Annotated in this window: 49 protein-coding genes, 1 tRNA gene and 1 pseudogene (2 of these 51 running past the window's edge); 16 read left to right on the top strand and 35 right to left on the bottom strand. The window is 62.3% G+C overall.

The window, feature by feature from the left end; genetic code table 11:
- Both C8C92_RS03770 and C8C92_RS03765 read right to left on the bottom strand, forming a co-directional pair.
- A protein-coding gene (locus C8C92_RS03770; protein ID WP_116743041.1) for a DUF3683 domain-containing protein crosses the window boundary here: on the bottom strand, positions 1 to 1,829 show its beginning. Its footprint begins 2,212 nt before the window's first position; 1,829 of the gene's 4,041 nt are visible here — the first part of the coding sequence; its start codon is at positions 1,827 to 1,829; its stop codon lies off the left edge, out of view.
- A 268-nt stretch (positions 1,830 to 2,097) separates the two neighbouring features.
- On the bottom strand, positions 2,098 to 2,589 hold the full coding sequence (locus tag C8C92_RS03765; RefSeq protein WP_071079715.1) for a YqaA family protein: 492 nt from the start codon (positions 2,587 to 2,589) through the stop codon (positions 2,098 to 2,100).
- 202 nt (positions 2,590 to 2,791) lie between these two features.
- Between C8C92_RS03765 and ilvA the strand changes: the two genes are divergently transcribed.
- The 5 genes from ilvA (at position 2,792) to rapZ (ending at position 8,085) form a co-directional block, all read left to right on the top strand.
- Positions 2,792 to 4,327 (top strand): threonine ammonia-lyase, biosynthetic, encoded by a 1,536-nt coding sequence (ilvA, locus tag C8C92_RS03760; RefSeq protein WP_116743040.1) that lies wholly within the window; start codon positions 2,792 to 2,794, stop codon positions 4,325 to 4,327.
- Positions 4,328 to 4,438: 111 nt separating this feature from the next.
- A complete protein-coding gene (queF, locus tag C8C92_RS03755; protein ID WP_116745834.1) occupies positions 4,439 to 5,281 on the top strand; it encodes an NADPH-dependent 7-cyano-7-deazaguanine reductase QueF in 843 nt (280 codons plus the stop codon).
- 333 nt (positions 5,282 to 5,614) lie between these two features.
- Positions 5,615 to 6,097 carry a PTS sugar transporter subunit IIA gene (locus C8C92_RS03750; protein WP_096233534.1) on the top strand — a complete coding sequence of 161 codons (483 nt, stop codon included), beginning with the start codon at positions 5,615 to 5,617 and terminating at the stop codon, positions 6,095 to 6,097.
- 36 nt (positions 6,098 to 6,133) lie between these two features.
- Positions 6,134 to 7,069 carry an HPr(Ser) kinase/phosphatase gene (gene hprK, locus C8C92_RS03745; RefSeq protein ID WP_034753337.1) on the top strand — a complete coding sequence of 312 codons (936 nt, stop codon included), beginning with the start codon at positions 6,134 to 6,136 and terminating at the stop codon, positions 7,067 to 7,069.
- A 152-nt stretch (positions 7,070 to 7,221) separates the two neighbouring features.
- The gene (gene rapZ, locus C8C92_RS03740; protein WP_071079719.1) at positions 7,222 to 8,085 is read left to right on the top strand and encodes an RNase adapter RapZ; all 864 of its coding nucleotides are present in this window, start codon (positions 7,222 to 7,224) and stop codon (positions 8,083 to 8,085) included.
- 123 nt (positions 8,086 to 8,208) lie between these two features.
- Here rapZ and C8C92_RS03735 read toward each other — a convergent pair whose 3' ends face one another.
- From C8C92_RS03735 to C8C92_RS03700, 8 genes are all read right to left on the bottom strand, one after another.
- A complete protein-coding gene (locus C8C92_RS03735) occupies positions 8,209 to 9,294 on the bottom strand; it encodes an enoyl-CoA hydratase/isomerase family protein (RefSeq protein ID WP_099760885.1) in 1,086 nt (361 codons plus the stop codon).
- A 135-nt stretch (positions 9,295 to 9,429) separates the two neighbouring features.
- A complete protein-coding gene (gene raiA, locus C8C92_RS03730; RefSeq protein ID WP_099760886.1) occupies positions 9,430 to 9,789 on the bottom strand; it encodes a ribosome-associated translation inhibitor RaiA in 360 nt (119 codons plus the stop codon).
- 69 nt (positions 9,790 to 9,858) lie between these two features.
- Positions 9,859 to 11,337: an RNA polymerase factor sigma-54 gene (locus C8C92_RS03725; RefSeq protein ID WP_099760887.1), complete on the bottom strand. Its 1,479-nt coding sequence runs from the start codon at positions 11,335 to 11,337 to the stop codon at positions 9,859 to 9,861.
- 4 nt (positions 11,338 to 11,341) lie between these two features.
- Entirely contained in the window at positions 11,342 to 12,097 is a 756-nt protein-coding gene (gene lptB, locus C8C92_RS03720; RefSeq protein WP_099760888.1) for an LPS export ABC transporter ATP-binding protein, read from the bottom strand.
- Entirely contained in the window at positions 12,097 to 12,660 is a 564-nt protein-coding gene (lptA, locus tag C8C92_RS03715) for a lipopolysaccharide transport periplasmic protein LptA (RefSeq protein WP_099760889.1), read from the bottom strand. Before lptA ends, lptB begins: the two co-directional genes overlap by 1 nt.
- A 25-nt stretch (positions 12,661 to 12,685) precedes the next feature.
- Positions 12,686 to 13,297, bottom strand: a complete 612-nt coding sequence (gene lptC, locus C8C92_RS03710) for an LPS export ABC transporter periplasmic protein LptC (protein WP_243420104.1) — start codon at positions 13,295 to 13,297, stop codon at positions 12,686 to 12,688.
- 45 nt (positions 13,298 to 13,342) lie between these two features.
- The gene (locus tag C8C92_RS03705) at positions 13,343 to 13,876 is read right to left on the bottom strand and encodes an HAD hydrolase family protein (RefSeq protein ID WP_099760891.1); all 534 of its coding nucleotides are present in this window, start codon (positions 13,874 to 13,876) and stop codon (positions 13,343 to 13,345) included.
- Positions 13,876 to 14,886, bottom strand: a complete 1,011-nt coding sequence (locus C8C92_RS03700) for a KpsF/GutQ family sugar-phosphate isomerase (protein ID WP_099760892.1) — start codon at positions 14,884 to 14,886, stop codon at positions 13,876 to 13,878. Before C8C92_RS03700 ends, C8C92_RS03705 begins: the two co-directional genes overlap by 1 nt.
- A gap of 108 nt (positions 14,887 to 14,994) precedes the next feature.
- On the opposite strand from C8C92_RS03700, the gene C8C92_RS03695 reads away from it, so the two are divergent.
- Entirely contained in the window at positions 14,995 to 16,974 is a 1,980-nt protein-coding gene (locus C8C92_RS03695; protein ID WP_116743039.1) for a monovalent cation:proton antiporter family protein, read from the top strand.
- A gap of 14 nt (positions 16,975 to 16,988) precedes the next feature.
- Here the strand turns inward: C8C92_RS03695 and C8C92_RS03690 are convergent, their stop codons facing one another.
- The 3 genes from C8C92_RS03690 to C8C92_RS03680 all read right to left on the bottom strand — a co-directional run bounded on the left by C8C92_RS03690 (position 16,989) and on the right by C8C92_RS03680 (position 20,258).
- Positions 16,989 to 18,149 (bottom strand): DUF484 family protein, encoded by a 1,161-nt coding sequence (locus C8C92_RS03690; RefSeq protein WP_116743038.1) that lies wholly within the window; start codon positions 18,147 to 18,149, stop codon positions 16,989 to 16,991.
- Between the two features lie 34 nt (positions 18,150 to 18,183).
- The gene (locus C8C92_RS03685; protein ID WP_116743037.1) at positions 18,184 to 19,035 is read right to left on the bottom strand and encodes an MOSC N-terminal beta barrel domain-containing protein; all 852 of its coding nucleotides are present in this window, start codon (positions 19,033 to 19,035) and stop codon (positions 18,184 to 18,186) included.
- Between the two features lie 128 nt (positions 19,036 to 19,163).
- Positions 19,164 to 20,258, bottom strand: coding sequence for a type II asparaginase (locus C8C92_RS03680; RefSeq protein WP_099760896.1), 1,095 nt, complete (start codon positions 20,256 to 20,258; stop codon positions 19,164 to 19,166).
- Positions 20,259 to 20,391: 133 nt separating this feature from the next.
- Here C8C92_RS03680 and C8C92_RS03675 point away from each other — a divergent pair, with 133 nt between their 5' ends.
- The 3 genes from C8C92_RS03675 to C8C92_RS03665 all read left to right on the top strand — a co-directional run bounded on the left by C8C92_RS03675 (position 20,392) and on the right by C8C92_RS03665 (position 23,673).
- The gene (locus C8C92_RS03675; RefSeq protein WP_133250691.1) at positions 20,392 to 20,784 is read left to right on the top strand and encodes a hypothetical protein; all 393 of its coding nucleotides are present in this window, start codon (positions 20,392 to 20,394) and stop codon (positions 20,782 to 20,784) included.
- On the top strand, positions 20,781 to 21,608 hold the full coding sequence (locus tag C8C92_RS03670) for a MipA/OmpV family protein (protein ID WP_116743035.1): 828 nt from the start codon (positions 20,781 to 20,783) through the stop codon (positions 21,606 to 21,608). Before C8C92_RS03675 ends, C8C92_RS03670 begins: the two co-directional genes overlap by 4 nt.
- Positions 21,609 to 21,960: 352 nt before the next feature.
- Positions 21,961 to 23,673, top strand: coding sequence for an ATP-binding protein (locus tag C8C92_RS03665; protein ID WP_116743034.1), 1,713 nt, complete (start codon positions 21,961 to 21,963; stop codon positions 23,671 to 23,673).
- Between the two features lie 68 nt (positions 23,674 to 23,741).
- On the opposite strand, the gene ychF is transcribed toward C8C92_RS03665, so the two are convergent.
- The 8 genes from ychF to C8C92_RS03625 form a co-directional block, all read right to left on the bottom strand.
- Positions 23,742 to 24,833 (bottom strand): redox-regulated ATPase YchF, encoded by a 1,092-nt coding sequence (gene ychF / locus C8C92_RS03660; protein WP_099760900.1) that lies wholly within the window; start codon positions 24,831 to 24,833, stop codon positions 23,742 to 23,744.
- A 215-nt stretch (positions 24,834 to 25,048) separates the two neighbouring features.
- Positions 25,049 to 25,633 carry an aminoacyl-tRNA hydrolase gene (gene pth, locus C8C92_RS03655; RefSeq protein WP_071079737.1) on the bottom strand — a complete coding sequence of 195 codons (585 nt, stop codon included), beginning with the start codon at positions 25,631 to 25,633 and terminating at the stop codon, positions 25,049 to 25,051.
- Positions 25,634 to 25,748: 115 nt separating this feature from the next.
- Positions 25,749 to 26,360, bottom strand: a complete 612-nt coding sequence (locus tag C8C92_RS03650; RefSeq protein WP_099760902.1) for a 50S ribosomal protein L25/general stress protein Ctc — start codon at positions 26,358 to 26,360, stop codon at positions 25,749 to 25,751.
- Between the two features lie 168 nt (positions 26,361 to 26,528).
- On the bottom strand, positions 26,529 to 27,479 hold the full coding sequence (locus tag C8C92_RS03645) for a ribose-phosphate pyrophosphokinase (RefSeq protein ID WP_034753270.1): 951 nt from the start codon (positions 27,477 to 27,479) through the stop codon (positions 26,529 to 26,531).
- A gap of 150 nt (positions 27,480 to 27,629) precedes the next feature.
- Positions 27,630 to 27,706, bottom strand: a tRNA-Gln gene (locus tag C8C92_RS03640).
- 77 nt (positions 27,707 to 27,783) lie between these two features.
- Complete coding sequence (ispE, locus tag C8C92_RS03635; protein ID WP_116743033.1) at positions 27,784 to 28,668, bottom strand: 4-(cytidine 5'-diphospho)-2-C-methyl-D-erythritol kinase; 885 nt, start codon at positions 28,666 to 28,668, stop codon at positions 27,784 to 27,786.
- Positions 28,665 to 29,315, bottom strand: a complete 651-nt coding sequence (locus C8C92_RS03630) for an outer membrane lipoprotein LolB (RefSeq protein WP_116743032.1) — start codon at positions 29,313 to 29,315, stop codon at positions 28,665 to 28,667. Before C8C92_RS03630 ends, ispE begins: the two co-directional genes overlap by 4 nt.
- Positions 29,316 to 29,436: 121 nt before the next feature.
- Positions 29,437 to 31,206, bottom strand: coding sequence for a tetratricopeptide repeat protein (locus tag C8C92_RS03625; RefSeq protein ID WP_116743031.1), 1,770 nt, complete (start codon positions 31,204 to 31,206; stop codon positions 29,437 to 29,439).
- 166 nt (positions 31,207 to 31,372) lie between these two features.
- On the opposite strand from C8C92_RS03625, the gene mutM reads away from it, so the two are divergent.
- From mutM to C8C92_RS03600, 5 genes are all read left to right on the top strand, one after another.
- Positions 31,373 to 32,209: a bifunctional DNA-formamidopyrimidine glycosylase/DNA-(apurinic or apyrimidinic site) lyase gene (gene mutM / locus C8C92_RS03620; protein WP_071079741.1), complete on the top strand. Its 837-nt coding sequence runs from the start codon at positions 31,373 to 31,375 to the stop codon at positions 32,207 to 32,209.
- A gap of 10 nt (positions 32,210 to 32,219) precedes the next feature.
- A complete protein-coding gene (locus C8C92_RS03615) occupies positions 32,220 to 34,121 on the top strand; it encodes a dynamin family protein (RefSeq protein WP_116743030.1) in 1,902 nt (633 codons plus the stop codon).
- A gap of 42 nt (positions 34,122 to 34,163) precedes the next feature.
- A complete protein-coding gene (gene mutY / locus C8C92_RS03610) occupies positions 34,164 to 35,339 on the top strand; it encodes an A/G-specific adenine glycosylase (protein WP_243420103.1) in 1,176 nt (391 codons plus the stop codon).
- A 92-nt stretch (positions 35,340 to 35,431) separates the two neighbouring features.
- Positions 35,432 to 37,144 carry a sensor histidine kinase gene (locus C8C92_RS03605; RefSeq protein WP_133250690.1) on the top strand — a complete coding sequence of 571 codons (1,713 nt, stop codon included), beginning with the start codon at positions 35,432 to 35,434 and terminating at the stop codon, positions 37,142 to 37,144.
- The gene (locus tag C8C92_RS03600; protein WP_099760908.1) at positions 37,141 to 37,764 is read left to right on the top strand and encodes a response regulator; all 624 of its coding nucleotides are present in this window, start codon (positions 37,141 to 37,143) and stop codon (positions 37,762 to 37,764) included. The genes C8C92_RS03605 and C8C92_RS03600 overlap by 4 nt, the downstream gene beginning before the upstream one ends.
- Here the strand turns inward: C8C92_RS03600 and C8C92_RS03595 are convergent.
- The 10 genes and pseudogenes from C8C92_RS03595 to pilM form a co-directional block, all read right to left on the bottom strand.
- Complete coding sequence (locus tag C8C92_RS03595) at positions 37,761 to 40,982, bottom strand: molybdopterin dinucleotide binding domain-containing protein (protein WP_116743028.1); 3,222 nt, start codon at positions 40,980 to 40,982, stop codon at positions 37,761 to 37,763. The two genes, C8C92_RS03600 and C8C92_RS03595, sit on opposite strands and share 4 nt — an antisense overlap.
- A gap of 10 nt (positions 40,983 to 40,992) precedes the next feature.
- Complete coding sequence (gene nrfD, locus C8C92_RS03590) at positions 40,993 to 42,105, bottom strand: NrfD/PsrC family molybdoenzyme membrane anchor subunit (protein ID WP_116743027.1); 1,113 nt, start codon at positions 42,103 to 42,105, stop codon at positions 40,993 to 40,995.
- Between the two features lie 3 nt (positions 42,106 to 42,108).
- Complete coding sequence (dsrO, locus tag C8C92_RS03585; RefSeq protein WP_116743026.1) at positions 42,109 to 42,819, bottom strand: sulfate reduction electron transfer complex DsrMKJOP subunit DsrO; 711 nt, start codon at positions 42,817 to 42,819, stop codon at positions 42,109 to 42,111.
- A gap of 357 nt (positions 42,820 to 43,176) precedes the next feature.
- Entirely contained in the window at positions 43,177 to 44,313 is a 1,137-nt protein-coding gene (locus C8C92_RS03580; protein WP_099760911.1) for a deoxyguanosinetriphosphate triphosphohydrolase, read from the bottom strand.
- 1 nt (position 44,314) lies between these two features.
- Positions 44,315 to 45,961, bottom strand: coding sequence for a bifunctional shikimate kinase/3-dehydroquinate synthase AroKB (gene aroKB / locus C8C92_RS03575; RefSeq protein ID WP_116743025.1), 1,647 nt, complete (start codon positions 45,959 to 45,961; stop codon positions 44,315 to 44,317).
- A 12-nt stretch (positions 45,962 to 45,973) separates the two neighbouring features.
- Positions 45,974 to 48,169 carry an Ig-like domain-containing protein gene (locus C8C92_RS03570; protein ID WP_243420102.1) on the bottom strand — a complete coding sequence of 732 codons (2,196 nt, stop codon included), beginning with the start codon at positions 48,167 to 48,169 and terminating at the stop codon, positions 45,974 to 45,976.
- 97 nt (positions 48,170 to 48,266) lie between these two features.
- Positions 48,267 to 49,592 (bottom strand): annotated as a pseudogene (locus C8C92_RS03565) (type IV pilus secretin PilQ family protein); the annotation flags it as partial.
- A gap of 98 nt (positions 49,593 to 49,690) precedes the next feature.
- Positions 49,691 to 50,725 carry a pilus assembly protein PilP gene (locus C8C92_RS03560; protein ID WP_116743022.1) on the bottom strand — a complete coding sequence of 345 codons (1,035 nt, stop codon included), beginning with the start codon at positions 50,723 to 50,725 and terminating at the stop codon, positions 49,691 to 49,693.
- Between the two features lie 15 nt (positions 50,726 to 50,740).
- Positions 50,741 to 51,301: a PilN domain-containing protein gene (locus C8C92_RS03555; RefSeq protein ID WP_116743021.1), complete on the bottom strand. Its 561-nt coding sequence runs from the start codon at positions 51,299 to 51,301 to the stop codon at positions 50,741 to 50,743.
- Entirely contained in the window at positions 51,298 to 51,939 is a 642-nt protein-coding gene (pilM, locus tag C8C92_RS03550; protein WP_116743020.1) for a pilus assembly protein PilM, read from the bottom strand. The genes C8C92_RS03555 and pilM overlap by 4 nt, the downstream gene beginning before the upstream one ends.
- A gap of 291 nt (positions 51,940 to 52,230) precedes the next feature.
- Here pilM and C8C92_RS03545 point away from each other — a divergent pair, with 291 nt between their 5' ends.
- Positions 52,231 to 54,576, top strand: coding sequence for a penicillin-binding protein 1A (locus tag C8C92_RS03545; protein ID WP_116743019.1), 2,346 nt, complete (start codon positions 52,231 to 52,233; stop codon positions 54,574 to 54,576).
- Between the two features lie 176 nt (positions 54,577 to 54,752).
- On the opposite strand, the gene cyaY is transcribed toward C8C92_RS03545, so the two are convergent.
- Positions 54,753 to 55,082, bottom strand: a complete 330-nt coding sequence (cyaY, locus tag C8C92_RS03540) for an iron donor protein CyaY (RefSeq protein WP_099760919.1) — start codon at positions 55,080 to 55,082, stop codon at positions 54,753 to 54,755.
- Between the two features lie 40 nt (positions 55,083 to 55,122).
- Here cyaY and C8C92_RS03535 point away from each other — a divergent pair, with 40 nt between their 5' ends.
- Entirely contained in the window at positions 55,123 to 55,305 is a 183-nt protein-coding gene (locus C8C92_RS03535; protein ID WP_099760920.1) for a lipoprotein, read from the top strand.
- Here C8C92_RS03535 and C8C92_RS03530 read toward each other — a convergent pair.
- From C8C92_RS03530 to ccsB, 3 genes are all read right to left on the bottom strand, one after another.
- Entirely contained in the window at positions 55,302 to 55,955 is a 654-nt protein-coding gene (locus C8C92_RS03530) for a protein-methionine-sulfoxide reductase heme-binding subunit MsrQ (protein WP_116743018.1), read from the bottom strand. The two genes, C8C92_RS03535 and C8C92_RS03530, sit on opposite strands and share 4 nt — an antisense overlap.
- 9 nt (positions 55,956 to 55,964) lie before the next feature.
- Positions 55,965 to 56,942, bottom strand: a complete 978-nt coding sequence (gene msrP, locus C8C92_RS03525) for a protein-methionine-sulfoxide reductase catalytic subunit MsrP (protein ID WP_099760922.1) — start codon at positions 56,940 to 56,942, stop codon at positions 55,965 to 55,967.
- A gap of 84 nt (positions 56,943 to 57,026) precedes the next feature.
- Positions 57,027 to 57,671, bottom strand: partial view of a c-type cytochrome biogenesis protein CcsB gene (gene ccsB / locus C8C92_RS03520; protein WP_034753239.1) — the 3' portion only. Its footprint extends 507 nt past the window's final position; only the last 645 of its 1,152 coding nucleotides appear in the window; its start codon lies off the right edge, out of view; its stop codon occupies positions 57,027 to 57,029.

The following is a 57,671-nucleotide window of genomic DNA, read 5'->3' as shown; positions in this document are numbered from 1 at the left end:
CTCAGGGCATCGGCCAGTTGCAGCTTGTTCTTGATCGACAGCTCGATATTGATGCGCTCGATGCCATCCGTGTATTCGCCCATGCGATTGAGGGGAATCACCACATCTTCATTGATCTTGAACGCATTCGTGTGCTTGGCGATCGCTGCCGTGCGGGCGCGGTCGAGCCAGAACTTTTTGCGCGCTTCCGGGCTGACGGCCACAAAGCCTTCGCCCACGCGGGTGTTGGCGATGCGCACCACTTCCGACGCCGCTTGCGCGACGGCATTTTCATCGTCGCCGACGATGTCGCCAAACAGGGCCATCTTCGGCAGCACGCCCCGCTTCGACTTGGTGGCGTAGCCGACGGCGCGCAGGTAGCGCTCGTCCAGGTGTTCCAGGCCCGCCAGGCGGATGGTCGTGTATTGCTCGCCCTTGGCCGGCAAGCCATCGAGGTAATCCTTGATTTCCACGATCGACGGGATCGCATCGCGCGCCTGGCCAAAGAATTCCAGGCAGACGGTGCGGGCGAATTTCGGCATCTTGTGCAAGATCCAGCGCGCTGACGTGATCAGGCCGTCGCAGCCTTCTTTCTGGATGCCCGGCAAGCCGGCGAGGAATTTGTCCGTCACGTCCTTGCCCAGGCCCTCCTTACGGAACTTGCGGCCAGGAATTTCCAGGATTTCCGTCTTGAACGGCGCGTTCGGTTTCGTCGCGTCGCGCGTGCTCGGGTGACGCCATTCCAGCTGGAAACGTGCCAGTGCGATATCGTGGATCTTGCCCAGGTTATGGTCGAGGCGCGTGACATCGAGCCAATCGCCATTCGGGTCGACCATGCGCCACGAAGCCAGGTTGTCCAGCGCCGTGCCCCACAGCACGGCCTTCTTGCCGCCCGCATTCATGGCGACGTTGCCGCCGATACACGAAGCGTGCGCCGAGGTCGGGTCGACGGCGAACACGAAACCGGCTTTTTCAGCCGCTTCCGACACTTTATTCGTGATCACGCCCGCGCCCGAATGGATCGTCGCGTATTCGTGGCTCAATCCCGGCAAGACCGTCATTTCCACGGCGCCCAGGGTGATGAGCTTTTCCGTGTTGATGACAGCCGACATCGGCGTCAAGGGAATCGCGCCGCCCGTGTAGCCGGTGCCGCCGCCGCGCGGGATGATGGTCAGCCCCAGCTCGATACAGCCCTTTACCAGACCGGCCATTTCCTCTTCCGTGTCGGGCGTGAGCACGACGAACGGGTATTCGACGCGCCAGTCGGTGGCGTCCGTCACGTGCGACACGCGCGTCATGCCGTCGAAGCGCACATTGTGCTTTTCCGTATAGCGGCCCAGCACCTTGACCGTGCGCTTGCGCAAGTCATAGGTCTTGCGGAATTCGTCGCCGAAGTCGGCCACGGCCTTGCTGGCCGCTTTCAGCAGCAGTTCCACGTTGGCGCTGCGCGCCTTGGCCACTTCCGGCGCTTCGCCACTGGCCGCGACGTCGCCGCCGGCCGCATCGATGCCCAGGCGGCGCTTGTCGACTTCGGCCAGACGGTGATGCAAGGCGTCGATCAAGCCCTGGCGGCGCTTCGGGTTGTCCAGCAAGTCATCCTGCAGGTAGGGGTTGCGGCGCACCACCCAGATGTCGCCCAGCACCTCGTACAGCATGCGGGCCGAACGGCCCGTCTGGCGGGCGCCGCGCAGCTCGTCGAGCAGGCGCCAGGAGTCCTCCCCCAACAGGCGTATGACGATCTCGCGATCGGAAAACGACGTGTAGTTATACGGGATTTCGCGCAGGCGGCTTGCTGCGGGACCATTCGGCGTTTCTGCCAGTAAAGCTTGGATATGTGCGGGAGCGTTCATGGAATGTGGTGACGATGTGGACTGGACCCTAAAGGATCATTTTATCTTATTGCGCCGCACCATGCCGGAACAGCCTTAGGCCGCCTAAGGTTTAAGCACCTCATCCGCCGCCATAGCAAATATGGAAAAGCCCACTTTTGCATGAATAAAAAACCAGTTTCCATGATTTTTTGACGCAAAAATGCCAAGAATTGGACTCTACTGCAAACTATCGAACTGCCCAAAAATAGGGCAAACAGGCGTTGCATTACGCCCGTTTGCGTGCCGTTTACGCCAGCATTTGCCCGATCCGGTGCCATACGCCATCGGGTACGTACAGTAGCAAAGCCGTCATGCTCAGGTAGCGTGCGCACTTGCCGATGGCCATGTAGGCCACGCTGGGCCAGAACGGCAGCTTGAGCCAGCCCGCCAGCGTGCACAGGGGGTCGCCCACGAGGGGCAGCCAGGCCAGCAGCATGGTCTTGGCGCCATAGCGGGCCAGCCAGCGGAACCAGCGCGTGTCGCGCTCCTTGGCGAACGCCTGCTTGGCCCGGTAGCCCATCCAGTAGTCGACCATGCCGCCCAAGGTATTGCCCAGGGTGGCGACGCCGATGGCGGCCCAGAACAGTGCGGGATTGGCCTTGATGACGGCAAACACGGCCGGCTCCGAGCCGAGCGGCAACAAGGTGGCGGAAATAAAGCTGATCAGAAAGACCGATGTCAGACCGACTTCCGGTGCTGCGATCAGCTGCAGCAGCCAGGCGATTGCGGATTCGATCATGGAACACTTCGCGATGCGGTATGGCTCTCCATTATAATGAAGAGCAGCCTGGGCGCCGCACACATCGCGCCAGCCGGCAAAGGCACACCCGCCCGCAGTTCCACAGAGCATTATTTGTCGCCAGGCTATCCGCCGCGGCGCCGCCGCTATCGACCGACACGCTCCAGTACCTTTCTGGCCCAGAATCACTTGCTAGCAGACTATGAACATCGACTACCTCAAGAAAATCCTGACCGCCCGCGTCTATGACGTCGCCTCCGAAACGCCGCTGGAACTGGCCCCTGCCCTGTCGCAGCGCCTGAACAACCAGATTTACTTCAAGCGCGAAGACATGCAAAGCGTGTTCAGCTTCAAGATTCGCGGCGCCTACAACAAGATGGCCCAGCTCAGCGATGCGGAACGCAAGCGCGGCGTCATTTGCGCCTCGGCCGGCAACCATGCCCAGGGCGTGGCCCTGTCGGCCGCGCGCATGGGCTGCCGCGCCGTCATCGTCATGCCCACCACCACGCCCCCCGTCAAGATTGACGCCGTCAAGGCGCGCGGCGGCGTGCATGTGGAAATCGTGCTGCACGGCGAGTCCTACACGGACGCCTACAACCACGCGCTGACCCTGGAAAAAGAACAGAAGCTGACCTTCGTGCACCCGTTCGACGATCCGGACGTGATCGCCGGCCAGGGCACGATCGGCATGGAAATCCTGCGCCAGCATTCCGGCCCCATCCACGCCATCTTCGTCGCCATCGGCGGCGGCGGCCTGATCGCCGGCGTGGCTGCCTACGTGAAACAGATTCGCCCCGACATCAAGATCATCGGCGTGCAAACGGTCGATTCGGACGCCATGGCGCGCTCGCTGAAAGCGGGCGAACGGGTGACCCTGCCCGACGTGGGCTTGTTTTCGGACGGCACGGCCGTGCGCCTGGTGGGCGAGGAAACCTTCCGCCTGGCGCAGCAATATGTCGATGACATCATCATCGTCGACACGGACGCCATCTGCGCCGCCATCAAGGATGTGTTTACGGATACGCGCTCCATTCTGGAACCGGCCGGCGCGCTGGCCATCGCGGGCGCCAAGGCCTACGTGGAGCGGGCCAGCCTGAGCAAGCACCCCATCGTCAACCAGACGCTGGTCACCATCGCCTGCGGCGCCAACATGAATTTCGACCGCCTGCGCTTCGTTGCCGAGCGAGCCGAGCTGGGCGAGTTCCGCGAAGCCGTGTTTGCCGTCACCATGCGCGAACAGCGAGGCAGCTTCAAGCGCTTCTGCTCGCTCATCGGCGCGCGCAACGTGACGGAATTTAACTACCGCATCAGCGATGAAAAAGCCGCGCACGTATTCGTCGGCATCCAGATTGCCGACCGGCATGAATCCGGGGCGATGGCGAAGAAATTCGAAGAGCATGAATTCAAGACGCTGGACCTGACCCACGACGAGCTGGCCAAGTCGCACATCCGCCACCTGGTCGGTGGCAAGAGCCGCCTGGCCCAGGACGAGCTGCTGTACCGCTTTGAATTCCCCGAGCGCCCCGGCGCGCTGATGCGCTTCCTCGACAGCATGGCGCCAAACTGGAATATTTCCCTGTGTCATTACCGCAGCCAGGGCGGCGACGTGGGCCGCATCCTGGTGGGCCTGCAAGTGCCGCCCGACGAGATGGGAGAATTCGCCCGTTTCCTCGATACCCTCGGCTATCGTTATTGGGATGAGAGCAGCAATCCTGTGTACAAACTGTTCCTGGGGTAATAAGCCCAACTGCAAATACTGGGGTCGTACCCTGCAGGGTACGACCCCAGCCGTCGCCGTTGGGTTGAAATAGGCTACCATGCGTCCTTGACCGAACTACGCCACACGACCATGACCACCACCAACGACCTCGCCGAACTGTCTCCCCTGGGCAAAAGCTCCGCCTACCGCAGCGATTACGCGCCGGAACTGCTGTTTCCGATTCCGCGCCAGGGCAAGCGCGACGAGCTGGAACTGCGCGGCACCTTGCCCTTCTTTGGCCTCGACATCTGGAATGCGTATGAACTGTCGTGGCTGAACCAGCGCGGCAAGCCGCAGGTGGCCATTGCCAAGGTCAGCGCGCCGGCCGATTCGCCCAACATCATCGAGTCGAAATCGTTCAAGCTGTACCTGAACTCGTTCAACCAGACCAAACTGGACAGCCCGGATGCGCTGCTGGCCTTGCTCAAGCAGGATCTGTCGAACGGTTTTGGCGCGCCCGTGCAAGTGGAACTGACCTTGCAGGAAGACTTCGGCAAGCTGAAAATGGGCGAATTCGACGGCGTGCTGCTCGACCGCCTGGACCTGGAAATCACGCAATACACGCCCTCGCCGCTGCTGTTGAAGGCGGCACTCGATGAAGCACCGGTGGAAGAAAAACTCGTCTCGCACTTGCTCAAATCGAATTGCCTGGTGACGGGCCAGCCTGACTGGGGCAGCGTGCAGATCGCGTATGCGGGACCACAGATCGACCAGGAAAGCCTGCTGCGCTATCTGATCGGTTTCCGCGAGCACAACGAATTCCATGAGCAATGCGTGGAGCGCATCTTTGTCGATATCTTGCGCCAGTGCAAGCCGCAAAAACTGTCCGTGTATGCGCGCTATACGCGCCGCGGCGGGCTCGATATCAATCCGTGGCGCAGCAACTACAGCACGGGCACGATGCCGGGCAATCTGCGCAATGCGCGCCAATAACCTCGCGCAATACCTTGAAATCATGCCAACAGGAATGTTGGCTGTGTTTTAAAACAACGTTGCAGTAGTGCCTCAGAGCATGTCAAAGACGCTGAAAAATCGGAAAATCGGCATTCGGCGGCGGAAAAATCTGTTCGCCGCGTGTTTTTAATCAAGAAATAGCCGCTACACCCCGATGTTATTTTTTTGCTAAAATGATGGCGACATGGGCTGTCGCGCCCACTGCGCCCGCAGCGCGCGTATACTGTTGAGAATTGGCGTTACAGGCCGCGGAAACAGGCCTATAATTCGGCTCGCAAGCCCTCTGCGCATTGCACCATTTCATTGAGTGTCATGACTAATCTTAGCAAAATATTATCTCTCGAAAACGTCCTGCTGGACCTGGAAGTGTCCAGTAAAAAGCGCGCCTTCGAGCAAGCCGGCCTGATCTTCGAAAACAATTACGGCATCGCCCGCTCTACCGTTTCGGACAATCTGTTTGCCCGCGAACGCCTGGGCTCGACAGGCCTGGGCCATGGCGTAGCCGTGCCGCATGGCAGGGTCAAAGGCAGCAAGACCCTGAAAGCGCCGCTGGGCGCCTTCGTGCGTCTGGCCGAGCCGATTCCGTTCGAGTCGCCCGATGGCAAGCCCGTCAATCTGCTGTTTTTCCTGCTGATTCCCGATCATGTCACCCAGCAACATCTGGAAATTTTGTCGGAAATCGCTGAAATGTTTTCCGACGATGCCTTCCGCACGGCGCTGGCCACGGATCCGGAACCGAAATCCGTGCATTCGCGCATCGTCAATTGGCAACCCAGTCTGCAAGCGACGGGTTAAACTTCAGGTATTCCTCCACTCCTGAAGAAGACTGCCATGTTGCAAACGCCGCTGACGATACAACGCCTGTACGACGATAATCGTGAAAGTCTGCAACTGGGCTGGTTCGCCGGTTTCCCCGGCGGCGAGCGCCTGATCTCGGGCGACGTCTCGTCGGCCGCCGACCAGGTAGGCCACTTGAACCTGATCCATCCGGGCCGCATCCAGGTCTTCGGCCACCAGGAAATCAATTATTATCAGCGCCTGAAGGTCAACACGCGCACCCATGTGATCGGTGAACTGATCGCCGGCGGCCCACCCGCGCTGATCATCGCGCAAGGGCTGGAAACGCCGCCCGACATCCTCGCCATCTGCGACGAGCAAAACATTCCCCTGTTCTCCACCCCGCTGCCGGCCGCGCAAGTGATCGACTTCCTGCGCGTCTACCTGTCCAAAAAGCTGGCGCAGCGCATCATCATGCATGGCGTGTTCATGGACGTGCTGGGCGTGGGTGTGCTGATCACGGGCGATTCGGGCCTGGGCAAGAGCGAACTGGGCCTGGAATTGATTTCGCGCAGCCACGGCCTGGTGGCCGATGACGCCGTCGAATTCTCGCGTATCGCGCCCAACATGATCGAAGGCCGCTGCCCGCCCCTGCTGCAAAACCTGCTGGAAGTGCGGGGCCTGGGCTTACTCGACATCAAGGCCATCTTTGGCGAAACGGCCGTGCGCCGCAAGATGCGCTTGAAACTGATCGTGCACCTGGTGCGCCGCAACGCGCTGGAAGAGGAAGTCGAGCGCCTGCCCTTCCTGTTCCCCACGGAAGACGTGCTCGGCTTGCCCGTGCGCAAGGTCGTCATCCCCGTCGCCGCCGGCCGCAACATCGCCGTGCTGCTGGAAGCGGCCGTGCGCAACACGATTTTGCAGCTGCGCGGCATCGATACCTTGCAGGAGTTCATGGAGCGGCAACGACTCGCCATGAGTGGCGATTAACAACGTAGGTCGGATTAGCGGGGCAACGCCCCGCGTAATCCGACAACATTGTTGACGTGTGCAGCAAAGAAATACCACAGTCTAAATTGCAATCATTTGTAAAGATCATTGCCTCGGGAGCGCAGTGCCGATCTTTATTGTATGATCGGCGTATGCATATCGTCCTTATCACCGGAATATCCGGCTCCGGTAAATCCGTCGCGCTCAATGTGCTGGAAGATACCGGCTACTATTGTGTCGACAACCTGCCACCGGCCTTGCTGCCCAGCCTGGTGCAAACCTTGCTCGACGAAGGCACACCGCAACTGGCCGTCGCCGTCGATGCGCGCAGCGCCGAGTCGCTGGCCAGCCTGCCGCACAATGTGGCCCTGCTGCGCGACCAGGGGCACGACGTCAAGGTGATGTTCCTCACGGCCACCACGCATTCGCTGGTGGCGCGCTTCTCGGAAACGCGGCGCAGCCATCCGCTGTCGCACGAATTGCGGCCGAACCAGAACCCCGCCAGCCGCCGCACCCTGATCGAATGTATCTCGGAAGAACGCGAACGCCTGTCGGCCATCGAGCAATTGGGCCATGTGATCGATACCTCGGAACTGAGCGCGAACAAATTGCGTGCCTGGATCAAGGATATCGTCGCCTCCGAACGCGCGCCGCTGACCTTGTTCTTCGAATCGTTCGCCTTCAAACTGGGCGTGCCGCTGGACGCCGATTTCGTCTTCGACGTGCGGGCCTTGCCGAATCCCTATTACGACCTGGCGCTGCGTCCGCTCGACGGACGCGATGCGCCCGTGATCGCCTTCCTCGACGCGCAGCCGAGCGCGCTGGAACTGCTGGCCGACATCCGCGCCTTCATCGAGAAGTGGTTGCCGTCATTCAAATCCGACAACCGCAGCTACCTGACGGTGGCGCTCGGTTGCACGGGTGGCCAGCACCGCTCCGTGTACATGGCGGAACGGCTGGCGCAGTATTTCGGGCCGAACGAGCGCGTGGTTCTACGCCACCGCGAGCGCAGCTAGAGAACGCCAATAAAACCTACTGCGCGTCGGTATAGGTGGTCTGCGATGCTCACTGTGCGTAAAGCACAGTTCCGCTTCTCAACCACCTCTCCCTTCCGCTCGCTACGGTTTTATCCAGCGTTGTTACTTCAGATAATAAAGCGGATGCGCCGTGGCCGGCCAGACGGGGGCAAAGAAACGTGCCACCATGGCTGCATCGACCTCGTCCAGGCTGGCGGGGTTCCAACGTGGCGCATTGTCCTTGTCGACCACCAGCGCGCGCACGCCTTCGAGCACTTCGCCATGCGCGAAATTGTGGCGCACCACGCTGCGCTCCAGGCGCAGGCAGTCGGCCACACCCAGGTGGGCACCGCGCTGCAGCAATTCGAGGGTCACCGACATCATCAGCGGTGAACGCAAACGCATGGCCGCCAGGGCCTTGCCTGCGAACGCGCTGTCGTCCTGCGCCAGCGAGGCCATGATGGCGGCCACGGAAGGGGCGCCGAAGTGGCGGTCCAGCGCCGTGCGCGCGGTGGCCAAAGCAGAAGCCCCCGCCTCGGCCTGGAACGGCGCGGCCAGCGCCTTGATGGCCACCGGCAAGGCCTCGCCCGGCGTCGATTCGAACAGGGCCAGCAGCGCCCCCATCTGCGCCTCGGGCAGGTAGACATCGGCCAGCCCCGTGTACAGGGCATCGGCCGCGTTGATCGTCAAGCCCGTCAAGCCCAGGTACAGGCCCAGCTGGCCGGCCAGGCGGGACAGAAAATAACTGCCGCCCACGTCCGGGAACAAGCCGATATTGACTTCCGGCATGGCCATGCGCGTGCGGCCCGTGACGATGCGCAGGCGGTTGCCGGGCCCGGCTTGCGCCACGCCCATGCCGCCGCCCATGACCACGCCATCCATCACGGCGATATACGGTTTCGGGTAGAAATGAATGACATGATTTAAGGCGTATTCTTCTGTAAAGAAATCTTCCAGCAATGCACTGCCGCCTTGCGGCGTAGCCAGGCCCGCATCGTAAAAGAAACGGATATCGCCGCCGGCGCACAGGGCTTTTTCGCTGCTGGAACGGATCACGACGGCGTCCACCTGCGGATCGTCGCGCCAGGCCAGCAAGACGGCACTCAGGGCCCGCACCATCTCCAGCGACAGGGAATTGAAGGCTTTCGGACGGTCGAGCACGATGTGCCCGGTACGGTTGCGGATGGAGGTCTGGACGAAGTCGCTCATGGGAAAATGAAAGAAGTGAGAGTAGGCACATTCTAGCGCCTGCACGGGCAACATTGCGCTCGACAGGCAGGGGCGCAAAAAAGGGCGCAATGTGCGCCCTTAGTTGATCACAACCGGTTGAAAGTCGCAGGCCGTTTAGACGGCGGCTAATTCTTCTTCCGAGTTGTCTGGCAGATGCTTGATCGCCTCTTTACCGTGCCCTTGCACTTTGGTTTTGTATTTCATCACTTGCCTGTCCAGCTTGTCGATCAGGATATCGATTGCGGCATACAGGTCATGCGCCAGGCTTTCCACATAGACAGTTTTGCCACTCAGACGCAGGTTGACTTCGGCCTTTTGACGTTTTTCTTTCTCTTTGAGGTTATCCACGGTCAGAATCACGGCGATATCGATAACTTGATCGAAATGACGTTTCACGCGCTCCAGCTTCGTTTGTACGTATTCACGGATGGCTGGTGTCACTTCGAGATGATGTCCGCTGATGGTGAGATTCATACACACTCCTAAAGATGATCGGGTTCGTGCGGTCCATCCTATCCGGCCCGCAGAGGAACCGAAAAAAACTTACAAACACTTACGCAGGCTCACTGGCGGAATTTTCAACGCTTCCCGGTATTTGGCAACAGTACGTCGCGCAATCACCATGCCTTGTTCCCCCAGCATGTCCGCAATCTTACTGTCGGATAAAGGATTTTTAGGGTCTTCTGCTCCTGTCAGTTGCACGATCAATGCCCGTATCGCCGTCGATGATGCTTCGCCCCCCGCTTCGGTGGCGACGTGGCTACCAAAGAAATATTTCAACTCGAACATGCCGTGCGGGGTCAGCATGTACTTTTGAGTTGTTACCCGCGAGATAGTACTCTCGTGTAAACCCAGTGTATCAGCTATTTCACGGAGCACAAGGGGGCGCATGGCAACGGCCCCATGCGAGAAAAAGTTCTTTTGTCTTTCTACTATCGCCTGTGCCACGCGCAGGATCGTGTCGAAGCGCTGGCGCATATTCTTGATCAGCCACTTGGCTTCCTGCAACTGTGCGCCCATGGCGCCCTCGCCCTTGCCCTGCTTGAGCAAGTTGGCGTACATGGCGTTGACGCGCAGGCGCGGCATGACGTCGTTGTTCAGGGTGACTTGCCAGCCATTGCGCGCGCGCTTGACGACGACGTCGGGCACCACGTAATCGGACACGTCCGAGGCGAACACGGCGCCCGGATGCGGATTGCACTGGCGAATCACCGTTTGCGCTTCACGCAAGTCTTCCTCGTCGCAATCGAGGGCTTTTTTCAGCTTGTTGAAATCGCGCTGGGCAAACCAGGCCAGATGCTTTTCCACGATGACGAGGGCCATGCGCCGCGTCACCATGGCGACGTGCGGCAAACGCTTGATTTGCAGCGCCAGGCATTCGGATGCATTGCGCGCACCCACGCCGGGCGGATCGAAACTTTGCAACAGGGACAAGGCCGTGCGCATCTCGTCGGCGTCGATTTCCAGCTCTTCCGGCAGGCGCGCCAGGATGTCGTCGAGCGACTCTTCCAGGTAGCCATTGTCGTCGAGCGCGTCGATGATCAGCTCGACCAGCGCGCGGTCGCGCAACTCGAGCACCGTCACGCGCATCTGCTCCATCAGGTGCTCGCGCAGGGTGCAGTGATGGGCCTCCAATTGCGGACGCGAATCTTCGTCATCGGGCGCCTTGCCCCGGCTCGCCTCGCTCCAGTCGCTGTCGCCACCGTCTGCGGCGGCCGGGCTGTCGCTCGCCTCGCCGTCAAAGGTCTCCGCTTCGGCCGGCGCCGCAGGCGCATCCTGGCCTGGCGGCTGGGGCGGCGCTTCGGCCGGCGCGGCCGTGGAACTCAGGGCTCCGTCGGACAGCAGGCGCAGCGAATGGTCGAGCGGATCGTCGAGGCGCTCGAGCAAGGGATTGTCCGTCAGCAGTTGCTCGAGTTCCTGGTGCAATTCCAGGGTAGACAATTGCAACAGGCGTATCGATTGCTGCAACTGCGGCGTCAGTGCCAGGTGCTGCGAAGTGCGCAGCTGCAATGATTGTTTCATTGGCTCACATGCGGAAGTGTTCGCCCAGGTAGACCCGGCGTACCGACTCGTTCGCGATGATGTCGTCGGGGCGTCCCGACGCCAGCACCGAGCCCTGGTTGATGATGTAGGCACGGTCGCAGATACCCAGCGTCTCGCGCACATTATGGTCGGTGATCAGCACGCCGATATTGCGCTCCTTCAAGAAGCGCACGATGCGCTGGATCTCGATCACGGCAATCGGGTCGACACCGGCGAACGGTTCGTCGAGCAGCACGAAACGCGGGTCGGTAGCCAGCGCGCGGGCGATTTCCACGCGGCGTCGCTCGCCGCCCGACAGCGACAGCGCCTGGTTCTCGCGCAACTTTTCAATCTGCAAGTCAGCCAGCAATTTATCCAGGCGCTCCTCGATCTCGGCCTTCTTCAAAGGACGGCCTTCGACGGTCTGGATTTCCAGCACGGCGCGGATATTGTCTTCCACCGTCAGCTTGCGGAAGACGGACGCTTCCTGCGGCAGATACGACAGGCCCATCTGCGCGCGGCGGTGGATCGGCAGGCGGGAAATGTCCACGCCGCTGATATCGATGCTGCCGCCGTCCGACGGCACCAGGCCGACGATCATGTAGAACGAGGTGGTCTTGCCGGCGCCGTTCGGGCCCAGCAATCCCACCACTTCGCCGCATTCGACTTGCAGCGATACATCATGCACGACTTGCCGCTTGCCATAGGTTTTTTGCAGCCCGCGAACGATCAGGGTGCTGCCGCAACGTGTATTGTCCATTAGTTCTTTCCTGGTGCGGGCGTGGCCGGCGCCTTGGGCTTCGGCTGGATCACCATGCGCACGCTGCCGCCATCGGGGGTGCTGGTGCCGCTGTCGGAATTTTCCATTTTGAATACTTCCTTGCGGCTGTCATACGAGATGAAGGCGCCGTTGGCCACGTCGGTCACTTTCGTGCCTTCCAGGCGCGTCAGCTTGGCCTTGGAAAACAGTTTCACCACTTCCGTCTTGTTATCGTATTCCACGCGCTCCGCCTCGCCTTCCACCCACAGGTCACCCGCGCCATCGCGCTTCTGGCGGAAGGTGGCCAGCTTGCCGGGATCGGCCCAGAAGGTGATGAACTGGTAGCCTTGCGGGTCTTCCGTGATCAGGGCCCGGCCCGCCTTCATGGTCAGAGTCCCTTTCACCAGCACGACGTCGCCCGTCAGGGTACGCACCTGCTTGACGTCATCGACGTGGCCGCTACGTGCCGTGATGACGGCTTCCTTCTCGGAATCGGCCTTCTCGGCATGCGCCACGCCCATCATGGCCAGAGAAAATACGGTCAACAGCAAGATATTCTTCATAGTATGGTTTCCTTGTTTCATTCTGTCATTTTGCCGCCGCAGCCGGGCGCGGTTTCGGCGGGAGGACCATGCGCAGCGCATTCGACACTTCCACCACGCCGGTGGCGTTATTGGCCTTCATGCCGATGCCATTGATGCGCGAGGCGCCCGTCAGGATATCGACAGGCACGTCCGTTTCCATTCTTTCTTCATCCGGGAATACCGTCAGCGCTTCCGTCTTGACTGTCAGGTTCTGCGCCTTCGGACTGGCCACGCGGTCGATCACGACATTGCGGTGCAGTTGCAGCCGGGTATTGCCCTGGTCGATATGCGCCAGTTCCGCATTCATGTTCATCGGCGGCATGCCTGGCGTGAGCTTGCGCACGAAAGGCTGGTCGATATCGGAGGAATCATCGAGCGGATAATGCGTGAGCTTGGTGCCCGACACGATATAGCTGGGTTTACCCGTCAAGTCCATGCGCACCAGGCTGAAATTGGTGATGAAATAGTCTGGCTCATCCAGATGCTTGCTGGCCGTGATGTCCTGGGCATTCTTGTTCATCACTTCCAGCAGCCAGAAGCTGCCCAGCGCAAAGACGACGGCCCCAAGCACGGTAAAAATCATGCGCCAGCGATGGGCGCCTCCTGGCTTACGCATAGGCTTTCACTCTTTCAAATCTGACTGGCGGCAAGGCGATGCGCCTCACTCCAGGAATGGCGCCATGACGCGCGCATAGTTATCCTGCGCGCGCAGCAGGAATTCGCAGATCTCGCGCACCGCGCCACGACCGCCGCCGGCCTGCGTCACATGGTGCGCCAAGTCCAGCGCTTCCGGACGCCCGCCCGGCACGCTGACGGCAAAGCCCACGCGGCGCAGGATGGGCGCATCGATGACATCGTCGCCGATATAGCCGCATTGCTCTTCCGTCAAGCCCGTCAGCGCCAGCAGTTCGCGAAACGGCGTCAGCTTGTCGTGACCGCCCTGGTGCACATGGGTAATGCCCAGGTCTTGCGCGCGGCGCGCCGTGATGGCCGAGCGGCGTGCGCTGATGATGGCCGTCTGCACGCCCGATTCCTGCAGCAGCTTGATGCCCAGGCCATCATACACATTAAACGTTTTCATCATCTCGCCATCGGGGCCGAAATGCAGGCTGCCGTCGGTGAGCACGCCATCGACGTCAAAGATCATCAGTTTGACTTTGGCCGCGCGCGCCAGGTTGTCCGCTACGCTCTCCATCAGATCACCTTCGCTTGCGTCAGATCATGGATATGCAGCGCGCCTACCAGCTTGCCGTCGGCATCGACGACCAGCATCTGGTTGATGCGGAACTGCTCCATCACGGCCACGGCATCGACGGCCAGGCGTTCGGGCGCGATGCTGCGCGGCTGCGCATGCATGACGTCGCGGATCGCCACTTGCGTGAAATCCTGCACACGCTCGAACATGCGGCGCAAGTCGCCATCGGTAAACACGCCCACGGGGCGCTCATCCGCATCGACGACGGCCGTCATGCCCATGCCCTTCTTCGTCATTTCTTCCAGCGCCTGCAGCAAGGAAGCGTCCACGGGCACCTTCGGTACCCGTTCGCCGCTGCGCATGACGTCATGCACATGCGTGAGCAGGCGGCGGCCCAGGGCGCCGCCCGGGTGCGAGCGGGCGAAATCTTCTTCCTTGAAGCCGCGCAAGTCGAGCAAAGCCACGGCGATCGCATCGCCCAGGGCCAGGGTGACGGTGGTGCTGGCCGTCGGCGCCAGGTTCAGCGGACAGGCTTCTTTCTCAACAGAAATATCCAGGTGCACGTCAGCCAATTGCGCCAGGCTGGAGTTCGGCTTGCCCGTCATGGAAATGAGCACGCCACCCATACGCTTGACGACGGGCATGATGGCCATCAGTTCCGACGATTCGCCGGAGTACGATATGGCAATAAACGCATCGTCCGAGGTGACCATGCCCAGGTCGCCATGGGCCGCTTCGGCCGGATGCACGAACAGGGCCGGCGTGCCGGTGGAAGCGAGGGTGGCGGCAATCTTGCGCGCGATATGGCCGGACTTGCCGATGCCGGAGACGACGACACGCCCCTTGCATTGCAGCAACATCGCCACGGCGCGGCCCACGCTGTCGTCCGTGGCCAGGCGCGCGTGCAGCGCAACGATGGCGTCGGACTCGATCTGCAAGGTGGTGCGGGCCAGCGCGACGGCGCGCTCGGTCGTCGCTTGCATGTCAATTCGATCAAAAGCTTTCAGCATTGTTTTTTCATGGGTTACACTCATGCCCAAAGTATAAACGAATTAGGAAAGCAAAAAACTTGCCAGTCACAACAAACAACGATTTCCATTGACCGTACCGGGCAACCCATGTTTTCCTCGCTTGAACTGACCCTGATGTTACTCGGCAGCGCCGTGCTGGGCGTGGTCGCTTTCAGAATGTTGCATCTGCCGCCCATGCTGGGCTACCTGGCCGTCGGCATCGTCATCGGCCCCCATGCGCTGGGCCTGGCGGCGGAAAACGAGGCCAGCCACACCCTGGCCGAGTTCGGCGTCGTCTTCCTGATGTTTTCCATCGGGCTGGAATTTTCTCTGCCCAAGTTCCTCGCCATGCGGCGCATCGTCTTCGGCCTTGGCATGGCGCAGGTGGTCACCACCATCATCGCCACCGTCGTCTTCGGCTGGTTCGTCGGACGCTACCTGTCCGCCTACCTCCACCTGAGCTGGCAAGCCGCGTTCGCCCTGGGTGGCGCGCTGGCCATGTCGTCGACGGCCATCGTTTCGAAAATGCTCACGGAACGGCTGGAACTGGAAAGCGAACACGGCCGCAAGATCATCGGCATTTTGCTGTTCCAGGACCTGGCCGTGGTGCCCCTGCTGATCCTGATCCCCGCCCTCACGCGCGATTCCGACAATCTGGCCGAAACCCTGGCCTGGGCGGGCGGCAAGGCCCTGGTTGTCCTCATTCTGCTCTTGTTCATCGGCCAGAAGCTGGTGCGCGGCTGGCTGACCATCGTCGCCAAGCGCCGCTCGCAAGAATTGTTCATGCTCAACCTGCTCTTGATCACGCTGGGCGCGGCCTGGATCACGGAACGGGCCGGGCTGTCGCTGGCCCTGGGGGCGTTTGTTGCCGGCATGCTCATTTCCGAGACGGAATTCAAGCACCAGGTGGAAGAGGATATCAAGCCGTTCCGCGACGTGTTGCTGGGCCTGTTCTTCATCACCGTCGGCATGCTGCTCAACATCCGCGTGGTACTCGACAACTGGTGGCTGGTCTTGCTGCTGCTGTGCGGCCCCGTGCTGCTGAAATTTGCCCTGATCGCGGGCCTGGCCCGGCTGTTCGGCTCCAGCAACGGCGTGGCCTTGCGCACGGGGCTGGGGCTGGCGCAGGCGGGCGAATTCGGCTTCGTGCTGCTGAACCTGGCGGGCGGCATCAAGCTGATGGATCCGTTCGTCGTGCAGGTGGTGCTGGCCTCGATGGTGCTGTCGATGCTGGTGGCGCCCTTCCTCATCGCCAAGTCCGACGCCATCGTCATGAAGCTGGCGGCCAACGACTGGATGATGCAATCGCTGGCGCTGACCAAGATCGCCACGCGCACCATGGCGTCGCAGAAACACGTGCTGATCGCCGGCTTCGGGCGCAGCGGCCAAAGCCTGGCCACCCTGCTGGCGGAAGAAAAGATCGAATACCACGCGCTGGACCTGGACCCGGAACGGGTGCAGGAAGCGCAGCTGGCTGGCGCCCACGTCTCGTATGGCGACGCGGGCCGGCGCGAAAGCCTGGTGGCGGCCGGTATCTACCGGGCCAGCGCCGTGGTGATCACCTATGCGAATACCCCCTCGGCACTGAAGTTATTGCATTTACTTAAAGAAATGGCGCCGACCTTGCCCGTCATCGTGCGCAGCTACGACGATACCGACCTCGACCAGTTGAAGAAAGCGGGCGCGGCCGAAGTGGTGCCGGAATTGATGGAAGGCAGCCTGATGCTCGCCTCGCACGCGCTGATCATGATGGGCGTGCCCCTGCGCCGCGTGGTGCACCGGGTGCAGGCGGCGCGCGAAGAGCGCTATGCGTCCTTGCGCGGCTATTTCCACGGTTCCAGCGATACAGGCGACGATGCCGAGCTGGAACGCCTGCATACAGTCACCGTCAGCGAGGGCGCGCAGTGTGTGGGCTTGCCCTTGAGCATGCTCGACGTGGCTGGCTGCGGTGCGACCGTGACGGCCATCCGCCGCGGCCGCGACCGCCTCGATGTCACCCCCGAGACGCAGCTGGCCAGCGGCGACGTGGTGGTATTGCGCGGCACGGCCGACGCCGTGGCCAAAGCCGAAACATTATTATTGAAATAGTCAGCCGATGTTGGTCAGCCGACCTGCGCCTGCCAGCTGATGACCTTGTTGCGTCCGCCCGCCTTGGCCTGGTACAGGGCCTGGTCGGCGTGCGCCACCAGCTGCTGCGCCACCGTTTCGATCGGTTGCAGTGCCGCGTCCGCCTCAAGGCTGGCCACGCCGATCGACACGCTGACCCACGCTTGCGCGCTGCCCGGCAAGTCAAACATGGTGCCGGCGATGCTGGCGCGGATGCGTTCGGCAACGAAGGTCGCGCTGTCGAGGTCGGCATCGATCAGCAGGACGACGAATTCCTCGCCGCCGAAGCGGCCCAGCGCATCGGAGCGGCGCAATTCCGTGCGGATGCGCGTGGCCACTTCGCGCAGTACTTCATCGCCGCCCTGGTGGCCATAGGTGTCATTGACCAGCTTGAAATGGTCGATATCGATATACATACACGAAATGCAATAATTCTGGCGCCGCGCGCGACCGATTTCTTCCAGCAGCCGGCGGTCGATATAGCGGCGGTTATAGACGCCCGTCAAGGAATCGGTCAAGCCGATGTACTTCAGCATTTCATTGCTGATCACGTTTTCCAGGCAAATGGCGATGATGGAGGCCATGTGCTTGATGAAATCCGTGCCCAGCGAAGGCGTGAAGCGCGTCATGTCGCCGCTGGCCAGGTTCAGGCTGCCAATCAGGCGCTTGTTGCGCAACAATGGCACCAGCGCCACGCTGCGCAAGGGAGCGTCGATGCCCGGAAAACGGGGGCCATGCACGGCGGCGTCGAACTGTCCCAGCAGGGGCGACGGCGGCAAGGCCGCCTCCCCTTCAGCTGCGGGCTTTGGTGCAGCAAAACCCAGCTCCGCCACGGCATGCACGAACAGCAACTGCGGAAAGGCGCTGAAATCGACGCCCAGCTTTTCCATCACCAGCACGATATCGTCATCCTCGTCGAGCAGGCTCAACGTAACGCCGTCGAGGTCGGAAATCACGGGCAAGGTGCGAAAAATGGTGCCGATCAGTTCGGGAAAGGTGGACGCGCTGACGATTTCCAGGTCAAACGCCTGGTGGCGGCACATGATGTCGTGGTTGCGCTCGACCTGTTCCAGCAGGAAAGCCATGCGCGCGCGCAAGGCCTGGTTTTCGGCTTCGAGGCTGGCAATGCGCGGGTCCGGCGGTATTGCTTGATTCATAGAAACCTTAAACCCTTGTGTGCGGGCGCCATGCTTAAAATGCCAGTTCGAAACCGATGTCCTGCCCCACCACGATGCGCTCGTCGCCGCCTTCGGTGACGATGGCGTTCATGCCGAAGCAGATGGCGCCATCGAGTTCGGGCTTGGCACGATAGCCATGCATGACGTCGAGCGGGTCCGGTCCCGGCACGCCCGTGGCCTGGTCCACCGACGGGATCGGGCAGCGCGAGCACGGCTTGACGGGTGTTAACACGGTGGCGCCGAATTGCAGGAAGTCGGCGTAGTCTTCCTCGAAGGCACCGATGTCGCCGATCACCAGATTGGGACGGAAACGGTTCATCGGCAGCGCCTCGCGGCCGGCGGCGCTCAGCTTGTCATTCACGTCATCGAGCGAGGCACTGCCGGCGATCAGCACTGGGTAGCCGTCGGCAAACATGGTCGAAGCGGCCACGCCGCCCGTCCAGGTGGTGCTGGTGGCGCGCACCACGTCCGGGTGAAAGCGCACCAGGCGGCACGGCACGCCGATGGCGTTGGAAAACCAGGTGGCCGTGACGTCGTCGCAATCGTAGGCGCGCACGCTATCGTCCCACACCTGCACTTCCAGCATGGGTGCCAGTTGCGGATGTGGCAAGCCCAGCTCGATTTCCAGGCGCAGCATGCCCGGTGCGCGCAATTCCAGGGTGGTGGCCTTGATGGAAGGCACGATCAGCGCCATGCGCGGATGTTCGCGCTGGGTCAGGAAACGGCCCTGCGCATCGACCACCATCCATTCGCGGTCGAACACGTGTTCGCTCATCAGCCCTGAGCGCGTCAAGACCGCCTCGCGCAAATGGATGCCGGCGCACGATTTGATCGGATACAGGATGATGTCGGACAGGATAGCCATGAACAGGGGACAAGGAACAGTGTTGCTGCTTCTGCCAGGAAGTTATTCAGAAGCGAAGTATGGCAGCAAAGCGGGCAAGCGTAAATCAGCCAGGCTCAGCCAATAAGGCTGGCCTGGCGCGAGAAGGATCAATACGTGTAGAAAATACGCTGGATTTCTTGCGTACTGTTGGTCTTGGTCAAGGCCAGCATCAGCAGGATGCGGGCTTTTTGCGGGTTCAGGGTGTCGGACACGACACTGTCGAGTTCATCGTCGTTGGCTTCGCCATTGCGCGCCACGATGCCCTGGCCGACGCGGCTCGAACGCACGATCAGCACGCCCTTCTGGCGCGCTTCCACCAGGGCCGGCTTCATTTGCGCGGCCACGCTGCCATCGCCCACGCCCGCGTGGATGATGCCCTTGGCGCCGGCGGCAATAAACGCGTCCATGCCGACACGGTTCATGTTGGCGTAGCCATACACGATGTCCACTTGCGGCAAGGCATCGAGCTTGCTGATGTCAAATTCCGATTCCAGGGTGTGCTTGCGCGTCGACTGGCGGTAGAAAAAGGCCTTGCTGCCCTGGATGTAGCCGAGCATGCCCAGTTCCGGCGATTTGAAGGTATCGGTCGTCGAGGTGTTCGTCTTGGTCACTTCGCGCGCCGCGTTGATCTGGTCGTTCAAGGCCACCAGCACGCCCTTGCCCACGGCTTCCTTGCTGCCAGCGAGCATCACGGCGTTGTACAGATTGATGGGACCGTCGGCCGAAATGGCGGTCGACGGACGCATGGCGCCCACCACGACCACCGGTTTGTGGCTCTTCACGGTGAGGTTCAGGAAATACGCCGTCTCTTCGATGGTATCAGTGCCGTGCGTGACGACCACGCCATCGACATCGTTCGAGGCCAGCAGCACGTTGATGCGTTTGGCCAGGGCCAGCCAGTGGCTATTGCCCATGCTTTCGCTGGCGATCTGGAACACTTGCTCGCCTTTCACATTCGCCACTTTTTTCAGTTCCGGCACGGCTGCGATCAGGCGCTCGACGCCCACGGTGGCCGAGGTGTAGCCGACGGTGGTGGTGCTGTCGGCGCCGCTGCCGGCGATGGTGCCGCCCGTGGCCAGGATCACCACATTCGGCAATTTGACGGCCGCTTGCTGCGCGCGCGCGGGGGACGCGGCGACAAAGCCCATCAGCAAGGTGGCCAGCATCAGCTGTGCACAAGAATGGAATTTACGTGAAAACATGGTGCTCCCGTGAAGTGTACTGTCAAAAATAACAAAGTCGTGTGCAAATTATATGTCATCAGTGCCGCACGAATCCCCCAATTCATGCGTCCCGCGCAAACGTGCGCACCTGCGCATGGGCTACAGTGGCGCCATGTCCACACTACTCTCCCTGCGCGCCTGCCTCGTCCTGCCTCTGATCCTGATCGCGCTGGGCGCCTGCTCCACGCAAACCGAACTGCGCATGGCGGCGCAGCAGGAGCAGTTCGCCCGCGAATCGGCCAGCCAGGGAGACTGGGCGCAAGCCATGCGCAGCTATGCGGCCGCGGCCGACAATGCCGAACTGGGCCATGGCGACTTCGCTTGGCAGGCGCGGCTGCATCATGAGGCAGGACGCGCCGCCAGCGTGGCCTGCCGCTACGATGCGGCCGAGTTTCATTTCCGCCAAGCCATCGCGCTGGCAAAGAAAAGCGGTCAATCGAGCGCGCTCAGCGAGAAGGCACTGGAATCGCTACAGGCCGGCAAACCCTGCGGAGTTCCCCGATGAATATCGCGCCTGCCTTGCTGGCCTTCATCACCTTCCTGGCCGCCATGGCGCCCGCGTACGCCGCCGAGCCGGCGTTACCCTTATGGGAAGCGGGCATCTTCGGCGGCACGGCCGTCACGCCCGCCTATCCGGGTGCCAGCGAGCGCTCGACGCGCAGCCTGGCCCTGCCCTATCTGATTTATCGCGGAAAAGTGCTGCGGGCCGATCGCTCCGGCGTGGGCGCGCGCCTGCTCGACACGGAGCGGGTGGAATTCGACGTGGGTTTCGCCCTGTCCTTGCCGGCCAGGTCCAGCGACGTGCCGGCCCGGCGCAGCATGCCGGACCTGGGCACCCTGTTGGAATTTGGCCCGCGCCTGAAAATCAAGCTGGCCGAGCCGACGCAACACAGCCGCCTGGGCCTGGAACTGCCCTTGCGCGCCGTCATCGAAGCGCGCGGCGGCCTGCGCCGCCAGGGCGCCACGTTCGAGCCGCGCCTCGTGTACGCGCTGCAAGGCGAGCAGCAGGCATGGCACGTCGATGCCAGCGTCGGCGCCGTACTGGGCAATGCCGCCATCAACGATTACTTTTATGGGGTCAGCCCCGCGTTTGCCACCGATCAGCGTCCGGCGTATGCGGCAAAAAGCGGGCTGATGCTCACGCGCCTGGGCCTGGGCGGTTCCTACCGGCTGCACCAGGACTGGCGCGCCTTTGCCTTTGTACGCTACGACAACTACGCAAGCGCCGCCAACCGTGCCAGCCCCCTGCTGCGCCAGAACAGCGGCACCTCGGCCGGTATCGGTCTGATGTGGACGTGGCAACGCTCGGGCCGCATGGCCGTCGAATGATGATTGTGCCCGATAGTGCGGGAACACGGCACTGGCCGGTCGGGTTTCTGGAGGGATATACACGATGCCGTCGGATTGCCAGAAGGCGTGCTGGAGTTGATCGTCGCATTGACCAGCACCTCAAGGCCGGCGTTTGCGGCGTGATCGACGTCAGCCGGTTGCCCGGCTGACGTCGTCTTGTCCGCGTGATGCACGCGGCGATGGGAAGGAAATTTGCTAAAATATCCTTTGTCATGTGGTTTAGCAACACAGACAGCAGCGTCTTTCACAAGACAACAGCGCCTGTCGCTCAACAATGTGCAGCCAGCCCAATCCGACCGGAAGCGGGCGTTGCGAACCAAGGGCAGTAAGCATGAACGACATTCACCGTGCCGGCACCGCCGCGCGCGCAGCCCAGCCTGCGCTCCTGAAAGCGGGCGTACTGCAGGAAGCCATCTTCAACAGCCCCTATTTTTCCTGCATCGCCACCGATGCACAGGGTGTGATCCAATTATTCAATGTCGGCGCCGAGCGCATGCTGGGCTATCAGGCAGACGAGGTGATCAACCAGATCACGCCGGCCGGCATATCCGATCCGGCCGAGGTCATCAGCCGCGCCACCGCCCTCTCCGGGGAAATCGGTACGCTGATCGCGCCCGGTTTTGAGGCGCTCGTCTACAAGGCGTCGCGCGGGATCGAAGACAGTTATGAGCTGACGTATGTGCGCAAGGATGGCAGCCGCTTCCCGGCGATCGTCTCGGTGACGGCGCTGCGCGATGCGGACGACGCCATCATCGGCTATCTGCTGATCGGCACCGACAATACCGTGCGCAAGCATGCGGAGCAGGAGCGCGAGCTACTCAATCGCGTGCTGAGCGACAATAGCATCGAACTGGAAAACGCGCGTGCGCAGGCGGATAAGGCCAACCGCGCCAAGTCGGAATTTCTGTCGAGCATGAGCCATGAGTTGCGCACGCCGCTCAACGCGGTACTGGGCTTTGCCCAGCTGATGGCGTCGGACACGCCGCCGCCCAGCGCCTCGCAGCAACGCTCGCTGGAGCAGATCCTCAATGGCGGCTGGTATCTGCTACGCCTGATCAATGAAATTCTCGACCTGTCGATGATCGAATCGGGGCGGGTCGCCATGTCGCGCGAGGCGATGGCGCTCACCGAAGTCTTGCGCGACTGCCGCGCGATGATCACGCCGCAGGCGCAAAAGCGCGACATCACGCTGACCTTCCCTACACTCGACCAGCCGTTCTACGTACATGCCGACTTGACGCGCGTCAAACAGGTGGTCATCAACCTGCTGTCGAATGCGATCAAATACAACCGCACGGGCGGCAGCGTGCAGGTGGAATGCAAACGGCATGGCGATAAAGTGCGCCTGAGCGTGCGCGACACCGGCAACGGCCTGAGCGCCGAGCAATTGCAACAATTATTCCAGCCGTTTAACCGGCTGGGACAGGAAGCCGGCACCGAGGAAGGTACCGGCATCGGCCTCGTGGTCACCAAGCAGCTGGTCGAGCTGATGGGTGGCACGCTGGGGGTGGAGAGCGAGGTCGGGGTCGGCACGCTGTTCTGGATCGAATTGGCAGCCTCATCTGCTCCTGAACTGCAACTCGGCGAGCATGCCGGGAATATGGGCCTGGAGCCATCGGCTGATGCGCCGCTCGATGCGCCGCGCCGCAAGGTGCTGTACGTGGAGGACAATCCGGCCAACCTGATCCTGGTCGAGCAATTGATCGCCCGCCGCAGCGACCTGGGCATGCTCAGCGCCGTCGATGGCCACCTCGGCATCGCGCTGGCGCGCCAGCACCAGCCCGATCTGATCCTGATGGACATCAATCTGCCCGGCATCAGCGGCACCGAGGTGCTGGGCTTGCTGCGCGTCGATCCGCTGACGGCGCACATCCCCGTCATCGCCTTGTCGGCCAACGCCCTGCCGCGTGACGTGCGCAAAGGCCTCGACGCCGGCTTCCTGCGCTATCTGACCAAGCCCATCAACGTACCCGAGTTCATGGAGGCGCTCGACACGGCGCTCAGCTTGACGACAGCGTCGACCAAGGGTGCCACAACGCCATAGCGTGCTGTACGCGCGCCAGAAACAAAAAAACCTCGCAAGCCGCGAGGTTTTTTTTATCTGCCAGGCCTTTAGACGTTAAACAGGAAGTTCAGCACGTCGCCATCCTTGACCACGTATTCCTTGCCTTCGGCGCGCATCTTGCCCGCTTCCTTGGCGCCCGCTTCGCCCTTGTAGGTGATGAAGTCGTCATAGGCGATGGTTTGCGCGCGGATGAAGCCACGTTCGAAGTCGGTGTGGATCACGCCGGCCGCTTGCGGTGCCGTGTCGCCCACATGGATGGTCCAGGCGCGCACTTCCTTCACGCCCGCCGTGAAGTAGGTTTGCAGGCCCAGCAGCTTGTAGGCGCTGCGGATCAGGCGGTCCAGGCCGGGCTCTTCCAGGCCCATGTCGGCCAGAAAAGCGCCCTTGTCGGCGGCATCCAGATCGGCGATTTCCGCTTCCATCGATGCGCAGATGGCGACGATGGGCGCGTTTTGCGATTGTGCGTAGGTGGTCAGCTGGTCCAGCAGCGGGTTGTTGGTAAAGCCCGTGTCGGAGACGTTGGCCACGAACATGGCCGGCTTGGCCGTGATCAGGCACAAGGGCTTGATCAGTTCCATTTCGTCGGCGTCCAGGCCCATCGCGCGCACCGGTTTGGCGTCGTTCAGGTACGGCATCATGCGTTCCATGATGGCCAGCAGCTTGGCCGCGTCCTTGTCGCCCGAGCGGGCTTTCTTGTTTTCGCGATGAATCGCTTTTTCCACGGTGCCCATGTCGGCCAGCGCCAGTTCGGTCTGGATGACTTCGATATCGTCGAGCGGGCTGATCTTGCCGGCCACGTGGATGACGTTGTCATCTTCAAAACAGCGAACGACGTTGACGATAGCGTCCGTTTCGCGGATGTGCGACAGGAACTGGTTGCCCAGGCCCTCGCCCTTCGATGCGCCAGCCACCAGGCCGGCGATGTCGACGAATTCCACGATGGCGTTGACCGTGCGTTCCGGCTTGACGATGGCGGCCAGCGCATCCATGCGTGGATCCGGCACTTCGACGACGCCGACGTTCGGCTCGATGGTGCAGAACGGATAGTTTTCAGCCGGAATGCCGGCTTTCGTCAGTGCATTGAACAGGGTGGACTTGCCGACGTTCGGCAAGCCGACGATACCGCATTGGAGACTCATGGAAAACCTTTAATAATCAAAGCACATGGCGCCGTTTATCGGCGTGCTTGCCGTGCTGTTAGGGAAAACGGAGCTATCGCTCGCCGTTTTCCGGGAATGGTGCGTGTGCTGCATTTCAAGGGGTCAATTGTACCCCTGACAGGCGCGCTTCAAAAGCCCGATGATGGGCAAATGACGCCAAAACAGCCGTATCGTGACGCCATCAGGCCCTGTTCTCAAGCCGTATGCAGCTTCATGGTCGCCGCCTCGAACTTGCCTTCGACGATCTGCGGCATCACCTGCAAGGATTTCTCGATGGCTTGCTCGATCAGCTCCTGGTCTTCGCGGCGCGGACGGTGCAGCACGAAGTCGGCCACCTGCTGCTGCAGGCTGAGGGTGCGCGGGTGACCGATGCCCAGGCGCAAGCGCCAGTAATCCTGCGTGCCCAATGCGGCCGTGATGTCTTTCAAGCCATTGTGGCCGCCGGCCGAGCCACCTTTCTTCAGGCGCGCAATGCCGGGCATCAGATCGAGCTCGTCGTGCACCACCAGCACTTCATCGGCGGCAATCTTGAAAAAGCGCGCCAGCGCGCCCACGGACTGGCCCGAGCGGTTCATGAAGGTCAGCGGTTCGAGCAGCCAGACTTCCTTGCCGGCGATCGATGTTTTTGCCAGCATGGCGTTATAGCGCGAATCGCGCTGCAAGCGCGTGCCGGGCAAGCTGTTGGCAAGATTGTCCACCAGCCAGAAACCGGCATTGTGGCGGGTTTGTTCGTATTCGGGTCCCGGGTTGCCGAGGCCGACGATCAGGCGTATGGGCATGGCTGTGTCTGCAATGAAAAAGAAAACATTATCGGTGAAAACAGGCAGAAAAAAACCCGCGCGGCGAACCTGGCGGGTTTTTCCTTGCGACTACCGCATTGCTGCGGCGGCAAAATTACTTCTTGTCGGCGTCAACAGCAGCAGCTGCTTCAGCTTCAGCAGCAACGTGGCCAGCCGGTACCGAAGCGGTAGCGATGGTCAGGTTGTCGCCATGGGCCACAACGGTCACGCCAGCTGGCAGGACCAGGTCGCCGACGTGCAGCGAGTGACCGACGTCGATGTTCGACAGGTCAACGTTGATGAATTCTGGCAGTTGGCCTGGCAGGCACGAAACTTCGATTTCGTTGGCTACGTGGCTGATGGTCGCGCCGTGCAGTTTGACTGCTGGGGAAACGTCAGCGTTGATGAAGTGCAGCGCCACTTTCACGTGGATAGCTTGCTTCGAGTCAACGCGCTGGAAGTCAGCGTGCAGAACCAGTTGTTTGTATGCGTGGACTTGGAAGTCGCGCAACAGAACTTGCTGGGAAACGCCGTCGATTTCCAGATCCAGGATCGACGAGTGGAACACTTCTTTTTTCAACGCGTGGTACAGAGCGTTGTGATCCAGCGAGATCAGCACCGGGGCTTCAGCGCCACCGTAGACGATACCAGGGGTTTGGCCGGAAATGCGCAGGCGGCGGCTCGCTCCGGAACCTTGCAATTCGCGTTTAAATGCGATAACTTTCATGTGAAACTCCAAGAAGAACAAGGCTTGCGCCTTGTGTTATGAAGATTCCCGCGACCAGGAATCTTCGGAAATGGGCGCAGACGCGCCCCGAAAACTAAAACACTACGGCGCAACAGGCAAAAAGCCGGTCGCGCCGCAGGCATTACGTCTGTTGCTGCTCTTACCGAATTAATCGATGAACAGCGAGATGACGGAGTCACCCTTGATGATGCGCTTGAACGTCTCGGCCAGCAGCGGCGCGCACGTCAATTGACGAATCTTGCCGCAAGCCAGGGCCGCTTCGGACAGGGGGATCGTATCGGTCACGACCAGCTCATCGAGTGGCGAAGCCGAAATACGGTCGATCGCCGGGCCCGACAGCACCGCGTGGGTGCAATACGCCACGACTTTTTTCGCGCCGCGCTCTTTGAGCACTTCGGCAGCCTTGGTCAGCGTGCCTGCCGTGTCGACCATGTCATCCATGATCACGCAGTTGCGGCCTTCGACTTCACCGATGATGTTCATCACTTCGGACACGTTCGCTTTTGGACGACGCTTGTCGATGATGGCCAGGTCGCAGCCCAGGCGTTTTGCCAGGGCGCGCGCACGTACCACACCGCCGACGTCCGGCGACACCACCAGCAAATCCTGGTAGTTTTTCTTTTGCAGGTCGCCCAGCAAAATTGGCGAAGCGTAGATATTGTCGACTGGGATATCGAAGAAACCTTGAATCTGGTCAGCGTGCAAGTCCATGATCAGGACGCGCTCGACACCGGCTTCTTCCAGCATGTTCGCCACCACCTTGGCCGAAATCGCCACACGCGCGGAGCGTGGACGACGGTCTTGGCGGGCGTAGCCGAAGTAAGGAATGGCGGCGGTGATGCGGCCAGCGGAAGCACGTTTCAAGGCATCAACCATCAGCATGATTTCCATCAGGCTGTCGTTGGTTGGAGCACAGGTGGATTGCAAAACAAAAACATCCTTGCCGCGCACGTTTTCGTTAATCTCGACCATTACTTCGCCGTCGGAGAATTTCGAAACGTTTGCTTTACCGAGAGGGATGCCGAGGTTTTTTGCGACCCCCTCTGCCAACGCTGGATTCGCGTTGCCGGTAAAAACCATCAGGTTTTCGTAAGCCATGGGAGTCCCAAGAGGTGATATAGAAGTCTTGAAAAGCACTAACCGGGCATAGGCCCGGTCAGTCATTGTTTAGAATATGCCGCGTGGCGACACATCTGCTTTTTCCCGCACTGGACGCCAACTTCGCATCGACAGACTACGGTGAAATGGTGGCAGGGGAAGAAGGATTCGAACCTTCGCATGCTGGAATCAAAATCCAGTGCCTTAACCAGCTTGGCGATTCCCCTACGTTACTGACTGCTTGCCGTCATGTTGGCCAGTATTATACCGACTATTTGACGCTAAGCAAAATCTTTTTTTCTCTCTACAACATGGTGAGCATCGGGTGGTGACTCAGCGCTTTTGCCTTCCAGGCGATCCAGACTGGTGGCACATTGCTGAGCACCGCATCCGCTTCTTCCTGACTGTCAAACGCACTAAATACACAAGCACCGGAACCAGTCATCCTGGCCTCACCGTAAGCACCCAGCCATTCTACCGCATCTGCTACCGGCTTGAAAAGACTGCATGCTACTTGCTGTAAATCATTCTTACCAAACCCGCCCGCATCGTTTCCTTCTGCGAGGTACCTGGAAAAGTCCGCTATTGTGACGGGTTCGGTATTTCTCGTCAAGCCTTCCGCGCAAAAAATTGCAGCGGTGGGTACTTGCACGCCCGGCTCGATCACCACATACCAGCATTCTGGCGTGGCGACAGGCTGCAAGGCCTCGCCCACGCCTTCGGCAAAGGCATTCTCGCCAAAGATGAAAAACGGGATATCGGCACCCAGCGGCAAGCCCAGCGCCATCAATTCCTCGCGCGTCAATCCCGCTTGCCACAGGCGGTTCAAGGCCATCAGTGCCGTGGCCGCATCGGACGAGCCGCCCCCGAGACCGCCGCCCATGGGCAGCACCTTGTCGATGGCGATATCGACACCGCGCGGCAAGGCGCCCTTGCGGCGCAGCACTTCGGCCTGCAGCAGTTTCGCGGCGCGGATGATCAGGTCCTGCTCCTGCGGCACACCGGCAAGCGCCGTCACGCGGACAATCGCCGTGTCGTCGCGCAGCGCGAAGTGCAAGGTGTCGCCATGGTCGAGCAATTGGAACACCGTCTGCAGCAGATGGTAGCCATCGGCGCGGCGGCCGTTGACGTGTAGAAATAAGTTCAGCTTGGCCGGTGCCGGGCAATTGTTCAAAGTCGTCAGTGTCATGGTGCAGGTGCGGAAGTGGCGGGATCGAGCACGATGCGCAGCGAGACGGCATCGGCCTGCGCGCTGGCATTGCGTTCGGCATCGATACGCCGCGGTTGCGGCAAGGCGCCCGGTGTATTGTCGGCCGCATTTTGCCCTACTTCTTGCCACGACACATAGCGCAAGCGCCAGCCGTCTTTGGTCGTCACGCTGTCGTTCGCGGGCGAAGCGACAAAGCGCTTGCCATCGGCGCCCACGGCATAGCCTTGCAGCCAGTCACGCAAGCCCGACACGGGCAAGGACCAGCCCAGCATCTGCGCGCTCAGGGTATCGACATCGGGCGCGCTGCGCGGCGCCTTGCCGCTTTGCGTCAACACGGCCTCGCGCGGCGTGACGGCAATCGTCGCCAGGGTGCTGCCGACGGGCGAATACAAGGTCACATCCGTGCGCTGCGCCGTCTGCTGCCAGTTGAAATTGACGGTTGCCGATTCGGGCTTGTCATCCTTCTGGTACACGACGTTCAAGCGGCCCGTCAGCTCCACCTGTTCGCGGTAAGGGGCGACGGTTTTACCGGATGGCGCGGCGCCGGACGAGAATGGGGAAGTCAGGGTCGAGCAGGCCGAGAGGGACAGGCAGACGAGTGTGAGGGGGAGGAGTTTTTTTAACATGGGAATAGTAAAGAACCGGCAGCGACAAGGTGGGGTCAGTCCCTGCGGGATCGGAATGCGTTCCACTGGAACGCATTCCCCCTGCAGGGTCTGACCCCGGTTTTTGCCCTTGGGTTAACAATCACAAACTGACATTCAGTCGCGCCAGGGTACTTTTCAGCGCATCGTTTTTCGGGTCCTTGCTGCGCGCTTCGCGCCACAGTTTTTGCGCTTCATCCTTGTCGCCCTTCTGCCACAGCACTTCGCCCAGGTGGACGGCGATTTCCGGATCGCTGCGCACGGCATAGGCGCGGCGCAGCGCGTTTTCCGCGGCGGCCAGGTTACCCATGCGGAACTGCACCCAACCCATGCTGTCCATGATGAACGGGTCGCCCGGCGCCATCTGCAGCGCTTTTTCGATCAGCGCATGGGCTTCCGGCAAGCGGATGCCCCGCTCGGCCAGCGAGTAGCCCAGGGCGTTATACGCATGCTGATTGTCGGGCGCCAGCGCCATCACGCGGTGCAGGCTCGCTTCCATCAGCTCGAGTTTATCCAGGCGCTCGGCCAGCAAGGCGTAGTCGTACAGCAGTTCCGGATTGTCGGGGAAGCGCAGCAAGGCGTTTTCCAGCACCGTGTAGGCGCTTTGCACATAGCCGGCGTCGCGCAGGAATTGCGCATCGACCAGCAGCACCTGCGCCTGGCTTGCCGGATCGTCCGTTTCGATTTCCGTCAGCGCCTTGCGCGCCGCATCGAGATTGCCGCCACGCGCGATCAGCTGGGCGCGGCGCAAGCGCGCCTCGACATAACCGCTTGATGCGCTGTTGTCGACCTTGTCCAGCCAGGCGATGGCGCCGGCCGTGTCGCCGCGCGTCTCGGCGATCTGCGACAAAATCATCAGGGCCTTGAAAGGATCGCGCGTGTCGCCAGGGGATTTATCGAGCACGGCCAGGAAGCGCTTGAAGTACTGCTCCGCACCCTTGGTGTCTTCCAGCTGCAGCGCCACGATACCCAGCGCATACAGGGCGCCCACGTTATCGGGCGCGCTTTTCAGCAGCAGCAGGAACTGGTCGCGCGCCGGCTCCAGCTGTTTTTGTTCGACCAGCAGGCGCGCATACGCGCCGCGCACTTCGACGGCGTCCGGATTCTTTTGCAGGAAAGTGGCCAGCACCTTGCCCGCCGCCTCGGACTCGCCCGTCACCTGCGCCAGGGTCAGCACGGCCAGCTCGGAGTTCGGCTTGATGGCCAGCGCCTTGTTCGCTTCGCCGATGGCACGCTCACGCTCGCCGATCGACAGGGCGCCCTGCGCCAGCACCAGGTGCGCTTCGAACATATCCAGGTAGGGCTGCACCAGGCGCGTCACCATCGAATAGGCATACAGCTTGTCATTCGAGCGCGACAAAATCTGCTGCATCTGGAACAGGGCCACACCGCGCGCGCCCGCCGGCGCATTGGCCAGGCGCTCGGCGAAAATCGGTTCCGCTTCTTCGATCTTGTCCGTCAACACGACAAAGCCGAGGAAGAATTGCGTCGCCTCGTCCGAATCGGGCGCCAGCTCGCGCCACAGGCGGATGGCCGCCAGCGCTTCGCTGCCCTGCTTGGCGGCCAGCGCCATTTCCGAAGCGCGGCGCGCCAGGCGCGGGTCGCGCGTCTGCTGCGCCGCCACCATCATCGTCACGTACGGCCCTTGCCACTGGCCTCTCTTGAATTCCATTTCAGCGCGGGTCAGCTTGTACAGCAGATCGCTGCTCAATTCGACCTTGGGCAAACCCTTCGTCTTGGCGTCGGCGTCCAGCTCCTGCGGCGCGGCCGCCGAGGGGCCGGCCGCGGCATCGGCGGGGGCGACGGGCGTCTGTGCCATGGCATGCGTGGCCATCAGGGCGGACAAGGTTACAATGGCGAAAGCGTTTTTCAAAGGCTGATCCTGGCTAAACGGCAAAGTTTGATTCTACGCCCAACACGGCTATCGCGTACTTCACGTATGTAACGAAATATATACGTCGTGGCGGCGTAGCCGGCCCGGACCAGCCATCGGCCGGCAACCCGCCTGTTTTTACCCGGTTTTCAACCATTCGAGCCCTATGCCAGAATTGCCAGAAGTCGAAGTCACACGGCGCGGTGTCGCGCCCCATATCGAGGGCCGCGCCGTGCGCGCCGTCGTGCTGCGCCGCGACGGCCTGCGCTGGCCCTTCCCTCCAGCCCTGGGCGAACAATTGTCGGGGCAAACCATCGGCCTGACGGGACGGCGCGGCAAATACCTGCTGATCCACTTCCGCCACGGCACCTTGATCATCCACCTGGGCATGTCGGGCCATTTGCGCGTGCTGCCGACGGGCACGGAGGCGCAAAAGCACGACCATTTCGACCTCGTCGTGGAAGACGCGGACGGCGGCAGCCAGGTGCTGCGCATGACGGACCCGCGCCGCTTCGGCGCCGTGCTGTGGCACGACGAGGCCGACGGCCCGCTCGATGGCCACGCGCTGCTGCGCGGCCTGGGCACGGAACCGCTGGAAGGCGGCTTCACGGGCCGGCTGCTGTTCGAAAAAACGCGCAACAAGGGCACCAATATCAAGCAGGTACTGATGGCGGGCGATATCGTCGTCGGCGTGGGCAATATCTATTGTTCCGAAAGCCTGTTTCGCGCGGGGATCAACCCGAAGACGCCGGCCCGGCGCATCGGCCTGGCGCGCTATGAGAAACTGGCGCAAGCGATCCGCGACGTGCTGGCCGAAGCCATCGTGCAAGGCGGCAGCACCCTGCGCGACTTCATCGGCGTAAACGGCCAGTCCGGCTATTTCCAGCAAACGTATTTCACGTACAACCGCGCGGGCAAGCCATGCCGCGTGTGCGGCGCGCCTATCCGCCAGATCGTGCAGGGACAGCGTTCCACGTTCTACTGCGTGAACTGTCAAAAGTAAAGGGGGCCTGATGGTCAGAGATTTGGAACAATACAGCGCATGGCGGCAGGACGTGCAGGCCGCCTTGCAGGCATACCGGCAAGCCGCCAGCGCGGCGGGCCTGGTCGACGGCGCTTCCGCGCTGCGCCTGGCGCGCTGTGGTTCCCGCCTGCTTGACGACCGTTTATCTGTCGCCTTCGTGGCGGAATTCTCGCGCGGCAAATCCGAGCTGATCAACGCCATCTTCTTTGCCGGCTATGGCCAGCGCATCCTGCCCTCGGGCGCGGGCCGCACCACCATGTGCCCCACCGAGCTGCTGTACGACGCCGCCTGGCCGCCATCGATCCGTCTGCTGCCCATCGAGACGCGCGCGCAGAACCTGTCGACCAGCGACTACCGCGACCTGCCCGCCGCCTGGACCGTCCTGCCCCTGAACATCGATGCGGGCGACGACATGCAGGACGCCATCCGCCAGGTCAGCCTGACGAAAAAAGTCAGCGTGGAAGAAGCGGCGCGTTACGGCCTGTACGACGCCGACGACGCGGACGCTCCCGCCATGCTGGACGAAGACGGCCAGGTGGAAATTTCCATGTGGCGCCACGCCATCATCAACTTCCCCCATCCGCTGCTGAAACAGGGCCTGGTGATCCTCGATACGCCCGGCCTGAACGCCATCGGCACGGAACCGGAACTGACCCTGAACCTGATCCCGAATGCGCACGCGGTGCTGTTTATTCTGGCGGCCGACACGGGCGTCACGCGCAGCGACATCGAGGTATGGCGCAACCATATCGGCGCCGGCGCGGGGCGCCTGGTGGTGCTCAACAAGATCGACAGCATGTGGGATGAATTGCGCGGCGACGCCGAGGTGGAGCAAGCCATTGAGCGCCAGCAGGCCAGCGTGGCGCATCTGCTGGCCCTGGACGCTGGCCAGGTGTTTCCCGTGTCGGCGCAAAAGGCCCTGGTGGGCAAGATCAACCACGATGCGGCGCTGCTGGAAAAGAGCCGTCTGCAGGCGCTCGAGACGGCCCTGTTCGAGGAGCTGATCCCCGCGCGCAAGGACATCATCCGGCGCCAGCTGGCGTTCGACCTGAACGCCATCGAAGCGGCGCAGCAGGTGCAGGCGGCGGCGCGCGCGCGCGGCATCGCCGAGCAGTTGCACGAGCTGCACAGCCTGCGCGGCAAGAACCAGAGCGTGATCGCCCACATGATGCGGCGCATCGATATCGAGAAGAAGGAATTCGACAGCAGCCTGTTCAAGCTGCAAGCGACGCGCGCCGTGTTTACGCGCCTGTCGACGGAGCTGTATACGAGCCTGGGCATGGACATCGTGCGCGACGATATCGATGGCGTGCGCGCGGCCATGCAGCGCAGCCGCTTTTTCACGGGCCTGCGCGAGGCCGTGCGCCAGTATTTCGAGCGCATCGCCAGTAACCTGGACCGCTCGGAAGGCAAGACGGCCGAGATCACGGAAATGATGAACGTGATGTACCGCAAATTCGCCTCCGAACACGGTCTGGCGCTGGCCTTGCCGATGCCGTTTTCGCTGGCCCGCTACCGCCAGGAGATCGCCGACATCGAAGCCGTCTACCATAAGCAGTTCGGCACGGCGACCCTGCTCACCACCAGCCGCGTCGTGCTGATGGAAAAATTCTTCGACACCATCGCCTCGCGCGTGCGGCGCAGCTTCACCAACGCCAACGACGACGCGAGCGCCTGGCTGAAAGTCATCATGGCGCCCCTCGAAGCGCAGATCGTCGAGTACAAGGAACAGCTGAAACTGCGCTTTGCCTCGATCCAGCGCATCCACGACGCCACCGGCAGCCTCGAACAGAAAATCGCCGGTTTCGAGGCCAGCCTGGCGGCGCTCGAACGCGACAAGGCGCAGCTGGCGCAATTGCTGGCCGCCTTGCGCGCTGCCAGCGCAAGCTGAGCAACATCAGCACCATCACACCACAGAACACTGGAATCTTGCATGAAACGTCTGCTGCATCCGCTCTCGCCCGCCACGGGCACAACTCAGTTTGAAAACGCGCCTGAAAATTATATCGACCCGACTTTTTCCGCCACCATCATCGCCTGGCAAAAGCAGCATGGCCGCCACGCGCTGCCGTGGCAAAACACGCGCGACGCCTACCTGATCTGGCTGTCCGAAATCATGCTGCAGCAAACGCAGGTCACCGCCGTACTCGGCTACTACGCGCGCTTCCTCGAACGCTTCCCCACCCTGCGCGACCTCGCTAGCGCCCCGGTGGAAGACGTGATGGCGCAATGGAGCGGCCTTGGCTACTACACGCGGGCGCGCAACCTGCACAAGTGCGCGCAGCGCGTGGTGGCCGAATACGATGGCGTCTTTCCCAGCGACCCGGCCCTGCTGGCCGAGCTGCCCGGCATCGGCCGCTCGACGGCGGCCGCCATCTCCGCGTTTTCCAGCGGCACGCGCGCGGCCATCATGGACGGCAACGTCAAGCGCGTGTTTGCGCGCACGTTTGGCATCGATGCCTATCCCGGCGAAAAACGGGTCGAGGAAGCCATGTGGCGCCGCGCCGAGGCGCTGCTGCCTGAAACCGGTATCGAAGCCTACACGCAGGGCTTGATGGACTTCGGCGCCACCCTGTGCACGCGCAGCAGCCCCGATTGCGGCCGCTGCCCGCTGCAACCGCGCTGCGTGGCCTACGCCACCGGCCGCACCAAGGATTTGCCGGTGCGTAAACCGAAGAAAACCAGCCCGGAAAAGCACGCCGTCATGCTAGTCATCATCGACAACGGCCAGGTGCTGCTGGAGCAGCGCCCCGGCTCGGGCATCTGGGGCGGCTTGCTGTCGCTGCCCGAACTCGATGGCCACATGCTGGCCGATGCAGACTCGCCGCGAGAGATAGACCAGCAGGTACTGGCACGCGCCGTGGCGCCGTTCGGCGCAATCGAGACGCAGGAACGGCTGCTGCCCATCGTGCACGTCTTCACCCATTACAAGCTGCACATCGTGCCCTGCCGCATCACCCTGGCGCGGCGCCTGGCGCTGGCTGGGGAAGCAACGCACGTCTGGTACGACGGCGCGAAAATCGCGGACGCGCCGCTGCCCGCACCGATCAAGAAACTGCTGCTGGAGCTGTTCGGCGATGCGCGCGCGGCGCAGCGCAGCATGTTCTAGTGCGTTTTTTACTGTTCGCGCTGGCGGCGCTGTGTCTGCACGGCGCGCAAGCGGATGACGCACGGCCAGAGGTCCCGGAGGTGAGAATAGGCGTGCTCGCCTACAAGGGCGCCGACGCCGTGCAGCAGGACTGGTCGTACGTGACGCGCCACCTGCAAGCGAGCATCCCCGGCATCCGTTTTACATTGGCCGACTACGACCAGGCGGGCTTGACGCGTGCCGTGCAGTCGCAAGCGATCGCCTTTGCCATCACCAGCAGCGGCCATTACGTGGCGCTGGAACACAGCGATGGCGCCAGCCGCATCGCCACGCTCGAATCGCCATGGACGGACTCGCCGCGCCAGGCCATCGGCTCGGCCATCGTCGTGCGCAGCGCGTCGCCGCTGCATGACCTGGCCGACCTGGCGGGCAAGAACGTGATGGCGGTAGCACCCGATGCGTTTGGTGGCTACCAGATCGCCGCACGCGAACTGCGCGAAGCGGGCATCGATCCCACGCATGATTTTGCCAGCCTGCGCTACAGCGGTTTCCCCTCGCAGCAGATCGTCGACGCCGTGCGGGCGGGACGCATGGATGCCGGCATCGTGCGCACCTGTCTGCTGGAACAGATGGTGGCGCGCGGCGAAGTGCGCGCCGATGAACTGCGCGTGATCACCACGCGCCCGATTCCCGGTTTTCGCTGCGCCAGCTCGTCGCGGCTGTATCCGGACTGGCCCTTCGTGGCCCTGCGCCAGACGCCGCCAGCGCTGGCGAAAAAAGTGGCGCAGGCCCTGCTGGCCATGCCGCGTACCAATGAAGGTTACAGCTGGACCGTGCCCAGTGATTACCAGATCGTCGATGAACTGTTCCGCGAGCTGCGCATCGGCCCCTACGCCTACCTGGACAAGCTGACGTTCGAGACGGCCCTGCGCCGCTACTGGGGCTGGATGCTGCTGGTGCTGGCCTTGCTGGTGGCCTGGGCCGTGCATACGGTGCGCGTGGAATACCTGGTCAGCCGACGCACGGAGCAATTGCGCGCCGCCCAGCACCAGCAGCGCGCGCTGGAAGAACAGGTGCGCCAGCGCCAGGCCACGCTCGACCACACGGCGCGCCTGGCCATCCTGGGCGAGATGGCCAGCGCCATTGCGCACGAATTGAACCAGCCGCTGGCGGCCATCGGTAATTTCGCGCGCGGCATGGCGCGCCGCATCGCGGCGGGCCGGCTCGACGCGGCGCCACTGCTCGACGGCGCGCAGGAAATCGCCACGCAAAGCGAACGCGCGGGCGCCATCATCCGGCACATCCGCGCGATGGCGCAAAAGCGTCCCGCGCACAGCACGCCCTTCGCCCTGGCCGACGCCGTGGAGCAATCGGTATCGCTGTTCCGCGCGGCCCATCCGCAAGCGCGGATCGATTGGCGCCACGACACGGCCAGTCCTGACGCGCGCGTGCTGGCCGACCCGCAGCAAGTGCAGCAGGTGCTGCTCAATTTGCTCAAGAATGCGCTCGATGCGCAGGTGGAAAACGACAATCCGGGGCACCCCATCGGCGTACTGCTGCACCGCGAAAACGGCGCCTGCACGGTGGCCGTGCGCGACGCCGGTTGCGGCCTGCAAGCGGCTCAGATGGCGCGCCTGTTCGAACCGTTTTTTACCACCAAGGCCGAAGGCCTGGGCTTGGGCATGTCGCTCAGCAAAAGCATCATCGAATCGTTCGGCGGCAGCCTGTCGGCGCATGCCAACGCCGATGCGCCAGGCTTGACGGTCTGGTTCCGCCTGCCCGAAGATACCGGTATGGAAGCGCACAAGGAAAAGGAAACACCATGAACGAAAGCGATGCGATCATCTTTGTCGTCGACGACGACGCCGCCATGCGCCGCTCGCTGGCCTATCTGTTCGATTCGGCCGGCTGGCAAGTGGCGACGTTTGAATCGGCGCGCGACTTCCTGCAGCGCTATGATGGCCATGCGCCCGGTTGCTTGCTGCTCGACGTGCGCATGCCTTTGATGAGCGGACTGGAACTGCAACAGGAGTTGAAGAATAAAAGCGGGCACGCCATATCTCTGCCCGTGATTTTCCTCAGCGGCCATGGCGACCTGGCCATGGCCGTGCAGACGATGAAGGCCGGCGCCTGTGATTTTCTGGAAAAGCCGTGCAAGGACCAGGTGCTGCTGGACGCCGTCTCGCGCGCCGTGGCCCGCAGCGTGGAGGAAAGCCGCAACGCCGCCAGCGCGAATACGGCGCAATCGGCGCTGGCCAGGCTGACCGCGCGCGAGCGCGAAGTGGCGCTGCTGATGGCCGAAGGCAAAGCCTCGAAAGTCATCGCCCGCGAGCTGGGCATCAGCGACAAGACGGTGCAGGTGCACCGCCATAACACGATGGAAAAACTGGGCCTGCACTCAGCAGCCGAGGTAGCCCGGCTGCTGATGGCCAGTGGGGAGATTTAAGCCCGCACGATGCGCGCCGGCAGTCCCTGCCGCACCGACGTGCCCGACACGGGATCGACAAACACGTTCTTGTCGCCGCGGCTCGGGTCCGTCAATCCCAGATCGTTCAGGTTGATGCCCGCGCCGATGGCCGGCTCGTCGGGCTGACGCGACTTGCCGATGCGGTGGGCCCGCGCGCCATGCTCCTTGTGGCCAAAGCCATGTTCAATGGCGATCACGCCGCGCTGCACCCCATGGCGCAGCATCACCGTGGCCCTGGCCCTGCCGCCCGGCGTTTCCAGATATATTTCATCGCCATTTTCCAGTTTCAAACGCGCCGCATCGTCGGGATGCACGGCAACCGGGTTGTCCGGATGGATGCCGCGCAAGCGCCGCGCGCCGATGCTGTAGGAGTTCTGCAGCGCCGATTTAAAACTGATCAACTCGAATGGCCACTCGCTGGCCGGGTAGGCCTTGCGCACGGGTGTGCCGTCGGCAAACGCCGCCACTCTCCAGGCGGGCGTACCGGGGAAGCGTTTGCCGCTCAAGCTGTTCTTGCTCACGCCCAGCCCCTCGTTGTACAGCATCATCGGTTTCAGATAGCGGTGCGTGGACCAGTCCTGCGGATATGGCGTCTCATCCGCCACCGGCACGGGAGCTGCCGGCGCCTTGGCATTCGCCGGTGGCGGCAGGCGCAGGCCAAACATTTCGCCATAGCTCTGGTAGCGTCCTCCGCGTGCCAGCATGAAGGCCACCTTGCGCCACTCTTCCGGCTTCAGGGTGCGCTCCAGTTCGGGGCGGATGCGCGCCACGCCGGACAGCGCGATGTCGTCGTCGCTCGCCTCCGGCACGGCCGTCTTGCCCTGCCAGGCGATGTTGGCGCCGCCGCGCAGATACCAGTCTTCCGCGCGCAGCAAGGGGAAGCGCTGGCCATCCATGTCCTGCAAGGCCTCCGGGCCGAAGCCCGGCAAGGCCATCGTTTTGGCCAGCGCGATGAAGAACGATTCCATGCAGATGGTCTGGCCATCGGGCGTTTTCTGCACGCGCGGTTCGACCACGGGCCAGCGCGCCGTGCTCATTTTGACGGGCATGCCGCCCCAGGCGCCGGCCCAGCCCCAGCTTTCATACAGCAAGGTATCGGGCAGCAGGTAGTCGGCAAACGCCGAGCTTTCATTGATGAAGGGGTCGATGGCGACGATCAGGGGAATCTTCTTCGGATCGGCCAGCTCCTTGCCGATCTGCGCGCGCAAGCCCGTGATGCCGTAGACGGGATTGCAGCTCCACAGGATCAGCGCCTTCAAGGTGTACGGGTAGCCGTTCATGGCGCTGGTGAGCCACTCGGTCGCCAGCGCGGGCGCGTTCGGATACCACGGCGCCCTGGCCGGATACGCCTTGCCCGCTTCTTTCTTCAGCTTGAACTCCGAGGTTTTTTCATACGGCACATTGCGCCCGATCGGCATGCCCGTCGCCTTGATCTCGCCGTCGAAACTCTCGAGGTTATAGCGTGGCCCAGGCCCCGCATCCTTGAAGCTGCCGCCATTGACCAGGGTGCCGCCCTTGCGGTTCAAGTTGCCGATCAGGGTATTGAGCATGACCAGCGCATAGGCGTTATAAAAACCCGCGCCCGACATCATGCCGCCGTGCGCATTGACGGCGGCGCGCTTGCCATGGCTGGTGAGTTCCTGCGCCAGGCCTTCGATGATGTCGCGCCCGATGCCGCAGGCGGCCGAATACTCGTCCATGCTGTGGCGCTGCGCTTCTTCGTTCAGCATCGTCATGGCCGTCTTCAGGTGCAGCGGCGCGCCCGCCACTTCCAGCGGACCGTCGAAGAACAAGCGACCCTCGCCCTTGGCCGCGTTGTGCGGCACGATGGCTTGCGTGGCTGCGTCGATCACGCAGAAGGCATCGCCATCCTTGTAGCGCTCTTCTTCCGCCAGTTCCACCGCGCCGATGTCCGACGCGCGCAGATAGCGGCCGTCGCGCGGATGGCCTTTTTCGTTGATGATCAGATGCGTGGCGTTGCACCAGGCGGCCTCGCCCGCCGCTTCCGCCACCTTCAGGTTAGGCTGCACGAGAAAGTTGCGGTCATAGCGTTCGTGTTCGATGATCCAGCGGATCATGGCCATGGCCAGCGCGCCATCCGTGCCTGGCTTGATCGGTACCCAGCGGCTGCGGTCGCCCGCTGCCAGGCTGTCGGCATTCGTCAGCACCGGGTCGACGACGACGTAGCTGAAATCGCGCTTGCCCGAGCGGGCTTTCGCGATCAGCGTGCCCTGGCGCTTGAACGGATTGCCCGCATTGCCCGGCGCCGTGCCCACAAAAATGCAAAATTCCGTATTTTCCAGGTCCACTTTCGCATGCGGCATTTTCTTCATGTCGCCGAACATGGCGCCCGAGCCGCTGCGATACGCGCCGCCGCAATACGAACCATGATTGACCAGGTTCAAGCTGCCGTACGACTGCTTGAAGAAGCGCGTGCCGAACGCCAGGCGACCGTCGTCCGTGCTGCACATCAGGCCCACCTGGTTGACTTGGGGACCCAGTTCCGGCTGCGCCGGATCGATCGGTTTTTCCAGCTCGCGCAAGGCGCGCAAGCCCTGCACGTGGCCTTCGCCAAACAGGTCGCCGCCTTCCGTCACTTCCTTCACCAGCTGATCGAAGGCGATCGGTTCCCACTGGCCGCCGCCGCGCGGTCCCACGCGCTTCATGGGCGCCAGCACGCGGAACGGCGACTCCATCTGTTCCAGCACGCCATTGCCGCGGCCGCAAGCGGTCGAGCGCCCTTTCAGCCCCTTTTCCTGGAAGCGCGAGAGCGACACAAAACTGTCGCGTATCGAGGTCTGGTAAGGCAGCGCCGGGTCGGCCGACATGGGGCTGTACGGATTGCCCGCCACGCGCAGCACCTTGCCGCTTTTTTTATCCAGGCGCACGCGCACGCCGCAAAACGTGGTGCAGCCCATGCACATGGTGTAGCTGACCTGCTGGTCCGGGTTGACGGTCAGTTTTCCCGTGGCCGTGTCGACGGAAAACTCGGGCGGCAGGGAATTGCCGTGCAAGCGCTGTACGGGTTTGTCCTTGCCCAGCGCGTGGTCGACCATGCGGCCGGCCGTGGTGGAAAAGCTGGCGGCAAAGGCGGCCAGGCCGCCGCCGATGGCGCCGTAGCGCAGCAGCTTGCGGCGCTTTTCGTTTTCATCTTCAGGGACGTCGTTGCGGTCGTCGTTATTTGTGTGTTCGTTCATTTTTGACTCCTCAGTGCGTGGCCATGGCGGGACGGCTGCGTGCAGCGACGACGCGTCCGGCCCATGGCAAAAATTCCAGCATCAGCAACAGCAGCGCGATCCACAGGCCGGCCGTGCCGATGATCCCCATCAAGCCATCGTTCCCCATCGGCAGGTGGTAGTCGTACAGGCCCGCGCCCGTTTTCGGGATGTTCTGGCCGCCGATGAAAATCGTCCAGCGCATCATCCAGGCGCTATGCAGCGCGATCAGGCCATTCACCAGGCCACTCGTGGCCGGGCGCCAGATGGCCAGCGCCATCGGCACGATGGACGACAGCACGGCCCAGACAGCCGTGAACTGCCATTGCGGCATGCCCGCCACCTGGGTAAACGCCATGCTGTGGCTGGCGCTCACGCCGGAGAGACTGACGAACAGCCAGCCTCCGCCGAGCGCCAGCACCAGCGCCAGCGACAGGGCCAGCGCGCGGTTCAGCGATACTTCCAGCGCCTGCTCGCGGCCCGGCAGGAAGCGGTTGAACAGCAACGCCAGGCCCACGGCCCCGACAAAGGCCGTGGCGGCAAATTGCGCTGGCAGGAAAGGCGTGAACCACAGGGGACGGGCGCGCACCACCATCACTTCCATGCCCGTGTACAGGCCCACGACAAACGCGGCGAGCAAGGTGAAGGCGGCAGCAAAGCGGATGGCCCGCAGGGAGGCGGCGCCACCGCGCCCGGCCAGGCGGTACAGGAAAGCCAGACGGTCCTGGCCCTGCCCCCGCGTGGCGAAGTCCACGCGCAGCGCCAGCCATGCGTACAGCATCAGACAGCCCAGATACAGGGGAATGAAGAACGAGCCCCACGACATCCACGACTGCGGCTGGAAGTAAATATAGAAGTGATAGAAGCGGCCCGGCCCGTGCAGGTCGGCCAGCAGCGCCACAGGCGCCGTCATGCCGCAGACGAGGGACGCCAGCAGCGCGATGCGCCCCAGGCGTTCATACGCCTTGCGGCCAAAGACGAAGTACGGCAAGGTCAGCATGAAGCTGCCATAACTGAGGCCGATGAGGAAAAAATACTGCACCGCCCACGGCAACCATGCCGCCTCGCGCGTGACGTTGACAATTTCGGTGATGTGGCTGTCCATGGTTTATTTCCCGTGTTTGCTCGGTTGCCAAAGTGTCGCTTCGCCCTCGACGTGGCCGGCGAAGCGCGTGTCCAATCCCAGATAGAACACATGGGGCTGGGTACCCTGTTCGGGTTTCAGCACTTTCACCTTGTTCTCGCTGAGCAGCTGGTGCACCATGCTTTCAGGGTCATTCAGGTCGCCGAAGATGCGCGCGCCGCCGACGCAGGTTTCCACGCAGGCCGGCAGCAAGCCTTCATCGACGCGGTGCGCGCAGAATGTGCATTTGTCGGCCTTGCCCGTTTCGTGGTTGATGAAGCGCGCGTCGTACGGACAGGCTTGCACACAGTAGGCGCAGCCCACGCAGCGATCGCCATCGACGACGACGACGCCATCCTTGCGCTGGAAGGTGGCGCCCACGGGACAGACGGGAATGCAGGGAGGATTGGCGCAGTGGTTGCACAGGCGCGGCAGCATGTAGGTGCCGCAGCGGTTCTCTTCCTTCACTTCATAGGTCGAGACGACGGTGCGGAAGCTGTTTTCCGGTACGGCGTTTTCCATGATGCAGGAGACCGTGCACGCCTGGCAGCCGATGCACTTCTGCACATCGACCACCATCGCCCAGCGCTGCCCGCCCTCGCCCTTCGTTGCAGCCTTGCCGGGCAGCGGCGCGATGGCCGCGCCGATGGTAACGGCTGGCAAGGCGCGCAAAAAACTGCGGCGCGATTCAATCATGACACTCTCCTTGACTATGGGCGGCAAGCCCTTGTTGACTTGCTGCCATGATAGAAAAGAAGTTGCCGTACGGATATTGGGGTGATCGGGTGGGGACCTAGATGATCATGCCGATTGACAGGATCGACAATGCGGAGTAGGTCGGATTAGCGGGGCCGCCGAGGCGCGCCAGCGCGTAATCCGACAACCTTGTTGGCATGAAGTGTCGTGGTATCGCGCAGACATGTCGGATTACGCTGCGCTAATCCGACCTACGTCAGATTCCCCATGACCGCTTGCATTGGTAGGTCGGGTTAGCCGGCACGGCGTAACCCGACATGAAGCGTCGCGCGGGCATGTCAGTCCACGCAGTGACCGTTACAGCTCGTCGAGCGAATACAGCCGGCGGTGCTCGCGGATCGCGTAGCGATCCGTCATGCCGGCGATATAGTCGGCGATCTTGCGCGCCTGCTTGGTCACATCATCGCCATTGACCTGATAGTCGGGCGGCAGCAGGGCCGGTTCGGCCATGAAGCTGTCGTACAGTTCGCGCACGATGCGGCTCGCCTTGACCCGCATGCGGTTGACCTGGTAGTGGCGGTACAGGTTCGCTCTTAAAAAGCGTTTCAGGTCCGTCGCGTCACGACGCATGGCATCCGAAAAACGGATCAGCGGAGCACTGGCGCGTACTTCGTTCACATCGCGCGGCGCCGCATCAAGAATCAAGGCATTCGAGGTGACGATCAAATCGTCGGCCAGGGCCGTGATCAATCGGCGCAAGGTTTCGTAGATGGCGCGCCGGCCCGACAGGCCTGGAAACGCCTGCTGCACCTCGCGCCACAGGCGGCCAAAGAATTCCACCTCTTCCAGCTGGGCGATGGTGATCAGGCCCGAACGCAGGCCGTCGTCGATATCGTGGCTGTTGTAGGCGATTTCATCGGCCAGATTGGTCAGCTGTGCTTCCAGCGTCGGTTGCGTGCGGTCGATGAAGCGCTGGGCCACGGGACCCAGTTCGCGCGCATGCGCCAGCGAGCAGTGTTTCAATATGCCTTCGCGCGTCTCGAACATCAGGTTCAAGCCATCGAAGGCGCCGTAGTGCTCTTCCAGCGTGTCGACCACGCGCAGGCTTTGCAGGTTGTGCTCGAAGCCGCCGTGCGCCTGCATGCATTCATTGAGCACGTCCTGGCCCACGTGGCCGAATGGCGTGTGGCCCAGGTCATGCGCGAGCGCGATGGCTTCGACCAGATCTTCATTCAGGCGCAGGTTGCGCGCGATGGAGCGTCCCACCTGCGCCACTTCCAGGCTGTGCGTCAGGCGCGTGCGGAACAGGTCTCCCTCGTGATTGAGGAACACCTGCGTCTTGTATTCGAGGCGGCGGAAGGCCGAGGAATGGATGATGCGGTCGCGGTCGCGCTGGAACTGGCTGCGCGAGGCGTGCGCCGCCTCGGCAAAGCGACGTCCCTGCCCCTGTGCCGAATGGGCTGCATAGGGGGCCAGGAAGTCTTCGGGCAGCATCTTATTGCACTCCGGCGGCCAGCGTGGCCAGCACCAGTTCGTGCGGCGCCGACGTGATGCACGGGCTGCCCAGCGGTTTGAGCAAGATGAACTTGATGGCGCCGCCCTCGTTCTTCTTGTCCACTTCCATCAGTTCCAGCCAGCGCGCGACACCGAGGTCCGGCGCCTTGACGGGCAAGCCGGCGGCGGCGACGAGTTTACGCAAGCGCTCCACGGCCACCTGGTCGATATACCCCATGCGGCAAGACAGGTCGGCCGCCATCACCATGCCGCAGCCGACGGCTTCGCCGTGCAGCCAGTGGCCGTAGCCCAGGCCCGCTTCAATGGCGTGGCCGAAGGTGTGGCCGAAATTCAGGATGGCGCGCAAGCCGCCTTCGCGCTCGTCCTGGCGCACCACGTCGGCCTTGATTTCGCACGAGCGGGCGATGGCGTAGGCCAGGGCGCCCTTGTCGCGCGCCATCAGCTTGGCCATGTTCGCCTCGATCCAGTCGAAAAACGCCGCATCGATGATGGCGCCATGCTTGATCACTTCGGCCAGGCCGGCCGACAGCTCGCGCGCCGGCAGGGTTTCCAGGGTCGAGGTGTCGGCGATCACGGCGCGCGGCTGATAAAACGCGCCGATCATGTTCTTGCCCAGCGGGTGGTTGATACCCGTCTTGCCACCGACGGAGGAATCGACCTGCGCCAGCAAGGTAGTGGGCACCTGCACGAAGCCGATGCCGCGCATGTAGCTGGCGGCCGCATAGCCGGTCAGGTCGCCGATCACGCCGCCGCCCAGCGCCACCAGGGTGGTCTTGCGGTCGCATTTGTTGGCCAGCAGCGCGTCGAAGATCTGCATCAGGCTGGCCCAGTTTTTATATTCTTCGCCGTCCGGCAGGACGATGCAGATCACTTCGCGGCCATCGCTGGCCAGCGCTGCCTGCAAGCGGCCCAGGTACAGCGGCGCGACGGTGGTATTGGTGACGATGGCCACCTTGTGGCCGCTGATATGGCGCAGCAGCGCATCGGCGTCGGCCAGCAGGCCGGGACCGATGGCGATCGGATAACTGCGTTCGTCGAGGTCTACACTCAACAACATTTTGGATTGCTCGTTCATCGAAGGCTCTGCATGAATGACGCAGTTGGGGGAAGCTTCGCATTCGAGGCTGGCCAGCTGCATCAGGATGGTCTGAACCATCGATTGTACGTTAGGACGGCCCGTGTCGATGACAATGTCGGCCACTTCCATGTAATGGGGCTCGCGCTGCGACGTCAATTCTTCCAGCTTGCGGCGCGGGTCGGCCGTCTGCAGCAGCGGACGATTCTTGTCATGGCTGGTGCGCGCCAGGATGTTGCTGACGCTGGCGCGCAGGTACACGACCGTGCCCCGTTCCTTCAGGTAGGCGCGGCTGTCGGCATTGAGGATGGCCCCGCCGCCGGTGGCCATGACGATGCCTTCCTGGGCGCTCAAGTCGCGAATGACCTCGGCCTCGCGCCGGCGAAAGCTGGCCTCGCCCTCGATTTCAAAGATCCACGGGATGGTCGCTCCCGTGCGTGCCTCGATTTCGTGGTCGGAATCGACAAAGCGCAAGCCCAGCTTGCGGGCCAGAATGCGCCCGATGGTGGTTTTGCCTGCGCCCATGAGGCCTACTAAAAACAGATTTTGCATGTGCTGCGACAGTTAATTTGGATTACGACAATCAGTGGCTTGCCCATACGGACTAATGACGCCTGGAGGTGAAACATCCACGCGGTTAAAGTCCGTAGCCAGCCCCGGAAGCAAAGTGTAACCGACATAAGTTGCCTCCGTCCCGGAACTATTGCCGCGAATCGTCAATTCGACGTCCAGCCAGTTGGCTCTGTCGCGTGGATAAGTCAGGGTGACGATCGCCGTTCCCGAGCTGTCCGTCTTGCCGCCGGTCGACAGATTGAGCGGAATGCCCGGGTCGAGACGGCCATTCAGGTTAAGGTCGTTATTCGGATTGAAGGCGCCAGTGCGGTCCCTGTCTTCATTGTCACAGGCGTTCGCGGTCCTGACGACTATCCACGACTGGGCAACCGGGGAATATTGCAAATAACCCTTGTAATAATAGCGGGGCCAGGCAGCGGCCGTGATGATCACGTCCGGCACGGGATTACCGGCAGCATCCGTCACAAACACGCTATACGTCTTGCGGTAGGTGCTGCTGTCGGAGGCGTCGAGCGCGTTACCGCTGCCGGCGCTGATGAACAGCGATTTTTTCGTCACCGTCAGCTTGACCGTGGCGGCATTGCTCGACACGCCCTGCAGTTGCGCCTTGACAACGACGCCGTCGACACCAGTGGTAGCCTGCCCCGCAATATAGCTGACCGTGGCCACGCCATCGCTGTCCGTGGTAACCAGCGAAGGCGAACTCAGGGAACCATTGCTGGCATCGGCCTGGATCGAGAAGCTCACCTGTGCATTCTTGACCAGATTGTTTTCCGCCGTGCCATCGCGCACGATGGCACGCAAGGCGCTGCGCTGCGCCGTACTGCCGGCCGTATTGGCGCCGATGACCGCCGGGTCGGCTTGCAGGCTGATCGTGGCCTGGACCGTCAATGGCGCAATGAACTCCACTTCCGACTGCACCGAGACGCCGCTATCTTCGTACTTCGCCGTGAGGGCGGTCAAGCCGGCGCCGCTGGCCTTCACGTAGGCAATGGCATTGCCGCCCACCAGCGCCAGCGGTGCCTGCAATGGCGTACCGCAGGCGGCGTCTTGGTAGATGGCGCCGCGCGACGTGCTGAAACGCACATTGCCCGTTTGTGGCACACCAGCCACATCGCTATGCACGGTCACCGCATAACAGGTATTCGTGTTCAGAGTCGCTAACGCAACATTGCTGCCCGATACGGCATTGATCGTGAAGTTCGATGCATTAATTGCAATTGGCAACACGACGCTGTCACCCTGCGCCTTGACGCTGATGCTGTCGCTGCTGCCCGTCTGGGCGTTGTAGCTCAACACCAACTGGCCGTTGTTGTCAGTCAATGCGGGACTGGCGCCGCCGCCCTTGACCGTGATGGCATTGCTGCGGGCGCTGAATGTCACCGGCTTGCCCACCAGGGGATTGCCGCTGGAATCGACCAGCTTGACCACCATGTCAGTGCTCGTCTTCAGGTTCACCGTCGAAAAGGCACTGATGACCAGCCGGGTGCCGCTGACGCCGATGTCCGTGCTGGCCGTCTGCGCGCCGGCACTGGCCGTGACCTTAATCGTGCGCAAGCTGGCGTCGCCCCCCGTATTCAGGCTGACCAGCGCCTGTCCCTGTGCATTAGTCGTGACGCTCGTGGCGCCCAGTGCGCCCGAATCGGCGCTGAACGTCACGCTGGCATTGGGCACGACGGCATTGTTGGCGTCTTTGACAAATGCGATCATGTTGACGGCGGTACCGCCCGAGGAAGCGAGGGTGCCACCGGAAGACGTCAGCAACAAGCTGGCAATGCCGGAGGTGACGGGCACCACTTTCACCACCACGGGAGCCGATTCAACGCCACCGCTGCTGGCCTTGATGGTGATGTCGCGCAAGCTCGCATCGCCTTTCACGCTGAGTTTTTCCGTCACCGTGCCATTGGCATCCGTCACGCGGTTGGTATTGCTGATGACGCCGGAACTGGCGGTGAAGGTCACCGTCTGGCCTGTCATGGCATTATTGCCGGGATTTTTCACCACGGCCGTCAGCACGACTTCCGTGCCGTCCGCCCCCGATGCAACGATCGTCGTGGCGCCAGCCACCAGTACCACACTGCCAACGCCGGCATTCGCGCCATCCTTGACGCCCAGGGTCGGATCACCGCCACCGCCGCCACAGGCGGCCAGCACAGTGCTCAAGACCAGCAAAGCCAGCCAATTCAATGCCCTACTCCAAGAAGTATTGCCTAAAGAAAAATTCCGCATAGTCGCCATCAGTCCGCTTTCGTTTGCATTGTTACTTAAACGTAAAGATGTGACATTAACGTGTTGCTGGCCGATCTGCCACTATTTTCGGCGTAATAAACACCATCAGTTCCGTTTTTTCTTGACTGCGGCCCGTGCTGCGGAAAAAAACACCGAGCACGGGGATGTCACCCAGCAGCGGCACCTTGCTGTCCGTACCCCGTTCGGATTGCTGATAAATGCCCCCCAGCACCACCGTGCCGCCATCTTCCACCATCACTTGCGTACGCACATGCTTGGTGTCGATGGCGAAGCCGGAACGCGTTTCCTGGCCCACGCTATCCTTGTTGACGTCCACTTCCAGCACCACGTTGCCGTCCGGCGTGATCTGCGGCGTCACTTCCAGGCGCAGGTTCGCCTTGCGGAACGTGATCGAGGTGGCGCCGCTGCTGGTGGCCACCTGGTAGGGCAATTCGATGCCCTGCTCGATCAGCGCCAGCACCTTGTCGGCCGTCACCACGCGCGGGCTGGAAATGATCTTGCCCCTGCCATCGGCTTCCAATGCGGACAATTCCAGGTTCAAGAAGCGGTTGGCGGCCGCCGAAAACAGGCTCAGGGCGAAGCTGGCCGGTTGCAAGCCATTGATGCTGGCGGCTGGCAAGTTGACAAATTGCGTGTTCGGCACGAAAGCGCCGGCGCCAGCCACCGTTTGCCCCGTCGCCTCGCCCACGCCCTGATACGTGCCGCCGATGGCTGCGCGGCGCCCGCTGCCGCCCAGGGAAAAACCGGGCAACTGGCCCGCTGCCAGGCGCTGATCCGTAAAACCCAGGCGCGCGCCCAGGTTGCGGCTGAAACTGTCGTTCGCCTCGACGATGCGCGCCTCGATCATCACTTGCCGCGTTGCAATATCTGTCTTGGCGATCAGCTGACGGATCTGCTCCAGGCGCGCCGGCACGTCGGTGACGAACAATTGATTCGTGCGCGGCTCGATCAGCACACTGCCACGGCGCGACAGCAGCCGGCTGCGCCCTTCCCCCGCATCGAGGCCGAACACGCTGCGGAACGCTTCCGCCTTCTGGTAGTTGAGCTGGAAGATGGCTGATTGCAAGGGTTCCAGTTCCGCGATCTGGGCGCGCGCTTCGAGCTCCAGTTTTTCGCGCGCCAGCATTTCCTCGCGCGGCGCGATCCACAGCACGTTGCCATTGCGCCGCATGTCCAGCCCCTTCGCCTGCAGCAGCACGTCGAGCGCCTGGTCCCACGGCAAGTTGCGCAGGCGCAGCGTCAGGTTGCCCGTCACGCTGTCGCTGGCGATGATGTTTTGCCCCGATGCGTCGGCCAGGATGTGCAGGGCCGCGCGCACGCCCACGTTCTGGAAATCGACGGAGATTTTCTCGCCCGCATACAGGCGCGGCGCCGTCACCTGCACCACCGCCTCGTCCCCGGCCAGAGCGGCGTCAGGCAGCAATAGCCAACACATGAAACACATCCACACAGACGGCTTCATGGCGTGGCCTCCGGCGCACTGGCCCTGGCGTCACCCGGCCTTTGCAGGGACAGGCTGCCATGCCGTTCACGCCACCCGCCGCCCGCGTCCGGCAGCAACTCTTTGTACTGCAGCGCCTGTTCGCTGATCTGCGTCACCACGCCGTGGTCTGGCCCCAGATACTGACCCACCGCCACCCGGTACACGCGCTGGCCCGCCAGCAGCAGCGCGCTCAGGCGCCCTTCCTGTTGCACACTGCCCACCATGCTGATGGCCGGCAAGGCGACGCTTTCCAGCGGCTCGCGCACACGGCGCGGGTCGGGTCCGGCCACGCCGCCATGCTGAGCCGGCGCGATTGCCGCCGGCAAGGCGCCAAAAGGGTCGGCCAGGGAGGCGGCCGCGTACGGCTGCGGCGCGACAGCGGCAAGCGGACGCCATGCTGGCGCCGCTGCGGGTGCGGCCGCCTGGGGCGTCAAAGCCGCTTGCGCCGCCCGTTCCCCCGCGTCGGGCAAGCGATACGCCTGCAGCACGGCATCCAGGGTCAGCAAGCGATCCTTGCCCAAGGTTAAGGCCAGCTCATGCACCGTGACGATGCGCGGCAGGCGCGCCAGGTCCCCCAGCAACGCGCCCATGGCGTGATAGCCGCCGCGCAACTGGATGGCAATCGGCAAGGCGACATACGGCGTTTGCGGCCGGGCCGCGCCCGGCTTGAACAGCGAAAATTGCAGGCCGCGCGACTGGCCTGCGGCGTTAATCTCCGTCAACAACACCGCCATCGCCTGCTGGTCGGGCAATTGCTGTTCCAGCTGGGCCAGCTCGGCGCCAGCCTGGCGCCGCTGCGCACGCCACTGCGGCAACTGGCTCGCCCTGGCTTGCGCCGCCAGATACCCGGCGCGCAAGCGGCCCTCCTCGCCTTGCGCCACCTGCACGGCGGCCACCAGCCCATCCAGCCACGCGGCGTGCAGCAGCGCGGCCACCAGCGTACCGGCCAGGGCGGCGCAAGCGAGGCGCGCGGGTAGCGGCCACAGCGACGCGGTCTTCAAGCTCAGCATGATCAACCTCCACGACTAAGATTGCCCAGCGGGTGCCAACGCCAGCCGTATCGTCCATTCCACGGCGCCCTCTGCCGCGCCGCGCACTTCAATCACTTCCGGCCGGGACCAGGGTGCTGCCTGCTCCAGCGCCTGCAGCAATGCTGCGACCTTTTCCTGCGAAATGGCATGCCCTTGCAGGCGCACCATCGTTGATTCCTGGCGCACACTGTGCAAGGCCACACCGGCCGGCATCGCCCGCGCCAGCGCGTCCAGCATGCGCACCCAGGCATGGCGTTGTTCTTGCAAACTGGCAATGGCCTGCTGGCGCAGCAGCAGCGCCGCCGTCTCGCCCTGCACCCGCTTGCCGGAGACGAGGACGGCATTCACCTGCTGCATGGCATGGCGCCAGCCCTCCTGGCGGCGCAGCTGCGCGTCGAGCTGCTGCTGCAGCCAGGCGCCTGCCGCCAGGGCCAACAGCAATCCCAGCAGCGCCCCACAGGCCAGTTGCCACAGCAGCAGCTGACTGCGCCGGCGCCGTGCCGCCTGGCGATGCGGCAACAGGTTGATGCCTGGCACTTGCGCCACGGCCGTCATCGCGCGTACCGGTGCAAAGCCAGCCCCCAGGCCAGCTGATAACTGAGGCCGCCGTCCGGCAAGGCTTGCCAGCCACCCTGCGCGAGTGCCGCCTGCAGGGCCAGCGCCTCGCTATCCATGACGACGGGCGTCAAGCCGGCCGCCGTAGCCGCATCGAGGCGGCGCTGCACACTGGCGCGCCGCGCCGCCACCAGCAGCACCTCGATCTCCGTGCCCGTCTGGCCCGCAAGCGGCGGCGCGGGGCCAAGAATGAAAAAATCCAGGCTGGCGTCTTCCAGTGCAAACGGCATGTATTGGGCCGCCTCCAGCTCCACCAGGATTTCCAGCTGTTCCTCCGGCAAGCCGGCGGGCAGGCGGATCGCATGCGTGATCAAGGCCGTGGCCGGCATGGCCAGCGCCACGCGGGTGCAGCCGCTGCCACTGTTGCGGCATGCCAGGCGCACGGCGCTGGCCAGGCCCTGCGGATCTTCGACATGACCTTCCAGCATCACGCCTGCCGGCAGCGCGGCGCTGCCGCAATGCCGGCATGACAGTTTCCCCCGCCGGCGCCTCAACTCGACCACGCGCACGCCATCGTCCGCCATGTCGACGCCCAGCAAGCCGATGCCAAGAACACTGCGGATGGATATGTTTTTCATAGAGAAACGTCAGCGTGGAAGGGGTTGCTGCCATCGGCAAGCCTAGTCCTGGCAGCGCTGGCTTGTAAACGGATTTCACGCTGGTGTCTGCGGCGCGCGGCGTCTATCTGGCCCGGCCGTGATCTGGCGCAGAATAATTGTTACCAAATCCTGGTTGCCAGCGGGCCAATACACGCTTATATAGAGTATCGACAAGTTTCAACACTCCCCCGGCAAGCGCCACAGCGCGCTGCCACCCCGGCAAGCTCGCTTATAATTGGCCGGCATAATTAACCGAAAGACATACGACGCATGACATCTTCAAACTCCGCTGGCTCCGCTGGCTCGAAGCCGCCCACCAAGGGCAGCAAACCCAAACGTTTCCTGATGATGGCCCTGGTATCGCTGCTGGGCCTGGGCATCGTCGGCGTCTTGCTGGTGGTCTTTGGCCTGGCCATGGCCTATCCGAACCTGCCGGCGCTCGATACCTTGACCGATTACAAGCCAAAGATGCCGCTGCGCGTGTTCACGTCCGACAGTGTGCTGATCGGCGAATTTGGCGAAGAGCGACGCAACATGGTGCACATCAAGGATATTCCCGATGTCATGAAGAAAGCCGTGCTGGCCATCGAAGATGACCGCTTCTATGAACATGGCGGCGTCGACTATCTGGGCATCACGCGCGCGGCCCTGCACAACCTGACGGGCGGCGCCAAGCAAGGCGCCTCGACCATCACGCAACAGGTGGCGCGCAATTTCTTCCTGTCCAGCGAACAGACCTTGAAACGCAAGGCGTATGAAGTCTTGCTGGCATGGAAGATCGAGAAAAACCTCAGCAAGGACCAGATCCTCGAAGTGTATATGAACCAGATTTATCTGGGACAGCGCGCCTACGGCTTCGCCTCGGCCGCGCAAATCTATTTCGGCAAGAATATCCAGGATCTCACCGTGGCCGAAGCGGCCATGCTGGCCGGCTTGCCGAAAGCGCCGTCGGCCTACAACCCCGTCGTCAATCCGAAACGCGCGCGCATGCGCCAGCAATACATTCTGCAGCGCATGGCGCAGCTGGGCTACATCACCCCGGCGCAGTTCGAAGAAGCGAAAAATGAAGAGCTGAAAGTGAAGACCGACAGCAGCGCCTTCGGCGTGCACGCGGAATACGTGTCGGAAATGGCGCGCCAGCTGGTCTACGAGCAATTCAAGGAAGACACCTATACGCGCGGCCTGAACGTCTACACCACCATCACCAAGGCCGACCAGGACGCCGCCTACATCGCCTTGCGCAAGGGCGTGATGGATTACGAGAAACGCCACGGCTACCGCGGCCCGGAAGCCTACATCGAGATTCCGAAAACCAAGGCTGAAGCGGACGACGCCATCGAGACGGAGCTGGCCGACCACCCGGACAGCGACGACATCATCGCCGCCATGGTGCTGCAGGCATCGCCCAAATCGTTGCAGGCAGTCACGTCGGCCGGCGAAGAAATCACCATTACCGGCCCCGGCCTGACCTTCGGCGCGGCCTGGCTGTCGGAAAAAGCGGCGCCGAACCGCCGCATCAAGCGCGGCGCCGTGATCCGCGTCATGCAGGAAAACAACGCCTGGGTCTTGACGCAGATGCCGGAAGTGCAATCGGCGTTCGTCTCGGCCAGCACCACGGACGGCGCCATCCGCGCCATGGTGGGCGGCTTCGATTACAACCGCAACAAGTTCAACCACGTCACGCAGGCGTGGCGCCAGCCCGGTTCGGCCTTCAAGCCCTTCATCTATTCCGCGTCGCTGGAACGGGGCCTGTCGCCAGCGACCATCATCAACGATGCGCCGATCTCGTTCGACGCGGGCCAGACGGGTGGCCAGGCGTGGGAACCGAAGAACTACGACAGCAAATACGATGGTCCGATGACCATGCGCAAGGGCTTGATGAAATCGAAGAACATGATTTCCATCCGCATCCTGCACAAGATCGGCGCCAAGTATGGCCAGGAATACGCGACGCGCTTCGGCTTTGATGCGGACAAGAACCCGCCGTACCTGACCCTGGCCCTGGGCGCCGGCAACGTGACACCGTTGCAGATGGCGGGCGCCTACGCCGTGTTCGCCAATGGCGGCTACAAGATCAACCCATACCTGATTGCCAAGGTCACCGATAGCGATGGCAATATCCTGTCGCAAGCCAAGCCGGACCTGGCGGGCGAGGAAGCCAACAGAGTCATCGACGAGCGCAATGCCTTCATGATGAACAGCATGCTCAACGACGTCGTGCGCTTCGGCACGGCCAACAAGGCCATGGCCTTGAAGCGCCCTGACCTGGCCGGCAAGACGGGCACCACCAACGATTCCATCGATGCCTGGTTCGCCGGCTACCAGGCCAAGCTGGTGGGCATCGCCTGGATCGGCTACGACCAGCCGCGCAACCTGGGCAACCGGGAAACGGGCGGCGGCCTGGCCTTGCCGATTTGGATCAGCTACATGGCGAAGGCATTGAAAAGCATTCCCGTCGAGGAACGCGCCGTGCCGGAAGGCCTGATCCGCGTGGGCGACGAGTATTACTATGCGGAAAATCCGCCGGGCACGGGCGTAGGCAGCCTGGAAGGCGCGGCGCGCGGCACGCCGGAAGAAGAAAAAGCCAAGGAAGCTGTGAAGAACGAGTTGTTCTGACAGCAATTTCGTGGATCGGGTAGGTCGGATTAGCGGCGAAGCCGCGTAATCCGACACCACCTCGGCGCTAACAATGTTGTCGGATTACGCGCTTGCGCGCTAATCCGACCTACGTTTCAGCCATAAAAAAGGGCAACCCATGCGGGCTGCCCTTTTTTATTGCCGCGGCGAAAAGCTTATTTCAGGACCACCGTCGCGCCCGCCTGCTCGCTGGCCATGCCGGACAAGGCGGCAAACAGTTCCGAGCCGTCGCGCGTGTTGAGCCATTCATCGCCCACGCGCTTGTAATGAAAACCGCCGGAACGGGCGGCCACCCACATCTCGCGCATGGGGGCCTGGCTATTGACGATGATTTTCGTGCCGTTGTCGATGAATTCGATTTCCAGCACATTGCCGCTGCGGCTGCATTCGACGTCGAGCACGTCTTCATCGTTCAGCCGGTCCAGCGCCGTGGCGATCTGGGTCAGGGTGGCTTCGGCCAAGGCCAGGAATTCCGATTCGCTCATGCTACACTCCAAAGATCTTAATCAAACCGTGATTCTAATCGTGAAGTCATCCTCAGCGTTTTATATCGGCACCGCCATTGTGGTTTCCAGCATCCTGGCCGGCTGCGGCCAGCCCGGCGCCCTGTACTTGCCCAAGCCGCCAGCGGCCAAAGGCGCGCCAGCCAAGGGCCCCGTCGAACCGGCCCCCGTGCCGCCGCCACCGGTCATCGTGCCAGTCACCTAAACGGAGCGCACCGGGGTGGCTGCCTGCGCCGCCCTGCTACTTTTGACGCGCTTTTTCCAGGCGAAAATCACGCGTATTAGCAGCAGTAGCGCGACGATACAGCCGAACAGGATAGGTTGCGCGAAATTATGCTTGCCCGCCTTCATCCACCAGAAATGCAGGATGCCCAGCGGCGCGATGATGTAGATCAGCCGGTGCAGCCACTGCCAGCGCTTGCCACCGAGGCGCTTGACCATGCCATTCGTGCTCGTCACGGCCAACGGAATGAGCAAGACGAAGGCGATGAAACCCACCGTGATGAAGGGCCGCTTGAGCACATCCTTCCACATTTCCTGCACATCAAAAAAGTGATCGAACCATAAAAACGTGGTGAAGTGCAGCGCCGCGTAGAAAAACGCGAACAGGCCCAGCATGCGGCGCAGCTTGATCAGCCAATTCCATTGCGTGAAGCGCCGCAAGGGCGTCACCGCCAGGCTGATGCAGATAAAATACAGGGTCCAGTCGCCCGTGCCGCGCGTGATGAATTCCAGCGGCTCCACCAGTTGCCCCGTGTACGTCAGCCAGACCATGCGGGCAAACGGCAGCAGCGCCAGCAAAAAGATCAGGCTTTTGAACAGCGACAATTGTCTCGGCGTGGGGTTGAGGGCCATGATCTTTCCTTAAAAGAACTTCTTCAGATCCATGCCCGCGTACAAGGAAGCGACATCGTTGTAGCCATTGAACATCAGGGTCTTGCGCTTGCGCGTGAGAAAGCCGTCTTCGCCGATGCGCCGCTCGGAAGCTTGCGACCAGCGCGGATGATCGACGTTCGGGTTCACATTCGAGTAAAAACCGTATTCGGACGGCGCCGACAGGTTCCACGACGTGCGCGGCTGTTCCTTGACGAAACGGATCTTGACGATGGATTTGGCGGATTTGAAACCATATTTCCACGGCAAGACCATGCGCACGGGTGCGCCATTCTGGTTCGGCAAGGTTTCGCCATACATGCCCAGGGTCAGCAGTGCCAGCGGATGGTTCGCTTCATCGATGCGCAAGCCTTCCGTATACGGCCACTGCAGCACGCGGCTACCCACGCCCGGCATCTGCTTCTTGTCGGCCAGGGTGATGAATTCCACGTACTTGGCATTGCCCGTCGGCTCGACCTTCTTGATGATTTCCGAGAAGGAATAGCCGACCCACGGGATGACCATCGACCAGCCTTCCACGCAGCGCAGCCGGTAGACGCGCTCTTCCAGCGGCGCCAGTTTTAACAGCGCATCGAGATCGAGGGTCATCGGTTTCTTGACCTCGCCTTCGATGCTGACCGTCCACGGCCGCGTGCGCAAGGTGCCCGCGTTTTGCGCAGGGTCGCTCTTGTCCGTGCCGAATTCGTAGAAATTGTTGTAGCTGGTGGCGTCTTTATAGGCCGTCTGCTTTTCCAGCGCCGAATAGGCGGGATTGAGCTTGCCAGCCAGCTTGGGATTGGTGCCTTGCGCGAACGCTTCGCGGCTGGCCATTTCCAGCAGGGCCGCGCTGGACACGGAGCCCAGGGCCACTTGCTTGATGAAGCTGCGGCGCGATTCAAACACGGCGCGCGGCGTGATTTCGGAAGAAAACGGCAACTCAATGCCGTTGGGACTGCGCTTGATCAACATGGCGGCTCCGGAAAAAGGTGATTGGATATACCTTACACCAGTTTTTCCGGGCCGTTCATGACGCTTCTGTCATGCAAAAATCAATTACAACTTGCCGTAGGAATGCAGGCCTGAAAGGAACATATTCACGCCCAGGAAAGCAAACGTCGTCACCAGCAAGCCCACCAGCGCCCACCACGACGCGACGCGGCCGCGCAAGCCCGTCATCAATCGCATGTGCAGCCAGGCTGCATAGTTGAGCCAGACGATCAGCGCCCACGTTTCTTTCGGATCCCACGACCAGTAGCCGCCCCACGCTTCGGCCGCCCACAGGGCGCCCAGGATGGTCGCTACCGTGAAGAAAGCAAAGCCCACGGATATGGCCTTGTACATGACGTCGTCGAGCACTTCCAGCGACGGCAGGCGGTCGACCAGGTAGCCGCTCGATTTGAGCAGATACGCCGCCGCCACCATGGCCGACAGGGCGAACGTGCCGTAGCCGATGAAGTTGGCCGGCACGTGGATCTTCATCCACCAGCTTTGCAGGGCCGGCACCAGCGGCTGGATTTCGGCCGCGTCGCGCGTGACCGTGTACCACATCAGGAACACCACGGCTGCCGAAATGACCAGCATGACGAAGGCGCCCAGCTGGCGCGTCGCATAGTGCTGCTCGTAATACAGGTAGAACATGGCCGTGATCAAGGAAAACAGGATGAACACTTCATACAGGTTCGAGACGGGAATATGGCC

Source organism: Janthinobacterium sp. 78, from assembly GCF_003096775.1.
GTDB lineage: Bacteria > Pseudomonadota > Gammaproteobacteria > Burkholderiales > Burkholderiaceae_D > Janthinobacterium > Janthinobacterium tructae.
This window is presented reverse-complemented; position numbering and strand designations above follow the sequence as displayed.

Bases quoted from the DNA above. Each gene is read 5' to 3' on its own strand.
- C8C92_RS03765 (WP_071079715.1), bottom strand. From the start codon at position 2,589: ATGATCGAATCCGCAATCGCCTGGCTGCTGCAGCTGATCGCAGCACCG.
- ilvA (WP_116743040.1), top strand. From the start codon at position 2,792: ATGAACATCGACTACCTCAAGAAAATCCTGACCGCCCGCGTCTATGAC.
- queF (WP_116745834.1), top strand. From the start codon at position 4,439: ATGACCACCACCAACGACCTCGCCGAACTGTCTCCCCTGGGCAAAAGC.
- C8C92_RS03750 (WP_096233534.1), top strand. From the start codon at position 5,615: ATGACTAATCTTAGCAAAATATTATCTCTCGAAAACGTCCTGCTGGAC.
- hprK (WP_034753337.1), top strand. From the start codon at position 6,134: ATGTTGCAAACGCCGCTGACGATACAACGCCTGTACGACGATAATCGT.
- rapZ (WP_071079719.1), top strand. From the start codon at position 7,222: ATGCATATCGTCCTTATCACCGGAATATCCGGCTCCGGTAAATCCGTC.
- C8C92_RS03735 (WP_099760885.1), bottom strand. From the start codon at position 9,294: ATGAGCGACTTCGTCCAGACCTCCATCCGCAACCGTACCGGGCACATC.
- raiA (WP_099760886.1), bottom strand. From the start codon at position 9,789: ATGAATCTCACCATCAGCGGACATCATCTCGAAGTGACACCAGCCATC.
- C8C92_RS03725 (WP_099760887.1), bottom strand. From the start codon at position 11,337: ATGAAACAATCATTGCAGCTGCGCACTTCGCAGCACCTGGCACTGACG.
- lptB (WP_099760888.1), bottom strand. From the start codon at position 12,097: ATGGACAATACACGTTGCGGCAGCACCCTGATCGTTCGCGGGCTGCAA.
- lptA (WP_099760889.1), bottom strand. From the start codon at position 12,660: ATGAAGAATATCTTGCTGTTGACCGTATTTTCTCTGGCCATGATGGGC.
- lptC (WP_243420104.1), bottom strand. From the start codon at position 13,297: ATGCGTAAGCCAGGAGGCGCCCATCGCTGGCGCATGATTTTTACCGTG.
- C8C92_RS03705 (WP_099760891.1), bottom strand. From the start codon at position 13,876: ATGGAGAGCGTAGCGGACAACCTGGCGCGCGCGGCCAAAGTCAAACTG.
- C8C92_RS03700 (WP_099760892.1), bottom strand. From the start codon at position 14,886: ATGCTGAAAGCTTTTGATCGAATTGACATGCAAGCGACGACCGAGCGC.
- C8C92_RS03695 (WP_116743039.1), top strand. From the start codon at position 14,995: ATGTTTTCCTCGCTTGAACTGACCCTGATGTTACTCGGCAGCGCCGTG.
- C8C92_RS03690 (WP_116743038.1), bottom strand. From the start codon at position 18,149: ATGAATCAAGCAATACCGCCGGACCCGCGCATTGCCAGCCTCGAAGCC.
- C8C92_RS03685 (WP_116743037.1), bottom strand. From the start codon at position 19,035: ATGGCTATCCTGTCCGACATCATCCTGTATCCGATCAAATCGTGCGCC.
- C8C92_RS03680 (WP_099760896.1), bottom strand. From the start codon at position 20,258: ATGTTTTCACGTAAATTCCATTCTTGTGCACAGCTGATGCTGGCCACC.
- C8C92_RS03675 (WP_133250691.1), top strand. From the start codon at position 20,392: ATGTCCACACTACTCTCCCTGCGCGCCTGCCTCGTCCTGCCTCTGATC.
- C8C92_RS03670 (WP_116743035.1), top strand. From the start codon at position 20,781: ATGAATATCGCGCCTGCCTTGCTGGCCTTCATCACCTTCCTGGCCGCC.
- C8C92_RS03665 (WP_116743034.1), top strand. From the start codon at position 21,961: ATGAACGACATTCACCGTGCCGGCACCGCCGCGCGCGCAGCCCAGCCT.
- ychF (WP_099760900.1), bottom strand. From the start codon at position 24,833: ATGAGTCTCCAATGCGGTATCGTCGGCTTGCCGAACGTCGGCAAGTCC.
- pth (WP_071079737.1), bottom strand. From the start codon at position 25,633: ATGCCCATACGCCTGATCGTCGGCCTCGGCAACCCGGGACCCGAATAC.
- C8C92_RS03650 (WP_099760902.1), bottom strand. From the start codon at position 26,360: ATGAAAGTTATCGCATTTAAACGCGAATTGCAAGGTTCCGGAGCGAGC.
- C8C92_RS03645 (WP_034753270.1), bottom strand. From the start codon at position 27,479: ATGGCTTACGAAAACCTGATGGTTTTTACCGGCAACGCGAATCCAGCG.
- ispE (WP_116743033.1), bottom strand. From the start codon at position 28,668: ATGACACTGACGACTTTGAACAATTGCCCGGCACCGGCCAAGCTGAAC.
- C8C92_RS03630 (WP_116743032.1), bottom strand. From the start codon at position 29,315: ATGTTAAAAAAACTCCTCCCCCTCACACTCGTCTGCCTGTCCCTCTCG.
- mutM (WP_071079741.1), top strand. From the start codon at position 31,373: ATGCCAGAATTGCCAGAAGTCGAAGTCACACGGCGCGGTGTCGCGCCC.
- C8C92_RS03615 (WP_116743030.1), top strand. From the start codon at position 32,220: ATGGTCAGAGATTTGGAACAATACAGCGCATGGCGGCAGGACGTGCAG.
- mutY (WP_243420103.1), top strand. From the start codon at position 34,164: ATGAAACGTCTGCTGCATCCGCTCTCGCCCGCCACGGGCACAACTCAG.
- C8C92_RS03600 (WP_099760908.1), top strand. From the start codon at position 37,141: ATGAACGAAAGCGATGCGATCATCTTTGTCGTCGACGACGACGCCGCC.
- C8C92_RS03595 (WP_116743028.1), bottom strand. From the start codon at position 40,982: ATGAACGAACACACAAATAACGACGACCGCAACGACGTCCCTGAAGAT.
- nrfD (WP_116743027.1), bottom strand. From the start codon at position 42,105: ATGGACAGCCACATCACCGAAATTGTCAACGTCACGCGCGAGGCGGCA.
- dsrO (WP_116743026.1), bottom strand. From the start codon at position 42,819: ATGATTGAATCGCGCCGCAGTTTTTTGCGCGCCTTGCCAGCCGTTACC.
- C8C92_RS03580 (WP_099760911.1), bottom strand. From the start codon at position 44,313: ATGCTGCCCGAAGACTTCCTGGCCCCCTATGCAGCCCATTCGGCACAG.
- aroKB (WP_116743025.1), bottom strand. From the start codon at position 45,961: ATGCAAAATCTGTTTTTAGTAGGCCTCATGGGCGCAGGCAAAACCACC.
- C8C92_RS03560 (WP_116743022.1), bottom strand. From the start codon at position 50,725: ATGCTGAGCTTGAAGACCGCGTCGCTGTGGCCGCTACCCGCGCGCCTC.
- C8C92_RS03555 (WP_116743021.1), bottom strand. From the start codon at position 51,301: ATGACGGCCGTGGCGCAAGTGCCAGGCATCAACCTGTTGCCGCATCGC.
- pilM (WP_116743020.1), bottom strand. From the start codon at position 51,939: ATGAAAAACATATCCATCCGCAGTGTTCTTGGCATCGGCTTGCTGGGC.
- C8C92_RS03545 (WP_116743019.1), top strand. From the start codon at position 52,231: ATGACATCTTCAAACTCCGCTGGCTCCGCTGGCTCGAAGCCGCCCACC.
- cyaY (WP_099760919.1), bottom strand. From the start codon at position 55,082: ATGAGCGAATCGGAATTCCTGGCCTTGGCCGAAGCCACCCTGACCCAG.
- C8C92_RS03530 (WP_116743018.1), bottom strand. From the start codon at position 55,955: ATGGCCCTCAACCCCACGCCGAGACAATTGTCGCTGTTCAAAAGCCTG.
- msrP (WP_099760922.1), bottom strand. From the start codon at position 56,942: ATGTTGATCAAGCGCAGTCCCAACGGCATTGAGTTGCCGTTTTCTTCC.